Here is a 57,671-nt window from a genome sequence, read left to right on the forward strand (position 1 = left end):
TGCCTAAGCTTCATCCTAACTGGAAAGAATGGGCTTTGTTTGGCGGTGAGGATTTTGAGCTGACAGGGACGGTTTCAAATGAGGAGTGGGAAGTGTTGAAGCAACAGTGCGCAGCACGTCAACTTCCCATTACAAAGATTGGCCATGTCAGGGAAAAAACAAAATCTAAAGTGATCCTAAAAACAGATCAAACATCAATGATCTTAGAGAAAAAGGGATATAATCATTTTAAATAAGACGGGTGACTTGTGTGAAGCAATTAAAATGGAGAACTGTAAATCCAGAAGAAACAAAAGCAATTGCCAAGCTGACGGCATCGTTTGCTAAACCGGGAGACGTCCTGACATTAGAGGGCGATTTAGGTGCAGGAAAAACGACTTTTACGAAAGGTTTTGCAGAAGGGCTGGGAATTACACGTGTTGTAAACAGTCCGACTTTTACAATTATAAAAGAATATAACGATGGCGTACTTCCTCTTTATCATATGGATGTGTATAGAATGGAAGATGAAAGTGAAGATTTGGGACTTGATGAATATTTTCACGGACAAGGTGTCTGTCTCGTTGAATGGGCTCATTTAATTGAAGAACAGCTGCCGCAGGAGCGACTGCAAATTGTCATCAAAAGAGCTGGTGATGATGAGCGGGAAATTACCTTTACTGCTGTCGGGAATCGGTATGAAATGCTTTGTGAGGAGTTAAGTAGACATGACAATATTAGCAATTGATACATCAAATTATACATTGGGCATTGCGCTGCTTCGAGAAGACACCGTTATAGCAGAATACATTACATACTTGAAAAAGAACCACTCTGTAAGAGCGATGCCTGCTGTTCATTCATTGCTGAATGATTGTGATATGGCACCGCAGGACCTTTCTAAAATTGTCGTTGCAAAAGGCCCTGGTTCATACACAGGAGTAAGAATAGGTGTGACGTTGGCCAAAACACTTGCCTGGTCTTTAGACATTCCAATAAGTGCTGTATCAAGTCTTGAGACGCTTGCGGCAAATGGTCGGCATTTTGACGGTCTGATCAGCCCAATCTTTGATGCTAGACGGGGACAGGTGTACACAGGTCTGTATCAATATAAAAATGGACTTTTAGAGCAAGTTGTTCCAGATCAAAATGTGATGCTGGCAGATTGGCTGGAGATGCTAAAAGAAAAGAATCGTTCTGTTTTGTTTTTAGGTCACGACACTTCTATTCACAAGCAGATGATCGAGGATGTGCTTGGAACAAAAGGGTTCATTGGAACTGCCGCCCAGCATAACCCGCGTCCTTCAGAATTGGCTTTTCTCGGGAAGGAAAAGGAAGCAGCTGATGTTCATGGGCTTGTCCCGGATTACTTGCGGCTGGCAGAAGCTGAAGCGAAATGGATTGAAAGTCAAAAGTAGGGTGATAGGATGAAAACAAAAGCAGCGGTCAGAAATATGCGGCTTGAAGATATAGATCACGTATACGAAATCGAAGCATCCTCCTTTACGTCTCCTTGGACGAAGGATTCGTTTTATCATGAGCTGCTGGAAAATCCGTATGCTCATTATCTCGTGATTGAAAAGGACGGCCATCTTGCTGGGTATTGCGGGATTTGGATTGTGATGGACGATGCCCAAATTACAAATATAGCGATAAAACCAGAGTATCGCGGCCAGTCTTTAGGAGAAACGCTTTTTCGCTCAGCTGTTGAACTGTGCAAAGAAAAAGACGCAAGGCGGCTTTCGCTTGAAGTGAGGGTTTCGAATCATCCTGCTCAAGGCTTATATAAGAAATTCGGGATGCAGCCCGGCGGAATAAGAAAGAACTATTATACTGATAACGGGGAAGATGCGTTAATTATGTGGGTGACGATAAATGAGTGAGCAAAAAGACATGTACGTATTAGGAATTGAAACAAGCTGTGATGAGACTGCTGCAGCTATTGTGAAAAACGGGAAAGAGATCATTTCAAATGTAGTAGCCTCTCAAATTGAAAGCCATAAGCGCTTCGGAGGCGTTGTTCCGGAAATTGCTTCAAGACATCATGTTGAACAAATCACTTTGGTTATAGAAGAGGCTTTTCGCAAAGCTGGCATGACGTATAGTGATATTGATGCGATTGCAGTAACAGAAGGTCCGGGACTGGTGGGAGCGCTTCTTATCGGAGTGAATGCCGCTAAAGCATTGAGCTTTGCACATAACATTCCGTTAGTAGGCGTTCATCATATAGCCGGTCATATATACGCGAACCGTCTTGTAGAAGACATCGTGTTCCCGGCACTGGCATTGGTCGTTTCAGGAGGCCATACAGAACTGGTTTATATGAAGGAACATGGATCATTTGAAGTCATTGGGGAAACCCTTGATGATGCGGCAGGAGAAGCCTACGACAAAGTGGCGCGGACGATGGGATTGCCATATCCGGGTGGACCGCAAATTGACAAGCTAGCTGAAAAAGGGAATGACAATATTCCGCTTCCTCGCGCATGGCTTGAAGAAGGCTCTTACAACTTCAGCTTTAGCGGATTGAAGTCTGCGGTGATCAATACGCTTCATAATGCATCCCAAAAAGGGCAAGAGATTGCTCCGGAAGATTTGTCTGCCAGTTTCCAAAATAGTGTGATCGATGTCTTGGTAACCAAAACGGCGCGCGCGGCAAAGGAATATGATGTCAAACAGGTCCTTTTAGCCGGAGGAGTAGCTGCAAACAGAGGCCTCAGAGCTGCATTAGAAAAGGAATTTGCCCAGCATGAAGGGATTACGCTTGTCATTCCTCCATTAGCTTTATGCACGGATAATGCTGCGATGATTGCTGCTGCTGGTACAATTGCTTTTGAAAAAGGAATTCGCGGTGCATATGATATGAATGGCCAGCCCGGCCTTGAATTGGCTTCTTATCAAAGTCTCACGAGATAATAGCGTGAGACTTTTTATATGTTTGTTATTAACAGACAATTCACAATTTATCCACATGTCTGTGAGTAATTATAGAGATATTGATGGATAAAGGGCTGAGGTCACTGTTAATAAAGTGGATAAATTCAGAATATTTTGTGGATAGTGTGTATAAAGCGCTTACTTTGTTTATTTATTAGGGGATGTTCTGTGGATAAAAAGCACCTCTAAAAAGAGGTGCTTGACTTTTTTAATCTTCTTCTGTGGATAGTTCTTCCCATTCGGCCAAAAGAGATTCCAGCTCCTGATTAAGCTTCTCATTGTCTGCATGGATAGCTTGTACTTTTTCATGATCCTGATAGACTTCAGGGTCACATAGCAATTCATCATTGCGGCTAATGTTCTCTTCAATGGTTTGAACAGTGGTTTCAATTTCTTCAATCCGACGGAGGCGTTGGCGCTCTTTCTTTTTCCATTCTTTTTCTTCCTCGTAGGAACGTTTGGAGTCAGACTTCACTGTAGCTGGCGTTTTATCAGTTTCCTCTTGCTGATTCATTTTCTCCAATTCAAGCTGCTCTGTTTTTTTCTCTGTATAATAATCGTAATCTCCCAGATACTCCTCTATATGGCTTGAAGAAAGCTCCAATACTCTTGTGGCGATTCTGTTAATAAAATATCTGTCATGTGAGACAAATAACAGTGTGCCTGGATAATCAATCAGCGCGTTTTCGAGAACTTCTTTGCTGTCTAAATCCAGATGGTTCGTCGGTTCATCAAGGATGAGAAAGTTGGCTTTTTGAAGCATCAGCTTAGCTAGAGCCAATCTTGCTTTTTCGCCTCCGCTCAGTGAATGAACTGGTTTCAGCACATCATCTCCGGAGAATAAGAAATTTCCGAGACACGTTCTGATTTCTTTTTCTGGGAGCCCGGGGTACTCGTCCCACAGCTCATCAAGGACACGTTTAGAGGAAGTCAACTCAGCCTGTTCCTGATCATAATAGCCGACACTGACATTTGAGCCGTATGAGATCGTTCCTTGATCTGGTTTTAGGGTGTCTATCAATGTTTTCAGCAATGTCGATTTACCAATTCCGTTAGGGCCGACAAGCGCTGCGCTTTCTCCTCTTGTGAGCATGAATGACACTTCTGTTAAAAGCGGCGGCTGGTTTTCATAGCTGATTGTGAGATCCTGAACACGGAGGACTTCATTTCCGCTCTGTTTTGTAATATCAAAATGAAAGTTTGCAGATTTTTCATCGCCAAGCGGTTTTGACATGACTTCCATTCGCTCAAGCTGCTTTCTGCGGCTTTGCGCCCTTTTGGTGGTAGAGGCTCTCGCCAGATTTCGGTCTACGAAGTCCTGCAGCTTTGCAATCTCGTCCTGCTGCTTTTCATACATTTTCAGATCTTTTTCATACTGCGCGGCTTTTTGGTCGAGATAAGCGCTGTAGTTGCCGTGATACTTTTTGCTTTCTGCTCTTGATACCTCGTACACCTGGTTTACTACTTTGTCCAAAAAGTAGCGGTCATGCGAAACGATGAGGATGGCGCCTGAATAGCCTTGTAAATAATGCTCAAGCCAGGTAAGCGTATCAATATCCAGATGGTTTGTCGGCTCATCGAGAATGAGCAAATCAGGCTGTGTTAACAGAAGCTTACCTAAAGCCAGTCTTGTTTTCTGGCCTCCGCTGAGGCTTTGAACCTGTGTAGAATCGTCAAAATGGCTGAAGCCGAGACCATGCAGCACAGATCTTACATCCGCTTCATATTGATAGCCGCCTTTATCTTTGAATTCCTGCTGAAGGCGGTCGTAGGTTTTCATGATGCTTTCTAATTCACCCGGGTCAGCTGCCGCCATTTTTTCTTCCATAGCCCGCATTTCCTTTTCCATTGCTTTTAAGTGGTCAAAAACAGTCAGCAGCTCTTCTTTTATGGTAAGCTTAGAATCCAAGCCAGTATGCTGGGCGAGATATCCCATTGTAATATCTTTCGGTTTAATAATTTCGCCCTTTTCATACGAAAGCTGGCCTGCGATAATTTTAAGGAGCGTGGATTTTCCGGCGCCATTTCTTCCTACAATGGCGATGCGATCACGATTTCTGACTTCCAGCTTTATATTGTTTAAAATAGTATCAGCACCAAATGATTTGGACAGCTGATTAACTTGTAAGATCATCATATTATTTCACCTCTGCTATAATAAGTTAAGTGTAGCTTATGAACCAGAAGTCAGCAAACAATACATTGGCCATATAAGACATAGAGAAGAAAATAGTGTATGATCTGTTTAAGGAGCGTTTTAATATGAATGGATTTTCTCATTTTAATGAACAGGGCAGAGCCCAGATGGTGGATATCAGCGAAAAATCTTCGACTGTCCGTACTGCGGCGGCTGTTTCAAGCGTACACATGAAGAATGAAGTGTACGAGAAAATACAAAGTCACGATATCGGCAAAGGAGATGTACTGGCTGTCGCACAGGTGGCAGGCATTATGGCCGCAAAGCAAACGTCGAATATCATTCCGATGTGCCATCCGCTTTCATTGAGCGGGGTAGATATATCGTTTGACTGGAAAATAAAAGAAGCAGAAGTTATACTTCATATAAAAGCACAGGTCAAAACGAAAGGGAGTACAGGTGTGGAAATGGAAGCGCTCACTTCTGCATCGGTGTGCGCTCTTACCGTTTACGATATGTGCAAGGCCCTTGATAAGGGGATGGTCATCGGCCCTACTTTCTTGCTGGAGAAGACAGGCGGGAAAAACGGTGACTTTAAAAGAGAACTATCCGAGTATAATTTGGAGGACCAAAAATGAATAAGGATCAATCAAAAATTCCGCAGGCGACGGCGAAACGGCTGCCGCTTTACTATCGCTTTTTAAAGAATCTGCATGCGTCAGGAAAACAGCGTGTATCATCCGCTGAACTCAGTGATGCCGTAAAGGTTGATTCTGCCACGATTCGGAGGGATTTTTCCTATTTTGGAGCTCTTGGCAAAAAAGGATACGGATATAATGTGGATTATTTGCTGTCTTTTTTCCGAAAAACGCTTGATCAGGATGAGATGACAGACGTCATCTTGATTGGTGTCGGGAACTTGGGAACGGCATTTCTTCACTATAATTTCACAAAAAATAATAACACAAAAATTTCTATGGCTTTTGATATAAATGAGAGTAAAATAGGAACTGAGGTAGGCGGCGTGCCCGTCTATAACCTTGATGACCTTGAACAACACGTAAAAGATGAATCAGTTGCCATTCTTACAGTGCCAGCAGTTGCCGCTCAATCCATTACAGACAGATTGGTCGCATTAGGAATCAAAGGAATCCTTAATTTTACGCCGGCCCGTTTGAATGTGCCGGAACACATTCGAATTCATCATATAGATTTAGCAGTTGAGCTTCAGTCACTGGTTTATTTTTTGAAGCATTATTCAGTTTTAGAGGAAATCGAATAGAGGGAAAGGAGGAGCCCAAATATGCCGATCGGTCCTGGAAGCCTTGCTGTTATCGCAATCGTTGCTCTTATTATCTTCGGTCCCAAAAAGCTGCCTGAATTGGGGAAAGCAGCGGGAGACACACTTCGTGAATTCAAAAACGCTACAAAAGGATTAACGAGTGATGAAGAGGAAAAAAAGAAAGAAGATCAGTAAGTTAGGATGACACGAATGAAAGTGAATCAAATGTCGCTGCTGGAGCATATTGCTGAGCTTCGAAAACGGTTGCTGATTGTAGCGCTGGCGTTTGTCGTTTTCTTTATTGCTGGATTTTTTTTAGCGAAGCCGATTATTGTGTATCTGCAAGAAACAGATGAAGCGAAGCAGCTTACGCTTAACGCGTTTAACCTGACAGACCCGCTTTATGTGTTTATGCAGTTTGCGTTTATCATCGGCATAGTCCTGACCTCGCCGGTTATTCTTTATCAGCTTTGGGCTTTTGTGAGCCCGGGTCTCTATGAGAAAGAGCGCAAAGTAACGCTCAGCTACATTCCGATCTCTATTTTGCTGTTTTTAGCGGGCTTATCTTTTTCATATTATATTTTATTTCCTTTTGTTGTTGATTTTATGAAGCGGATTTCTCAGGATTTGAATGTCAATCAGGTGATCGGAATTAATGAATATTTTCATTTTCTTCTGCAGCTGACGATTCCGTTTGGACTGCTGTTTCAAATGCCGGTCATCCTCATGTTTTTGACCAGGCTCGGAATTGTGACACCGATGTTCTTGGCGAAAATCAGAAAGTATGCGTATTTTACGCTGCTGGTGATCGCAGCCCTGATTACACCGCCTGAGCTTCTGTCCCATATGATGGTCACAGTCCCGCTTTTGATTTTATATGAAATCAGTATCCTTATATCGAAGGCCGCCTATCGGAAAGCGCAGAAAAGCAGTGCTGCCGATCAGGACGTGTCTTCGGGGCAATAATAAAAAATCCATTTCTCATGCGAGAAATGGATTCAGCGTGTTGACAAACCCCCGCATTTGTTGTCAAGCCTGTGCGTTGGTGCTCACGAATGAAAACATTCGCTCCGCTCCAATGCTCGCCTTTCCTAGACTTCAAGGGTTTTCAATCACGCTGAAAATGACAAAATCCTAACACGAAAGCCGTTTTAGGATTTAATTTGAATCCATTTCTCATTCAGAAATGGATTTTCTTTATTTTTGGTTCTTTTTGATTTTAAATGAAAAGGCGAACATCTTAAAAGAAATGCTGATGTTGTAAGCGGCGAACACCATCAGCAGGATGGAGTAAAATGACCACATGCTGCCTGGCGAGCTTGCGGCAAGATAAGTAAAGATGCACCCTACGGCAAAGTAGATCATTCCCCAAACTACCGGGTTTCTCATAAAAATAATCCTCCAATAATCAATTGCATTTGTGTGCTCTGTTGTTCAAGGTAATTCCGAACAGGCTCAAGCTGCATGATGACGACGAATGTATTCATCATTAAATGGGCGAAAATCGGCACCCATATCCGTTTTGTTCTGGCATATAAAAAGGCAAAGGTAAAGCCCATTGCTGTATATAGAAGAAGATGCTTCAAATCAGCGTGAACAATACCGAAAATAACCGAGCTGATCAGTCCTGCAAAAAAGAAATTCGTTTTTTCGTACAGCGCGCCGAAAATGATTTTTCTGAAGATGATTTCTTCTAATATAGGCCCGACGATGGAAGAAACGATAATCATGAGCGGGACTGCCTGAATGACATCCAGAATCGCTTGTGTATTTTCTGATTCTCTTCCGATGCCAAAAACATAATATTCAATAGAGCCTGCTATTCCTTGAGAGAAAAGGGCAATGAAAAAACCGGCTATCGCCCAAAGGATAGAAAGTCCGATTGAGTCCTTCTGTCCGTTTCGCAGCGTTTCTTTCGGAACGGTTCTCAGAATGAGCAGAACAACAACGAGACAGGCGATAAAGCTGATAACGGACCATAATCCTTGTGCATGCAGCATATTTTCATCTGTAGGCTGTCCTCCGGCATAACCGAATTTAAATAACAAGGGAATCGCGATTAATGCGGAAAACTGCATGATGATATATGTCAAAATAATAAACCAATACTGTTTTCTCAAATGGTATGTACTCCTTTGTTAAGTGGGTTTCGTTCATCTACAGCTATTGTAACATAATCGGTACGGGGGTGAAAAAGCTAACGGAAAAGGGAGCGGAAAAGAATGATGTAAGCGTGAAAAATTTTTTATCTTATCACTTGAAATTGGAAGGGAGATTCTTTATTATAAGAATTGTGTTAGCACTCTTTAGTGCTGAGTGCTAAAATTACATATTCATACTATTGAGGAGGTTATTACATTGTTAAAGCCATTAGGTGATCGCGTTGTCATTGAACTCGTAGAATCTGAAGAAAAAACTGCCAGCGGAATTGTGTTGCCGGATTCTGCAAAAGAAAAACCGCAAGAAGGCAAAATCGTGGCAGCTGGTTCAGGTCGCGTGTTAGAAAGCGGAGAGCGCGTTGCTTTAGAAGTAAAAGAGGGCGACCGCATTATCTTCTCAAAATACGCAGGTACTGAAGTGAAATACGAAGGTACTGAATACTTAATCTTACGTGAAAGCGACATTTTAGCTGTTATTGGCTAATTCTTAAATAAAAACATTTAAAAATTCGAGGAGGTACTGTAAACATGGCAAAAGATATTAAGTTTAGTGAAGAAGCCCGCCGCGCAATGCTTCGCGGTGTCGATGCACTTGCTGATGCTGTTAAAGTAACTTTAGGACCAAAAGGACGCAACGTGGTTCTAGAGAAAAAATTCGGTTCTCCGTTAATCACAAATGACGGTGTAACAATCGCTAAAGAAATCGAACTCGAAGACGCGTTTGAAAACATGGGTGCGAAGCTTGTTGCTGAAGTAGCCAGCAAAACAAACGACGTTGCCGGTGACGGTACAACAACTGCGACAGTTCTTGCGCAAGCAATGATCCGTGAAGGCCTTAAAAACGTAACAGCAGGCGCTAACCCTGTAGGCGTGCGTAAAGGGATGGAACAAGCTGTAGCGGTTGCGATCGAAAACTTAAAAGAAATTTCTAAGCCAATCGAAGGCAAAGAGTCTATCGCTCAGGTTGCTGCGATCTCTGCTGCTGATGAGGAAGTCGGAAGCCTTATCGCTGAAGCAATGGAGCGCGTAGGAAACGACGGCGTTATCACAATCGAAGAGTCTAAAGGCTTCACAACTGAGCTTGAAGTTGTTGAAGGTATGCAGTTCGACCGCGGATATGCGTCTCCTTACATGGTAACTGACTCTGATAAGATGGAAGCGGTTCTTGACAATCCTTACATCTTAATCACAGACAAAAAAATCACAAACATTCAAGAAATCCTTCCTGTGCTTGAGCAGGTTGTTCAGCAAGGCAAACCATTGCTTCTGATCGCAGAAGACGTTGAAGGCGAAGCACTTGCAACACTTGTTGTAAACAAACTTCGCGGCACATTCAACGCAGTTGCTGTTAAAGCTCCTGGCTTCGGTGACCGCCGTAAAGCAATGCTTGAAGACATCGCTGTCCTTACTGGCGGAGAAGTCATCACAGAAGATCTTGGCCTTGACCTGAAATCTACTCAAATCGCTCAATTGGGACGCGCTTCTAAAGTTGTCGTTACTAAAGAAAACACAACAATCGTTGAAGGCGCTGGCGAAACAGACAAAATTTCTGCCCGCGTGACTCAAATCCGCGCTCAAGTGGAAGAAACAACTTCTGAATTCGACAGAGAAAAATTACAAGAGCGTCTTGCTAAACTTGCTGGCGGCGTAGCTGTCATCAAAGTCGGCGCTGCGACTGAAACTGAGCTGAAAGAGCGTAAACTTCGCATCGAAGACGCCCTGAACTCAACTCGCGCGGCTGTTGAAGAAGGCATCGTATCCGGTGGTGGTACAGCGCTTGTAAACGTATATAACAAAGTCGCTGCAGTTGAAGCTGAAGGCGATGCTCAAACAGGTATCAACATCGTGCTTCGCGCGCTTGAAGAGCCAATCCGTCAAATCGCACACAACGCTGGCCTTGAAGGATCTGTCATCGTTGAGCGCCTCAAAAACGAAGAAATCGGCATAGGCTTCAACGCTGCAACTGGCGAATGGGTAAACATGATCGAAAAAGGTATCGTTGACCCAACAAAAGTTACACGCTCAGCTCTTCAAAACGCTGCGTCTGTAGCTGCAATGTTCTTAACTACTGAAGCTGTTGTCGCTGACAAGCCAGAAGAAAACGCTGGCGGCGGAATGCCTGACATGGGCGGCATGGGCGGTATGGGCGGCATGATGTAAAACCGACAAAAAACCCTTGATTTACAAGGGGTTGTCGGCAACGGACGTCATTTTTATGCCCTATTGATCCATTTATAAATTTTCGAGGCTTCTCATGAGTTCACTGAACTTGTGAGAAGCTTCTTTTTTTCTGTCTTTTTTGATGTGTAAATAAACCTGTGTAGTATGTACGGGCATACATGGCATTTATGGACCGAAAACAAAAGCAAAAAAGGAATACTGAGTCCTTTTCTAAAATCGAAGCAGACTTTTTTGCCAAACACGTCATCTGCAATTGATATTATTTTATCTGGCATTTTACCGTCTCGATAACGATTAGAAACGTTTACTATATATGACTCGCTTTCTTTATGGAAGCTATGTAAGTATCAGAATGCAATTTCTTCCCTATCTTCAAGATCAAAAGTTTCAGGAAAGGGGGTAGCGCCGAATAGATTTTGACATATTCTAAATAATCTTTTGGGAACTTTACTTGTAATGTGTCTTCTACTTCATTAATTTCCTTGTTACTAACAGGTTGCTCTCCGAAATCCCATTCAATCATATGAAATCTCCGCCTCGATATGTAAAACCCTTCTTTATGTAAGAAGAGTTTTAATTTTATTCAGCCTTTAAATATGTCCGGAATTTTATCTTGCCATATTAATAGCAATTCTCTAAATTGATCGGTTTCAATTGAGTTTTCATAGGGTTCTTCTATCCTAAAAGAGTTTTCAACAATTGTCACATCTTTTTTAATGAGAACACTTGTAGCATTTAACTCAATCTCAAAATCTTCATATATCCCTTCTAAAACCTTCTCAATGTAATCTATATACTCGTTGGCTTGTTCTTCCGTAGCGATGTTTTCAATGAAATCAGAGAAAATACTGATTTCTTCTGGCAATACTATTCCTAAATCACCAAATGGATCTTCTTCAAATTTATATGGATATTTCATATGTTATTTCACCTTCAAGATTATTTTTTATATAACGGGTATGCAGTTGCTATTGTTCCATCCTTATTTAAATACATTTCTATTTTTATACCCGACGCAGACATGCCCCTGAATTTATTTGAGCCGATTTGCTTTTTAGTTTGGTAAGCTTCATCAATAGCTTTTAATACATCTGCACGGTTCCACTCTCTTGGGAAGAAACTAGAATCAGCTATTTTTTTAACACCGTCAACCTCAACCTTTGCCATATAAACTCCGTTTTTATCAGGTTTTTTTTCCGTACCCTGAATAATTTTTCCGCCCATCATACTTTCATGGTGATAACCAACTGCTTTACCGCGTTTATTTATTTCTCCATGGTAGATGTGCTTCATTGTACCTGTGGTATACTTTCCATTACCCGAACTGAAATTAGATGTTGTAGATTTAGTTAAAATACTCTCTTTTTGATTTTCAATAATACTTTTTAACAAAGGAGTATTTTTTGCATTATACGTATTGTCAATATCTTTAGCTATCCCTACAAGTGCAGGTTCATATTTATTTTTTAATAAGGGGTTAATAAAGTCTTTTCCCTTTAAAAGCCCTTTATTGACATGAGCAGCGGCTGTTCCACCTTCAACTACTTTACCTACTTTAGAAAGCTTGGTAGTCGTTTGCACTGCGGCACCTGCACCTTTTGGGCCAACGATATTTCCTATCGCATAACTGATATAATGCCCTTTTTCGTATGCATCGCCATTTACCATTTTATCATTCCATGAGTCGATCAGGTTTGTCCAGATGATTTTTGAATAAGAGGGCGCGCTTAAAACTGTTGAAATTGTTTTTGTGAGTTTTAGTTCGGTGGGAAGCTGTGAATATTCCCATGTACCAACAACCAAGTCTTTGACGCCATATATCGTATCGTCAATCACATCGTCAATTCCATCATTAACTCCGTCGACGAAGTCAATTACTGTCTTACCGGTATTGATTACACTTTCACCGACGGCCTTCAGCTGTTTTGCTTGTTCAAGCTGTACCACATACTGGAGCTGTTCAGGGGTAAGATTCTCATAGCCGACCTTCTTGGCAATTTCTAAGTATTCATCCGGATCAGTCACTCCGTCAGCTAGCTTCTTCTTCAATTCTTTGATTTCTCGTTCTTTCGCTTCATCTTTCTTGATCTTCAAATAAACTTCAGTCTGTTTCTCAATATCGCCTTTTTTCTTATGTATGTCACTTTCACGGTACGCCTTGGCGTTGTAGTGAATGGGCGTAGCGTTTTTGCCTTTGCCTGTGGATTCCTCAAGCTTTTGGAAGTCCTTCTTGATGAATTGCTCGTTTGGCTCTGACTGGGCATATTCAGTAACAAGTGCTTCATCCACGCTTCCTAATTTATCGACTGTTTTTTTACGTTTGTCCTCTGCATCTGCAAGTTCGTCTTTGAAGTCTTCTGTCGAGAACAAATCAAGCGGAAGAATATCGTCGATATCATTTAAAATATCTTTCATCGCTTTCTTCTGTTCAGACATAATGGATTTTGATTTTGTGTAGGCGTTAGCCAGCTCGTGTTCTAAGAAGGATTCTTCTATATATGCATCAGATAAGCTGGCGTCCTCTAAAATGCCTGAAATACTTGCCAAGAAAGCAATTTTCATATCAAGTAAGTCAATCCAATCGCCAGCTACACCTGCGTGGTCTTGATAAAATGCTTTAATGTTGTCAGCACCTTTGCCGGAAAACTCACTGTCATCTAAATCAGCTACAGCTTTAAAAGCCTTTTTTAGATTGACCATCTGACTTCTTAATTCTTTGTATTCCTTTGCACGTCTATCTGCTTCTGAAAGCAGTGAGTTGGCTTCAAATACTTTCATGTTCATATCCTTTCGTTTGAATAGCTCCAACAAGATTTTACCATGGGGAAATGAAGAAACAGACTAAATGTGATACAAAAGTGGTGAAATGGTCAATTTTAACTATGTCATTTTACCTATCTGAATCTCTTGTTTGGGTTACCGCCGACGCCTATAGCTAGAAGGGCTTTCTACAGTTAGATTTATAGACCGAAAAAAATTGAAGGTTATTGAAATAAATAACTCCCTCTCATAGAGAGAGAGGGAGTTATTTATTTTTGTTATAAAAATTCATTGTAAAAAAAGATAAAACTAATAAAACTAGAAAATAGACTATGAAGGTTGAGATAAAGTTCCAAGAGAAAAAGTTAAAGTCTTTATTTAGAGAATAAAATACAATTTGACTTACTAAAGTTATTACGAAAACAACTGTTATTAATTTAGAGAATTTTTTGGTCATGACAAAACACCTCTTCCAATTTAGTTAAATAAACCCATTTAATATAGTAGAATGTTTGGTAAAATATAGTATGTAAATAACGATTAGGAGGATGTTCTATGAAAAAGCTTTTAGCTGTAGTGTTAACATTTACTATGATAACACTAATGTTCGGAAGTACGTCAATAGTTCAAGCGGAGGAAAAGTGTCCAACCTGTGAGAAAACAGATCCTTTGGTAGCACCTACCACAAAAGATCTAAATAAAACTATTGAAATATTAAAAGACAATAATGTGAACACGTTAGCTTTGGATAAAGAAAAAGCTGCAGTAGTCGAAAATGATAAAGACAAAGCTGTAATTATCGCAGAAAAGCTATGTGATAGTAAAGATAAGATTGAGTATAACCAGTATTTTGTTGACGTTAATAACGAAAAATTTGTAACTTTAAAACAAAAAGTTGAAAAACTAGATGATAAGACTGTAAAAGCTGAAGTCATAAACGTAGAATCAGGAGCAAAATACTCTGTTACAATTGATAAAGATGGAAATAAATTAGATGAAAATTTTATTTCAGGAAAGTCTGCTGATTTTAAGCAATCAAGTTTATGTAGTGCTATCGTAGGTGCAGTTCTTGGTACAGGATCTAAATTTGCTTGTATTGCAGCTTGTACAGCTGTAACTGGAGGTTGGGGAGCAGTTGCATGTGGTGTATTATGTGCAGCAGTAACTGGCGGAATAAGCTGGGCTGGGGCAAAAGATATGTGTGAACAATTATTCGGTTGAAAAACGACGCTCCTATATAGGAGCGTTTTTTTATCACTAGTAATATGGGGAAATTAATAAATAAACTAAAACACCCGTAAGGCTAACATACAGCCAAATTGGCATTGTCCAACGTACTATTTTTCGGTGTTTTTGTGTCTGCATTGTTAAACCCCAAATTAATGAAAATAACGCTAACGGTACGACAATACCAGCAAGAATACTATGAGAAGTTAGAATAATGTAGTAAAAGTATTTGGCGAGCCCTTCTCCTCCATAATGAGTGGTCTCTTGAGATAAGAAGTGGTAAGTTAAATACGAAAATAAAAATAATATTGTTGAAGAAAATGCTGCAAGTATGAAAGCTCTGTGAAGTTTAATGTTATGCTTTTTTATAAAAATTAAAGCTGCTATAAGAAAGATGAACGTAAAGCTATTTAGAACAGCATTTATACGAGGAAAGATGGTTATATTAAAATTCACCTCCCCCTTATACCCTAAAGGCGAAAAAAATAATAGCAAGATAATCACATTAGCTAAAAGTGAAAGTGTGATTACTGTTTTTGTATAATTTGAGTTCTCCTTGGACCTTTGAGTCTTTATTCTATTCAAACTTTTCACCTCCCTCTCTAAATTAACATGATTTTTTCCATAATGGGCCCTATATGAAAAAAACAAAACTTAATTCCTATTCTACACAATATCTATTTAAGGTTGTAAAAGTTATTATATAAGTATGAAAAAATATTTTAATACAGTTCATGAGATATTGCCGTTTCGCTCATTTTGGTTATTGTGATCGTTGCAATTAACCTGACCGATGAGGTATATCTGAGCTGATTGCGCATACTGTATTGATGATAGCCGTTGTTTTTACCTTGTTAAAAGGAACCATTATAATGTGGAGAGAATGCCGACATGAAAGAAAACGAAAAAATTAAGTTTATCCAGAAAGAAGTTTTGACTGCAGCGGAAGTGGGATAACTGCTCGGAATCACTCGGCACGTTTAAGCTACTTTTGTGACTTCACGGAAGCTCAAGCCTGTTAAAAAAGGTTGGGACAGTTGCAATGTTTTTGTTTGAACATGTATAAGCCTTTAAAAAAGAATTAAAAGCCGGCCGGAAGAAGGCCCTATGATAAATGAAGCTCCTCTTATATTAAAAGGAGCTTTCGTACGTTTTTATGAAATCCTCTCATATAAATCATCACAACATGTGGATATATGGGTGCAAAAATTAAAAAATGGTGAGATATCTATCAGGTGAAAAAAGGACATAAATAGGCGCAATGCATGGGGTGGAATGATGTAATCTGCCCTCCTAGGCCCTTGATATTTAGGGATTCAGAAGTTATTTTTACTCTAAGAAGACTTAAAATATCAGGGATTAGTGAGACCTTTCATACATTCGATGAATGTACGAGGGGTCTCTTTTTATTGGTTATGTGTAATTCGTAAAAATTACAAGACGAATTGTTGACTGGGTAGTTATAGAATGATATGATTTAAATTGCAATTAGATTAAGTAATTTTAAAGAAATACTTTTTGAAGAGGGCGGGATATGCGACTTGAAGAGATTGTAACAGTTAAAATAGGGAGAAACCTCTCTAGAGGACATGAGAAAAATGATCCGACATTAGTTGCTTATACATATGAGGATTTAATAAAGGATTTAGATGGCTCGTTTCTAGACTCACAAGTTAGTCCTGATGTTGAACAATCAAACCATAAAGAAAGCTATTTGAGCAGTGTCGGGGATGTTGTTTTCAGCTTTGTCAGTTCCAAGGCTGGGATCGTGAGTGACTTAAATCATGGGAAGATCATCAATCAAAACTTTGCAAAACTCATGATTGAACATATTGATTTGGATAGTCGATATTTATGTTATGCATTAAATGAGTCGCACGCAATGAAAAAGCAAATGGCAATTTCCATGCAAGGAAGCACTGTGCCAAAATTGACTCCTGCAATATTAAAAGAATTGGAGATCAAATTACCAAGTATTGAGAAACAACGGACGATTGGAAATGCTTATTTCTGTTTGAGAAAGCGTCAAGCTTTGGCGAAGAAACAAGCGGAACTTGAAGAGCAACTTTATTTAGAAGCATTGAAGAGATTAGACCAACAATAGAAAAAGTGAGGAACACAACTATGGCTGAATTACACTCAAAATTATTTAGTGCCGCAGACAACTTGCGAAGCAAAATGGATGCATCAGAATATAAAAACTACTTATTGGGATTGATCTTTTACAAATACTTGTCTGATAAGTTATTAGAAAAAGTCGTTGAAATCGCAGATGAATCTTTAGAAGAATACAACACACAAGAAAAACAAACGCAATTGTACCGGAATTTATTAGCGGATGAAGAGATCAAAAATGATTTGATTGAAACGTTAGTGGATACTTTGGGCTATGATATTGAGCCAGAGTATTTATTCAATGTATTAGCCAATCAAGCGAAACAAAACACATTCCAGCTGAATGACTTAAATAAAGCATTTATCGATTTGTCTACGAAATATGACCAATTCAACGGTCTTTTTGATGATGTGGATTTGACATCGAAAAAACTGGGATCGGATGATCAACAGCGAAACATCACGATTACTGAAGTATTGAAGAAACTAAATGATGTCAATGTAATCGGTCATGACGGAGATGTCATTGGGGATGCCTATGAGTACTTAATTGGTCAATTTGCCTCAGAAGCTGGTAAGAAAGCGGGAGAATTTTACACACCTCATCAAGTATCTGATATGATGGCGCGTATTGCCGCAATCGGTCAAGAAGACAAAAAATTATTTAGCGTATTTGACCCTACCATGGGATCAGGTTCCTTGATGTTGAATATTCGAAACTATATTAACTATCCTGAAAGTGTAAAGTATCATGGGCAAGAACTAAACACAACAACTTTTAATCTAGCGAAGATGAACTTAATTTTGCATGGTGTGAATAAAGAAGATATGCGGTTACGCAATGGGGATACATTGAACAAAGATTGGCCGACAGATGAGCCTTATACCTTTGATGCTGTTCTTATGAATCCGCCTTACTCTGCAAAATGGTCCGCAGATGCTACATTTTTAGATGATTCACGTTTCAATCGTTACGGGAAGTTAGCACCAAAATCAAAAGCCGACTTTGCTTTTCTTTTACATGGGTTCTACCATTTGAAAGATTCGGGAACAATGGCGATCGTCTTACCACATGGAGTTCTGTTCCGTGGAGCGGCGGAAGGTGTGATCCGTAAGAAATTATTGGAAGATGGCAGTATTGATGCCGTGATTGGTATGCCAGGTAACTTATTCTTTGGCACATCGATTCCAACAACAGTCATCATCTTGAAGAAAAATCGCAGTACTCGTGATGTGTTATTTATTGATGCAAGTAAAGAGTTTATAAAAGGAAAGAACCAAAATAAACTTTCTAAAGAACATATTGATAGGATTGTCGAAACGTATCAAAAACGAGAAGATGTCGCGAAATATGCCCACGTTGCAACATTCGATGAAATCAAAGAGAATGATTTCAATTTGAACATCCCTCGATACGTCGATACGTTTGAAGAAGAAGAACCTGTGGATATGGCTGCGATTGGTGCATCCATTAAAGACATTCGAAAAGAAAAAGAGGAACTAGAGACAAGCTTGTATGACATGATTTCTTCACTACAATATGATGAAGAAAATGCTGAATGGATCAAGGGTGCGTTAGAGGTGTTTAATCGTGGGAAATAAACGAACACCAGAGATTCGATTTTCAGGATTTACTGGAGAATGGGAACAGCGTCAGATAGGTAATCATGCAGAAATATTGACAGGTGGAACTCCAAAGACTCAAATTAAAGAATATTGGGAACCAAGTGAAATTCCATGGATGTCATCTGGTGAGGTTAATAAAAAACGTCTTTCATCAACGGACAACATGATTTCCTTTCTAGGATTCGAAAATTCAAGTGCTCGTTGGGTAAAAGAAAATTCTATTTTAATTGCATTAGCTGGCCAAGGGAAAACTCGGGGAACAGTGGCTATAAATGAGATACCACTAACAACGAATCAATCTATTGCAGCAATTGTTCCGAAGGAGGAACTTCACTACGAGTTTGTGTTTCAGAGTTTAGAAAAAAGATATGAGGAATTACGATTAATTTCATCTGGTGATGGAACCCGTGGAGGTCTTAACAAACAATTAGTTGCTGATGTAGTAATAATATCACCATCAATTGAAGAACAAATTAAAATTGGTGATTTGTTCAAACAACTAGACGACATAATCGCACTTCATCAGCAAGAACTAACCACCCTCAAACAAACAAAACAGGGATTCTTGCAAAAAATGTTTCCAAAAGAAGGGGAGTCTGTGCCGGAGGTTCGTTTCCCGGGATTTACTGGAGAGTGGGAACAGCGTAAGTTTAAAGACTTTATTTCGAAGGCTGGTAAGAAAAATACAATGGGTGAAAATTATCCAGCATATTCTGTAAGTAATAAAGTGGGACTAGTTAGCCAATCAGAACAATTTGATGGGAGTCGATTAGATAATCTTGATAAAACATCTTATAAGCTAGTTAATCCTAATGAATTCGCATACAATCCAGCTAGAATAAATGTTGGTTCCATAGCATTCAATGACCTCAATAAAACAGTAATTGTGAGCTCACTTTATGTAATATTAAAAATGAGTGAGGAATTGGATAATGAGTTTATTTTACAATTTATTAAATCGCAATTTTTTATTGATGAGGTAAGAAAAAATACGGAAGGAAGCGTAAGAGAGTATTTATTCTTTGAAAATTTTAAAAATATTAAGTTCCCTTACACTTCTAGCAAAGATGAGCAAACCAAAATCGGCACCTTCTTCAAACAACTAGACGACACGATCGCCCTTCACCAACGCGAATTAGATGCCTTACAAGAAACGAAAAAAGCTTTCCTACAAAAGATGTTTGTTTAACGAATAAAGGGGGGGGAGAAACATGACAACGATCCAGCATAAAGATGAAGCAGAGGTAGAGCGCCGCCTGATTGAAGTGTTAGGCGAAGGGTATAATCAGTGGAATTATCGTCCTGATTTAAAATCGGAAGCTGACTTGTGGGAGAACTTGCGGCAAAAGATTACACAAAATAACTTATCAGAAATTGGGGAACATCCAATGACTGATAAAGAATTCGATTCGATAAAGACAGAGTTGTTATCGAAAACACAGACACCCTTTGATGCTGCTAAATGGCTCAAAGGGGAAAATGGAATTGCTCGGATTACGATTGAACGTGAAGACGTTTCATTGGGTTCCATGTCATTGGTGCTGTATTCCAATCAAGATATTGGGGGCGGCATTTCTACATACGAAGTCGTTCATCAGATTGCGAAACAAAAGAGTCACGTTGATGGTCGTGACCGCCGATTTGACGTGACACTTCTCATTAATGGATTGCCCATTGTTCAAATTGAGTTAAAACAGGCCAGTGCAAAAGACGGTGTATTCCAAGCCTATCATCAAATTAAGAAATACGCAGAAGAAGGAATGTTTCGAAACAATATCTTTTCTACCTTGCAGTTATTTGTCATTTCTAACGAACAAACAACTCGTTATTTTGCCAACGCTTTGCCAAAAGATATCCATAAGAAATTCATCTTTAGCTGGCGGACAACGGATAATCGAAAAGTAGAAAATCTCTATGAGTTTGTGAAACAAGTGTTAAACATTCCAGATGCACACCGTTTGATTGCCAATTATACAATTGTGAGTGAAGACCAAGACAACAAAGCTCTAGTGGTGTTAAAACCGTATCAAATTCATGCCATAGAAGCCTTGTTTACATCCGCCATGAGGCATCAATCCGGCTTTGTTTGGCATGCGACCGGATCAGGAAAAACGTTGACAAGTTTTGTGTCTACCAAGTTATTGGCTCGCAAAGCAGGTGTAGACCGTACGATTATGCTGATTGACCGAAAAGACTTAGATAACCAAACAACGACAGAATTCACTAAATTTGCTTCCGAGTTTAATACCGGTATTTCTTCTGGTGATGCAATATCGAATAGCTTGATTGTCGGAACTGGAAGTGCGAAGGAGTTAAGTGATACTCTACTGTCTGATGCCAATTCCAATACAGTGATTATTACCACTCGTCAAAAACTAGAAGCTGCCTTGCGCTATGCCCAAAGGCAAGAGGAGCAAAAAGGTACTCAGCGCTTTAAGAAACTGCTGGGACAACATATTGTCTTTGTCGTGGATGAATGCCATCGTGCGTTAAGTGCAGAAGGCATGGAAGTCATTAAGGGGTTCTTTCCAAATTCGACTTGGTTTGGATTTACAGGGACACCGATATTTAATGAAAATAAAAAACAAGCGAAGGGCCGATTAGCTCGCACTACTCGTGATCAATATGGAGACGTTTTGCACACCTATACCATTAAGAATGCGTTAGACGATGGTGCTGTTTTAGGGTTTCAAGTAGAGCATGAAGATACAATTGACCCCACTTCATTAAATAATCATATTTTCGAACAGCTGCGTCATCAAGAAAAATACGCCAATTGTAGTGATGATGAAATCAACGATATGATTGATCGAATGGATGGAATCGAAAAAGAAGCATACCTTGAACCATCTTCGTTCGAGAATGATGAACATATTCAAAAAGTCATTCATAAGATTTTTAGGCCGGATAATGCCTATATTAAATTTGATTTTCAAAACGGCCGCCCGCAAAAATCAGCTATTTTAACAACAAGTTCCATTGATATGGCGAAACGTTACTATCAGGCAATTAAAGAAATGACGAAAGATCCAGATTGGTTAACAAAAGAGTTTGCGGGACACCCGATCCGAACAGGGCGTACAATTGAGGATCCTGATTTTCCTCGGATTGCAATTACGTATTCAATGCAAGAAAACGAGGAAGATTCCAAGCAAACTCAAGATGAAATGATGGAGATTATTAAGGATTATAACGGTTACTATCACACTGCTTGGTCGATAGAAGATATTGAACGATATAATGGTGATATTAACAATCGGTTAGCTCGTAAAAAAGGGGAATTTAAAGAATTTGGGAAACAAATTGACCTTGTCATTGTTGTCGATCGGTTATTGACTGGTTTTGATGCCCCAACGATTCAAACGTTATTTGTGGATCGGAATTTAAGTTATGCCAATTTGATTCAAGCCTTTTCCAGGACCAATCGTACGTATCCAGGAAAGACAAAAGGATTAATTGTCACATTCCGTAAACCTTTTACAATGGAACAAAACGTAAAGAATGCGACGAAGTTATATTCTCATGCACAAGAGGAATCTAGTCTTGTTTATCCAACGTATGATGAATCGAAGAAACGTTTTAAGAAGGCTCACAAAGCGCTAACTACATTAATTCCCAATCCAACCGATATTGATGAGAACACATCTCTTGAAACCCGAATTGAGTTCGTGAAAGCATTTCAAGAGCTAAACAATTCTTACGAAGCGTTAGTGACATATGATGACTACAACGATGATATGGAAAAATCAGCAGCACTTCAAGAACAGGTGGAAACACTAGAAGAATATATTGGTATCTATCACACGATTAAAGGTTCACTTATAGATGAAGAGGACCAAGATGGAGCGGAACCGGATTTTTCAGACATTGAGTTTTATGGAGAAAATGCAGTGAAGATCTATGATATTGATTCAACGTATATTGATCGACTATTAGAAACATACTCGGCCAATAACCAGAATATCCGTGATGAGATCGAAAGCGCACTTCAAAAACTTGAGAAATCAGACATTGTTAAAGATGTATACCGTGAGATGTTAAATGCCATTGATACGAAAAAAGTAGATGAAGAGGAAGATATTCTTGTAGTGAAAAGACGCTTCTTCACGAAAGAACGCAGCCAAGCAGTTAGGGAATTTGCGAATACTTGGTTTGTGGCAGAGGATGAACTGTATTTATCTGCAGTTCAATATGTGATAGGAGCAGATCCTATTCCGAATATCGGGGGAATTATCAATAGCAAGCAATTTGATCAGTATAAAGCCGTACACCCAGATGCAAAACCGTTGAAATACGGACCAGAGTTGAAGCGTCAGTGGAGAAAGATGTTAGATGAAGTCATTGTACCTTTGGATGGCGAGCTGAGATAAAGACATTTTGAATTAAAGGAATCTATATAACGAAAGGCCAACTGCGACTTGAGTTGGCCTATTCTGTTTATTATTAAAGAAACAGTGTAAGATTGCTGACAGAACTACTATGCGTATTAGTCGTTTTCTTTAGTCACCCTTGCCAATCGCTCCACCTCTCCCCGAATCCCAATCGCAGGCTCCCAAGAATCAATTAAACGAATCGCTTTTTGATTGAATTCCATCGCTTTCGTTTTCTCTCCTTTACTGTACAACAACTGTGCCATCCCATAATAATAATAGATCAGCTCAACCTGATTCGCGTTATGTTTGTCATAGAGCATTTGCTCAAAGGCTTCTTCCGCTTTCTCAAACTGGTCACACTTCACATAAGCAACACCCAAATTGAAATAGGCTTCTATCGTTTTTTCGCCGCCGTACGTGGAGCTGATCTCATTTGCCGCTTCGTATAGTTGAATGGCTTCTTCATCAAGGTCTCTCGCAAAGCTTAGGTCTCCGCGAACCAATAGAACCCTGTGTTGAATCGTAGGGGAAATCGGTTGATCTTCGATTTTGTTTAAAATGGTCATTGCTTTTTCCTGTTGCCCGGCTTTTAAAAACAGCCTTGCTTTGAGTGCATGTCCCCAAACCTTTAGATCATAGGCATCGTGAGCGTCTGATTGTTCCAGAATCCTCAGCCCGGCTTCAATTTGCTGTAAGGCCCTGTCTAAATCATTGACTTCCATCAGAGCCCAGCCTGCTGTGTCGATTCGGAAGAACGCTTCTCGTGTGTGTTGGCCTAATTGATGGGCGGCGTCGGCGGCTTTGCGCCCGTATTCGATTCGCAGGGGCAGGTTGATTCTGCTTAGAAAATGGCTGATGCGGGTGATGAGTTCGATTAGGATTTCTTTTTGATCGGTTTCACTTGCCCATTGGATGACCTTTAAGATGTTTGGCCATTCTTGTTTCATTTGATCTAAGTTCCGTCCCAGCAGGTAGCTCCAATAGATAGAGTTGGGCTGTTCCCGCTTTAAATGGGTTTCGGCATAATCAATATAATAGTGAGCCCAGCGATTGCGGGCTTCTTTTTCATATTCGTGCTGTTCGGACAAGTGCTGTTCTCCGTAAGCGACAACGGTTTGGTGCGCTAAGTATTGTGTCCTGCCTTGGCTTCGTTCCGGCTGAATCAGCGCATATGACCGCATTTGCTCCATAGCGTAATGAAAACGGCGGGCGTCTAATCCGGCTGCTGCCGCCAGGCTTTTTTCATCAGGCGGCTTGCTGAAAAAGCAAAGCGTCTGCCATAGCTTTCGCGTATCTTCATTGCATCTATCCCAAGTGCGGCCAAAGAGGAATTCAAACAATTCCAGCAGTGAGTAGCCTGCTTTTCCAAGCTCATGAATCAGCTGCTGAGCGGGGATGTCATCGTCTGACATATAGGCAATGCTGAGTGCCATGGCTTTCGGGTTTCCGGCAGTCGCTGAAATGAATTCGTTTTTCAGGTCAGATGATAGATGTAACAGCTGCTCCAGCTTTTCCCGTTTATTTTGAATGTTGCATGTTTGTAAGCATCGGTGCACTTCTTGCTGAAAAAAATCCAAGGCATCTGTTTGCTCAAGGCCGCTCAGCTGAATAGCTGTCATTTCTCCGAAGCTTTCCCGATAGGTTTGCTTTACGTTTTCCCGCGCTGTGAGGAGAACTTTCACGCCTTGCGGAAGGCTGGTGATAAATTCATGAATGTCACGTTCTGCAGTATCAATGCTGTCAACGATCAGCAGGATCGGTTTTTCTCTAGTGTAATTAGCTAACGCATTGCGGACGACGAATCGTTTTTCATTGATTGATTTATCGATTTGTTCTGTGCGTCCGAGCTGATAGGCGATCGTATTTAAAAAATCGCTAAAGCTCAATCCTTTCCAATCAGCGCTGACCCAAATGATACTGTTGAACGTCGGCCAATCTGAAGTATCGCCGACACAGGAATAGGCGGCTTCAAGAGCGATTGTGGTTTTACCCATACCAGCCCAGCCGGTGATTAAACAGACTGGTGACGGAGAAAGCATCCATTGCCGTATCGCTTCCATATCAAAGCTGCGTCCGATAAAGCGTCCGGACCAGCGTGAGGGTAAATTATGCGTGATAGGCTGTTCTGTAAGCGCATTCGTTTCATGGCCGGGTCTGTCATGAAACAGCCGTTTTACTACATTTTCAATTTCGTCTTCACTCGGAGCCCCAAATAATCCGTCTTTTCGCAGTATTTTCGCTTTTTTCAAACAAGATGCTGCCCATACAGGCAATGCGGGTTTGATGACTGGGATAGTGGTGGCTTCCAGCAAGTCGGTCAACCAATCGATATCGAAGTCGGTCTTTTCGAGAATGATCCAGATCATTCCGAACAGTTTTCCGTCGTCAATTCTTCCGGGAATGTAGTTTGCCCCCATCTGTCCGATCCAGCTTTTGATCGTGTTTGGGGAGACTCCCAGCTGGAGTGCGATTTTATCTATGTAAGACTGTCCTGTTTTTTCATTCTTTTTCCTTCTGACTTTATAATCAGGATGAAGTTTTAGCGTTTTGACGCCAGGTGCCAGCAGTTGTGCAAATTGTTTTCGGTTTTCAAGTTCAGCCATAAGCCTGCACCTCCTATTAGTACTATTTTATCAATCCAGCGTTTTTTGTATATGAAAAAATAAAAGTACAGTGCCGCTGTCCTTTTATACAGCAGAAAAGGCTGTTGAACGTCTTGAAAAGCAGATAAAATGGGGGCAGTAACAGAGAAAATAAAAATGTATGCACTTACATTTTATTTTCTAAAGAAAGGAATTTGCCAAATGACTCACACAGTACCTCAGAACATGAAAGCGGCTGTTATGCACAATACAAGAGAAATCAAAATCGAAACAGTGCCTGTGCCTGACATCAATCATGATGAAGTGTTGATTAAGGTGATGGCTGTCGGAATTTGCGGATCAGATCTGCATTACTATACAAATGGCCGAATAGGCAACTATGTAGTGGAAAAACCATTTATCCTTGGGCATGAATGTGCGGGAGAGATTGCCGCTGTCGGATCAGCTGTCGATCAATTTAAAGTGGGAGACCGCGTCGCTGTAGAGCCGGGTGTTACGTGCGGACGCTGTGAGGCGTGCAAAGAAGGACGCTATAATCTTTGCCCGGATGTACAGTTTTTGGCTACACCGCCGGTAGACGGTGCGTTTGTCCAATATATTAAAATGCGTCAGGACTTTGTTTTTTTAATCCCAGACTCACTTTCTTATGAAGATGCTGCTTTGATCGAGCCGTTTTCTGTCGGCATCCATGCGGCGGCCAGAACGAAGCTACAGCCCGGATCAACGATTGCGATTATGGGGATGGGCCCTGTTGGGTTAATGGCTGTTGCCGCAGCTAAAGCATTTGGGGCAGGCACAATCATTGTCACCGACTTAGAGCCGCTGCGGTTAGAAGCTGCGAAAAAAATGGGAGCGACTCACATTATTAATATACGTGAACAGGATGCACTTGAAGAGATTAAAACGATCACGAATGATAGAGGCGTTGATGTTGCTTGGGAAACAGCAGGGAATCCAGCGGCATTGCAATCCGCACTGGCTTCTGTGCGCCGGGGCGGAAAATTGGCGATTGTCGGTTTGCCTTCACAGAACGAGATTCCGCTCAACGTGCCGTTTATTGCGGATAATGAGATTGATATTTACGGGATCTTCCGTTATGCCAATACGTATCCAAAGGGAATCGAATTTCTTGCTTCAGGCATTGTGGACACGAAGCATCTAGTAACGGACCAATATTCGCTGGAGCAGACGCAAGATGCGATGGAGCGGGCGCTTCAATTTAAGAATGAATGTTTAAAAGTGATGGTGTATCCAAATCGCTGAGTGAACAGGGAGGATCTTCGTATTCTCCCTCTTGTTTACTGGAAATGAAAACGGATTCTTGGGGTGGGAAATGATGATTGAAACAGAAAAAGTAACGGCAATGAAAGTGAAGCATCAGTCAAAATCCAGTACCGGACTGTCCTGGTTTGAACGAATCGGTTATGGATTCGGCGATATGTCGTATAATATTATCTTTCAGTTTGTAAACGCATACTTATTATTTTATTATACAGACGTTGGCGGCATTCAGCCTGCGGTGATCGCAACTTTGTTTCTTGTTGTGCGTGTGCTGGATGCTATTTTTGACCCGATCATGGGATTGATTTTAGATAAAACAAATACAAGGTGGGGAAAAGCAAGGCCATATTTGCTGTGGGTGGCATTTCCTTTTGCGCTATTCACATTCTTATGTTTCACGACGCCTCATTTCGGTGAGACCGGAAATATGGTATATGCGTATGTCACCTATATTCTGCTTGGGATGTCCTTTAGTATGCAAACGATCCCGGTGAACAGCTTAACGGGGCGGATGACGAATTCTGTGGAGGAACGAACGGTTCTGACCACAACCCGGATGATTTTGGTGTATATCGGCATTCTTTTATCCATTTCCTGTGCGACACCGCTTGCAACTGCTATCGGAGGAGAGGATCAGGCGTTTGGATTTCAGATGACGGCGCTCATCTACGCGGCGGTCAGCATTGTTTTGAATCTATTCAGTTTCTTTACTGTCAGGGAGCGGATTCAGCCTAAAAAGAGAAAAAAACAAGGGATCAAAAAGACGTTATCCGTTTTATTCCAAAACAAACCCTTGCTCATGTTAATTTCATCATTTTTGGCTTTTGCGATCGGGTTTAATATTAAGCTCAGCACGATGGTGTATTATTTTACGTATAACGTAAACCATAAAGAGTTCGTGTTTATGGGCACCGTTTTATTTTTCGGGGCAGCGCTGATCAGCAATTTGTTTATTCCTTTCTTTTCTGAGAAGTGGGGCAGAAAACAAGTCATGATTATCACGGCAGCTCTATCGCTTATTTCTTATGCAGGCCTGCATTTTACGCCGTATTCTTCAATTCCACTCATTTTCATTTGGCTTTTCGCTTCGGGATTTTTCACAACGCCTTTAAATACGCTTGCTTGGGGAATGGTTGCGGATTGTGTCGATTATGCGGAATGGAAAACCGGAATTCGCGCGGATGGTGTGGTGATTTCGAGCATGAGCTTTATTAATAAGCTGGGTGTTGCGTTAGCCGGGTCATTTTCGGCCATTTACTTAGGAATCGCCGGGTATGTGGCGAATACAGACCAGACAGTTGGGTCGTTGAATGCGATTAAAAATATGAATGCTTTGATTCCGGGATTTTTCATTTTGCTTTCTATTATTCTTATTGCCTTCTATCCTTTAACGGAAAAAAGATATAAACACATCATCTCTGAGCTGGAGCAAAGGTCTGCGAGATAAATATATGTAAAATTTTTAATATTCAATGTTGTATTTATGGCAGAAAGTAATATACTGAGACTGTAATCTAGACTTTATAAATGAGTGTGATAATATGCGTAGTCATTCTGTAGTTTGTATTGGGGAATTGTTGATTGATTTCTTTTGTACCGATGTTGACGTTGATTTAATGGAAGGGCGCCAATTCCTGAAAAGTGCCGGCGGGGCACCGGCGAATGTGTCAGCAGCGATTGCCAAGCTGGGCGGAGACGCCGCTTTCAGCGGAAAAGTAGGAAAGGATCCGTTTGGGTATTTTCTGAAGCGAACATTGGACGCTGTACATGTCGATACCTCTATGCTGGTGATGGATGAGAAAGCGCCTACAACGCTTGCTTTTGTTTCATTAAAACAAAATGGAGAGCGTGACTTTGTTTTTAATAGAGGCGCGGACGCTTTGTTTACGCTGGAGGATATTGACCAGGAAAAACTAAACGAAGCGAAAATCCTTCATTTCGGCTCTGCGACGGCACTGTTATCAGATCCATTTTGCTCAGCCTATTTACGGCTGATGTCGATTGCGAAAGACAATGGACAGTTTATTTCGTTTGACCCTAACTACCGTGAAGATTTATGGAGGGGAAGAGTCTCAGAGTTTGTAAGTGTTGCGAAAAAAGCGATCGCTGTAAGTGATTTTGTGAAAGTCAGTGACGAGGAACTTGAGATTATCAGCGGTGTGAAGGATCATGAAAAGGGTGTTGCGATCCTTCATGAGATCGGAGCCAACATTGTCGCTGTGACACTTGGGAAAAGCGGAACGCTTCTTTCCAATGGAAAAGACCGTGAAATCATTCCAAGCATTCCGGTGACATCAATTGACTCAACAGGGGCGGGAGATGCTTTTGTCGGTGCGGCTTTATATCAATTGGCAAACACGGATCAGATTCAATCTGTAGATGCTGATTTTGTGAAACTGCGTGAGATTGTGGCGTTTGCCAATAAGGTCGGAGCTCTTGTGTGCACTAAAATTGGAGCGATTGATGCACTGCCGAGCTTGGATGAGATCGAAGTTTCTTTGTAAATCATTGAAGATGTTTCTTGAAAGTCTTTGGACTTTTGGGGGCATCTTTTTTTATTGCTTACATTTTTGTTCAGGTAAAAAGTTGTATATTTTTTGTTTGAAATGTCATTTTTTATTAAAAAAGTGAAACTTTTAACGATAATAAATAGTATATGTAACAAGGGTTACCGAATTAGCTTTAGGAGGAACGATATAATGAGTATAATTGGAAGATTTAAAGATATTATGTCTGCGAATATCAATGCTTTATTGGACAAGGCTGAAAATCCGGAGAAAATGGTAGATCAATATTTAAGAAATATGAATAGCGATTTGGCTAAGGTTAAGGCAGAAACAGCAGCTGTTATGGCCGAGGAGCAGAGAGCAAAAAGAGAATATCACGAATGCCAGGCGGATATGGAAAAGATGGAAAGCTATGCAATGAAGGCGCTGCAAGCCGGGAATGAGAGCGATGCGAGAAAATTTCTTGAAAGAAAAACATCTTTGGAGTCAAAGCTTTCTGAGCTGCAGGCGGCGAATCAAATTGCTGCAACCAATGCCGCACAGATGAGAAAGATGCATGACAAATTGGTATCTGACATTGGAGAGCTGGAAGCACGTAAAAATATGATCAAGGCGAAGTGGGCAGTAGCGAAAACGCAAGAAAGAATGAACAAACTGGGCGCTTCTGTTTCAAGTACAAGCCAATCAATGTCTGCATTCGGCCGAATGGAGGACAAAGTAAATAAGGCACTTGATCAGGCCAATGCAATGGCTGAACTGAACAGCGCTCCGCAGGATGATATGGCTGATCTGACTGCAAAGTATGACACTGGCGGTTCAAGCCAGGTTGATGATGAACTTGCGGCGTTAAAAGCGAAAATGATGCTCGATAAGTAATACATAGGAGGCCGCAGCTCTCGGCTGCGGCGTCATTTTATCATAAGATGTGAGAGGGAACGGTAATGATAATATCTTATAAGTGTCCGAACTGCGGCAGTGATATGGCATTTGATAGTGAAACCGGCTCGTTATCCTGCAGCAGCTGCGGAAGACAGGACAATATTGAAAGCCTTCCGAAAGAAAACATTGCGGCACGGTTTTCTGATGATGAAGCAAAAGAATATCAATGTGAAAACTGCGGTGCCATTTTGATCACGGAAGCTGAAACGACAGCAACGACGTGCAGCTTCTGCGGGGGTGCTGCAATACTTGCAGATCGTTTATCGGGACATTTGGCACCGGCGAAAGTCATCCCATTTACAATCAGCAAGCAAGAAGCCGAGCAGGCATTTCGAAAGTGGTGCAAAAAAGGCCTTCTGACACCAAGAGGTTTCATGTCTGCCGATCGCATTAAAAGCATCACCGGCATGTATATTCCGTTTTGGATGTTTGATTTAAATAGTGAAGTACAGGTGAGAGCAAACTGTACCAGAGTCCATCAATATGAAGAAGGGGATTATATTTGCACGGAAACAGAGCACTTTGAAGCGTTTCGTGATATCAATCTCGATTATTTGAAAATCCCTGTCGATGCCTCTGAAAAAATGAAAGACGAATTAATGGACAAATTGGAGCCTTATTCATACGAAGAGCTGAAGGACTTTCAAACGGCATATTTGGCCGGTTATATTGCGGAAAAGTACAATTATACCGATGAGGAGCTTTTTCCAAGGGCAAAAGAGAAAATAAGCAGTTATATAGATTCATACATCCATTCTACTTTTTCCGGATATACGTCAGTCAATGTGAGGGACAAACATATTCACACGAAAAACGTGAACAGCTTTTACGTTTTGCTTCCCGTTTGGATGGTCAGTTACGATTATGAAAGAGCGGAGCATATCTTTGCGATGAACGGGCAAACAGGAAAGGTTGTTGGAAAGCCGCCGATCAGTCGAGGAAAAGTGGCGGCATGGTTTAGCGGAATAGCAGGCGGGACATTTCTTGCGTTGAAGCTCGTCTCATTGATGATGGGAGGCGGATTTTGATGCGGGGATTTTTAGGGAAAGCGATCTTTGGTGTGCTGGCTGTCTTCATCATGATGCCTTTACTGGGTATCGAAGCGGCAAGAGCCTCTGAATCGCAGCAGCATGTGTACGATCGCGCTCATCTATTGTCAAAAGCGGAGATCGGAAAACTTGAATCTCTCTCGGCAGAGCTGGGTGCAAAGAGGGACACTGATTTCATCATTATTACGACCAAAAGCACAAACGGTGAAGATATTGCTGACTATACCGGCGATTTTTATGATCGTTACGGAAAAGGCAGTACAGCCATTCTGACCATTGATATGACAAACAGAGAAGTGTTTATCGCAGGCTTCAAAAAAGCCGAACAGTATTTGGACAACAGCAGGCTCAATAGCATCAGAAATACGATTTCATCTGATTTATCCAATGAAAATTATTTTAAAGCTTTTGAGACATATATTCAGCTTTCCTATAAAGATATGGGCATAAAACCGGGAGTAAACCCCGACAACATATTCTTTACATGGTGGTTTCAGCTGATTGCTGCCATCGCAGTCGGGGGAATTGCGGTTTCAATCATGCTTTATCATGCAGGCGGCAAAGTAACGGTTAATGGAAATACATATATGGATCAGCGTACGTCTGATGTGATTGATCAATACGACACTTATATTAGAACGACTGTAACAAGAGAAAGAAAACCATCAGATAAAGACAGCGGCAGCGATGGCGGTGTTACGAAAGGCGGTACGTCATACAGTGGGAGCCGGGGCAGTTTTTAAATGTAAGAAATAGAGAAAGGGAGAGGCGTAATGTCGTTTTTCAGAAATCAATTAGCGAATGTAGTAGAGTGGGAAGAATTTAGAGATGATATGATTTTTTATAAATGGAACAATCGTGAAATCAAAAAAGGGAGCCGTTTAATCATTCGTCCCGGACAGGATGCTGTCTTTTTGAACAATGGGCGGGTTGAAGGAGTCTTTCAAGATGATGGCGATTATGATATTGAATCAGAAATTATTCCATTCCTTTCAACGTTAAAGGGCTTTAAGTTTGGCTTTAACAGCGGCATGCGAGCTGAGGTGCTGTTTGTCAATACGAAGGAATTTACCGTAAGATGGGGAACAAAACAGGCGATAAATATTCCGGCAGCGGGAATGCCAGGCGGGATGCCCATTCGCGCAAACGGCACATTTAATTTCAAGGTGCAGGACTATATCAGCCTGATTGATAAAATCGCTGGCGTGAAAGATCAATATTTTGTAGAGGATATTAAAACCCGTATCATTTCTATTCTGGATCAGCTTCTCATGAAGTGGATCACAAGAGAAGGGAAAGATATGTTTAATCTTCAAGCAAACGCTTTTGATATTGCCAAGGGAATTCAAGAGGACTTAGATATGCAATTAATAAGCGACGGGATGACGGTCACTGGTTTTCAAATCATGAGCTTTAATTATCCTCAAGAGGTTCAAGATATGATTACAAAGAACGCTTCCTACGGTATGGTTGGGGATGTGAACAGATACCAGCAAATATCAATGACGGATGGAATGGCATCCGGAAAGATGAGCGGAGGCGGAGCGGCTTCGGATATGGCTGGAATGATGATGGGAATGAATATGGCCAATCAGATGATGAACCAAATGAATCAAAATCAGCAGGCACAGTCATCAGGCCCACAGTCAACTGGCAGCGGAAGCAAACCGAATTTCTGTCCAAACTGCGGAACAAAAACGGGCGAAGCCAATTTTTGTCCGAATTGCGGCCAGAAGCTTGTGTAAGACTCATACAGTGAAAAGTCCGGAGTGATCAGCGCTCGGGACTTTTTTATTTAGAAGAATAAGCGTTACCGTTACCTATTGCTTGCTCCTGAACAGGCCATTTTCGAGCCCCCGCTTGGATAATTCCCAGCAGCAATTGACGACGTTCCTTTATTGAATTGACGGCAATTTGAAATGTTTGCTTTGATAAAGCCGGTATGCCTGATTGTTGAAGCTTTGAGATGTCTGGTTCCGGCGGCGCTTGTTCTGCAGGATGGATATAGGCAGTATGAACGGTATCTAGATAGTTTTTGATACTTGAGCGCGCTTCTTTGATATGAAGCTGATTCGGCTGATATTGTTCAGGAATTCCGTATTTGAAAATGGTTAGAGCCTCATCCAATACAGCAACAGCTATAATGGATGATTCCTGATGCTGCGTGCTGTGGTAAAAATGAAGGATGGGGAAGGCGTTATGCTGAGCGGTCAGCTTTCCCAGTTCTGATGAGGCAGCGATAAGAAGAAAATCAATGTCGTGAAAATCTTTGCCATTCCATGCATTATGGACGATTTCTGTTCCGTCATGCCCTAGACTTAATACACTTTGGGCAAAGGAGCGTTTTTGATTAACCGCACTCAAGACGGAAATCAAATACGTGACAGAAAACGTGATGGTAAGCAGTCCTTGAGCTGTTTCAATAATCGTGACAAGCTTCCATAGGCCTCCGTTCGGAGCGAGGTCGCCATTTCCTAATGTAAACATGACATAGCCGGAAAAATAAATTCGGTCTGACCAGGAAGCCGGTTCTTTTGATTGAGTTTCCATAAGTGAGTGAGGGTCACTCGAGTAAATCAAAACCCACCCGCTCCAAAATAGACTGATCCATATCACTAACGTCAGGCATAACAGCAGAGGACCAGCCATACTTAGAACCTTTGCGTGGTCACCGCTGATTTTGCGGCAGCCCTTCCACAGCCAGGCAGACAGGCATCTTGTGATCGGGCCGGCACCGCTCTCTAACCATAACGTGGTCCATAAAAAATCAATCATCCCCGCTGTCAATAATAAAAGGCCTGCAATGATATAACCCTCATTCATTTTGGTTGCCTCCCTTAAGTCAGCCTTCATTTATTTTCTTCTCTATTTCCTTTTATCCTGAGTCTGAAACAATTGAACGAATGTTTGATTTTACAGAGAAAAATGGGTGAAGTTACCCAACACTTACTCATTTATCGATATGAATAGAAAATCACAGGATTTTTGACTTGATTCACACATTTTCATGAAGAAAAACGTTCATTTTCCCCTTGAATTGGTGATTTTCCTTTTATAGAGTAAAAAATTTTCAGAAATTTATATTGACTGAAAGCATTTTTATAATTATGATAATATCAGATGTAACAAAAATATCACTATCATATCACTACAATTGAACTATCAAGTGACTATTAAATGCCAAATTTACAAGGTTATGCACAAAGAAATGACCATTGTTCTTTTAGTGAGAAATGAAATCGCTTCCATCAGGACTGACATGCTAAGAAGAAGGGAAGGTTATGAGGTTGTTATGAGGTTATTGGATAAAAACATGAACAACTATTTTCTGAAGCCTGCTTACGAAATGTGAGGAAGGCAGCAGCCCTGGAATGAGTTTTTGACATACGCATTTTGAAAAAGACTGGGGGAAACAGTATGAATAAACAAGGCAATCAAATGTCATTTTTACGTACAATTATTTTAGTCTCCACTTTCGGCGGGCTTCTTTTTGGCTATGATACCGGTGTGCTTAATGGAGCTTTGCCGTATATGGGAGAGCCGGATCAGCTTAATCTCAATGCCTTCACAGAGGGTCTTGTCACCAGTTCACTTCTTTTTGGAGCGGCACTGGGTGCTGTGTTTGGCGGCAGGATGTCTGATTTTAACGGCCGCCGCAAAAATATTTTGTTCCTCGCTGTTATATTTTTTATTTCAACGATCGGGTGTACGTTTGCACCAAATGTTACGGTCATGATTATTTCCCGTTTTGTGCTCGGTATTGCGGTTGGGGGTGCATCCGTAACGGTGCCTGCCTATTTAGCAGAGATGTCTCCTGTGGAAAGCAGGGGACGGATGGTGACGCAGAACGAATTGATGATTGTATCAGGACAGCTTTTGGCCTTTGTTTTTAATGCGATCCTTGGAACAACAATGGGAGACAACTCCCATGTGTGGAGGTTTATGCTGGTCATTGCGTCACTTCCAGCCTTGTTCCTGTTTTTCGGCATGATCAGAATGCCCGAGAGTCCCCGCTGGCTTGTTTCTAAAGGAAGAAAAGAAGATGCTTTACGTGTATTGAAAAAAATCAGGGATGAAAAACGGGCAGCAGCTGAGCTGCAAGAAATTGAATTCGCTTTCAAAAAAGAAGATCAGCTTGAAAAAGCGACGTTTAAAGATCTTTCAGTCCCATGGGTGCGGCGTATTGTGTTTATTGGATTAGGGATTGCGATTGTACAGCAAATTACAGGTGTGAATTCGATTATGTATTATGGGACTGAAATTCTAAGAAATTCTGGTTTCCAAACGGAAGCCGCTTTAATCGGAAATATTGCGAATGGTGTGATTTCGGTATTGGCAACATTCGTCGGAATCTGGCTGCTGGGAAGAGTGGGGCGCCGGCCGATGCTGATGACAGGCTTGATCGGTACGACAACAGCGTTATTGCTAATCGGGATATTCTCACTTGTACTTGAAGGATCACCGGCACTTCCGTATGTAGTCCTGTCATTAACGGTCACATTTCTTGCTTTTCAGCAGGGCGCCATTTCACCAGTGACTTGGCTGATGCTATCTGAAATTTTCCCGCTTCGCCTTCGCGGACTGGGAATGGGTGTTACGGTATTCTGTCTGTGGATGGTGAATTTTGCAGTCAGTTTCACGTTTCCAATATTGCTGGCAGCCATCGGGCTGTCCACAACGTTCTTTATCTTCGTTGGATTAGGAATTTGCTCTGTCTTGTTTGTGAAGAGGTTTTTGCCGGAAACGAAAGGGCTTTCGCTTGAGCAGCTGGAGGAAAACTTCCGGGCTTATGATCACGGCGGGGCAAAGAAGGATTCTGGGACTGAAGTGATTGGATAATTAAAAAAAGAATCCGCACCTGAGTGCGGATTCTTTTTGGTTTCAAATTAGTTAGGTCTGACAAGGATTTTGACTTGGCTTTTCTCTTTAATAAGAGCCCCGAAGCCTTCCTCGATCAAATCATCTAGTACGATTTTTTTCGTTACGAGTTTGTCGGCTGAGAAATAGCCTTCTTTCATTAATGACAGTACAGCCGGGAAGATGTCGCGGTATCCGATAATTCCTTTTACTGAACGTTCTTTGATCACGATATCGTTCGGATGGATTTCAGCACCTTTTTCCCAAATACTGACGATGACGGTTTCACCGGCAATTGTAGTGGACTGGATGGCTTGTCGTAACACCACTGGGACACCAGTGACTTCGAATGCTACGTCAACACCGCCTCCTGTACGTTCTGCAATCTCAGCGACTACATCGTCTGTTTTAGACGGATCAACGATGATCGCGCCAAGCTCCTCAGCTTTTTGCTGGCGTTCAGGAGAAAGCTCAACAGCGTAAATATCGGTTGCACCGGCAGCCTTCAGCGCTTCAATGACAAGAAGACCGATCGGGCCGCAGCCGAATACAGCCGCTTTGTCGCCTGCTTTGAGTTTGCTTGAGCGGACAGCGTATAGAGCAACTGCAGAAGGTTCAACGAGTGCGCCTTGTTCATATGATAATTCATCAGGAAGTTTGAACAAAAGCTCTTCATCTACAGAGACGTATTCAGAGAAACCGCCGCCTCCGCCGGCTAAGCCGAGGAATCCCATTTGTTCATCAAGGTTGTAGGCGCCTTGGTGGCCGTGTGTAGCAAAAATCGGCTCGACTACGACGCGGTCTCCAACTTTATAATTTTCAACGCCTTCTCCGACTTCGACAACTTCACCGGAGAATTCATGCCCCATTGTGACAGGTGCCGTTTCATTTGTTAATGGGTGCGGTTTGTCAACCGGAATAAAGATCGGGCCGCCCAGATATTCGTGTAAATCACTTCCGCAGATGCCGCACCATTTGACTTTGATCTTTACTTTTCCCGGCTCCGTTTTTGGCTCTTCGATATGTTCAATACGGATATCCTTTTGGTTATGCCATCTTGCTGCCTTCATGGATTACCACTCCTATAACTTTTGATGTGAGTAATTCCGCACCGGTCAATATGAACTGTTCACAAAATCGCCATTTTTAAAACCAAAAAAGAAATGAAATTTTTATATAATATAATCTACGTTTTTTTGAAAAAAGAAACTTTGAAGAAAAAAGGGTCTCGCACACTCTTTTTTCTTTATATGAGAGTATCAATCGTTTACATAGCTATGAATTTGGTTTGAACAATACGGTAATGGTTCGTTCATATTGAATGCGACAACTACTCTATCAATAATTATAACGCTAATACTGCTATTATAATAGGATAATCTTCCATGGTTTATTTTAGCAGAGGTAACTTTTTTGACTTTGTAACATTACTGTAAGGATATTGAAATAAAAAATAGCTGGTTGATCGTGTATAATCTTCCTAGATGTTAACAAACAGGGGGACGAAATGTTGAAGAAAGTCATTTTAGCCGCTTTTATCTTAGTAGGAAGTACTTTGGGAGCTTTTAGTTTTTCATCAGATGCCAGTGCGAAACATGTGAACGGAAATATTACTTGGTATAATGGAGTCGGGAAAAAAGGCTCTTCAGGTAAGAAACTTGGACATTGGGATTGTGCGACCAAAATCGGATTTGATGTTCCTAGAAACGGGACAAAAATCAGAGCTTATGCAAAAGCGAAGCCTAAAAAGGTGATTACGGTTTATAAAAATGATGTTGGCAGAATGCCTAATGCAGTGCTGGATGTTAGCCCTAAAGCGTTTAAAGCGCTTGGATATCCATTAAGCAAAGGTAAAGTAGCTGGGCATTACAGCTATTAATGTACATATATAATCTGGAAAGCAAGAAGTCACATTCTTGCTTTTTCTATTGGTGGAGATAAAAGATGAAAAAAAGAATCATATTATTGTTAGCAGTGATAATAGCGGCAGCTGCCGCGGGGGTTGCGTTTTATGTTACAAAGGATAAAGGCCATGAGAAGGCTGCTGATGTTTCAGTCAATACCGAAAGCGGTGATGAGCTGCTGGTTTCAATTACAGATACGGATCTGCTGACAAAGTATTATGAAAATGACAAGGTGATCCATGAGGAGAAGCTGACCAGCTATCCGGCATTTGCCTTGGATCAAAAACAGCAGGTGCTCTATTATACGGGCAATAATGAACAGAATGAAATGAGGCTTTTTAAATTGGATCTGAAGTCTCATAAAAAAACGATGCTTTATAAAGGCGCGGAGAGTGCGGACAGTTTATTTTTATCAAAGGACCGTTCAACCATCTATTTCCGCTTAGGAAAAGCGGACGAAAGCAATTTTCGGATCGCCGCTTTTGATCTGAAGACGAAAAAGTATAAAAATCTTTATCCTGCCGCTAATGATCAGGATGACACCGTCAGCAGCTTCTTTTATAACCAAAAAAACGATTCATTTGCATTGCTTCATTATTCTGTAGAAGAAGACTACAAGAAAACAGATGAAGCAAACGAAAAGGGCATCGACCCAGAACCGACAACGATTCATTTTGCGGAAGGCCGCCAACATAAATTTAATGAGCTGAAAAGCCTAAACCAATTTATCAGCGATATTGCTGTTTCTGATGATGATAAACGTATTTTATTCACATCATATACGCAAAAAGGAACGGAGCAAACCGCTTCTATTCAAATGCTCAATGCGGATACGAAAAAATATGAAAGCATCATCTCAAATCAAAAATCATTTAAGCTGTTAATTGACGCACAGCCTCAGTTCTCTAAGGATGGAAAGAACATTTATTTTCTTGCCGAAGCCAAGGGGGCTAAAAAACTGAAGGATGAAACAGGGCGTGAAGCTAAGGTGCGGACGATTTATTCCTATAGCCTTGAAAATAAGACCTTCAAAAAAGTATGGAAAAATCCGAACGGCATCATCAACAGCTTTTCTGTGATTAACTAATAAAAACCACTCGGCATAAGCTGAGTGGCTTTTTTAATGGATGAGGTGCAGGGCTAATGATCCGAGCCATTTAAAGATATGAATCAGAGGTACCGACAAAAACAGAAGTTCAACATACGAGTTCATTGCAACATTCAGCTTTTTGAACGCAGCTCTTTTTTTCAAGTCTTTTTGCTGCTGGTTTGAGATCACGTTATCACTCCTCTTATATCCATATTATACCATTAAAACAGACAAAAAAGCCCTAAACGTTTACAGTTTTGGGCTTCTTTCTTCGTATTTGGCCTCTTGCAATGAGAGGCTTTTATTCTGAAATATAGAATTTTGTCTCCGTTCGGGGTTTGTTTGCTTGCAGGAGACTGCATTTGTTATAGGGAAGAACTAGCTTGTTTTCGTTTGGCTGTTGTTTTGGAGATTCACTAATGAACGGATGCCGTCGACCATTTTACTTCCGCACAAAGGGCACAATGGCGTATCACTGCTGGCGAAGTTTTTTCGGGTCCAGCCATTACAGTCTTCTTTTGTGCATTCCCAAGTACTCACATCTTCTTTTGGCAGCGGTTCTTGATTTCGTTTGTTATAGTAAGACATAAAGTCACTTCTTCCCTCATGTATTTTACTGCACATTTCTTATTGTCTCATACTTTTCCCTAATCTCCTAATTCCTTTTTCTTTATGACTTTCCAATAACCCCATCTAAAAAGGAGAGGAGTGTGCTGTTAAAAGCATCTGGCTCTTCTAAAAACGGGCAATGGCTGCTTTTAGAAAAGGTAACGAGTGTCGCGTTTGGAATATTGCTGCGCAAGTGTTCTCCAGCTGCTGTAGAGAAAAATTTCTTGTCTTCCCCGAAGCACAGCAATGTCGGCACATTGATGTTTTGGAGGGTGCTCCGGTAATCAGCGGCCGTTTGGTTAAATAAAATCGTGCTAGAAATGGCAGCCGGCTGTTTGAGGATTTCTGCCAGCATCCATTCTGTTTCGGTCTCGGCAGGCGGTTCTGCGAACATATTCTGGATGAAGCTTTCGTAGAAAGGCAGCGGGTCAGTTTGAATGGCGTGCATCGCTGTTTTTAAGCCGTTAAAATCAAATGGACCGTGTTCCCAGCCCTCCCATTGATAGTCGGAAGCGGATTGATCGATGATCACAGCGGCTTGAATGTTATCATTCCCAAATTGATTGAGATAATCCCATACGACAAAAGCGCCCATTGACCAGCTGGCAAGAACGACATGATCAAGCTCCATTACATTTAGAAATTCCCTTATGTCACGGGCATATTGGGAAATGGTGTGGCCGTGAAGCACTTTGTCAGATTCGCCGTGTCCTCTAAGATCAAGACGAATACATTGATAATTGGCAGAAAGCGCCGAAAATTGTTTGTGGAAAAATTGTCCGCTCATCAGCACCCCATGTATAAACAGGATCGGCGTCCCGCTCCCGTGTGTTTCATAGTAAAGGCGTGTCTGATCTTCTAATGTGATGTATGGCATGTTTCTCCTCCTTTAGTTTCCATCATGAGTATGGCTGGCTGCTGTTGAGCTGATGATGGCAGCTGTCGCGGCTGCCTGCTGCGCTTGAATGACTGTTTCGATAGAGGTGTATAGTCCTGATTCCATCAGCAGATTTTTCTCCATATGCTCACTGAGATAGAGGCTGACAGCAATTTTAAAATTCATTTCCTTTTGCCGTTTAAAAGCTTTTTCCTGGTTTAATTCGTCAGTGATGCACAAAACGGTTTTGATATCTGGCTCTTCCAGAAATGTGAGGAGAGCAAGGTCTGGATAATGATAATCCTTTGGTTTTTTGACAGATTCAGTGATCGATTGATATATCTGTTTGCAAGCGGAAACAAGCATTTCGGGCTCTTTTTCACTTTGCAAGGCCAGAATATGGCTGACCTGATGTAAGTACTGTCCTTTTTTAAAGCCGTTGGCTGCCAGCAGCTGATAGCATGTTTCCGCCTTCTGTAGCGCCTGCAAACCTTCTCCGTTTTCTCCAAGCAGTACGGCAAGCGGAACATTCTGAGTTGAAGTGAGGAAATAATGATTTTTCTTCATCTGCTGATAAACTGCTAGCCCCATGTTCATCTGTTCTTTTTGGTTTGTCGTTTCAGATTTGCCGGTGAGCAAGATTAGAGCGGAAAGGTATGTGAACATATCCCGCTTGTATCCTAGCTTCACCATTTCATTGTATACATCGATAAAAGTATGAAATGTTTGTTTTGCCTCATGCTGAAAATGAATGTCCAGAATAGATGCAATAGTAAAGCGGTGGTGTGAATTGAGTGTTGAGAAGCTGCCGATGTTTGATTTGATATAGCTGCTCAAATCATAAAAGCGCTGAAAATCAAACTCTCTTTTATTCACAATATATGCAGAAGAAATGAGCATTAATATCTGATCGTGTGAAACTTTCCATTTTAATTTTGGTTTTAATTCAGCATAAATGGAAATGTATTGCTTTATTTTTTCATGTAGGTTGTGTGTCAGCATAAAAAGCAGCTCCTTTTTGCTGTTTTTACGTAATACGATAAATAGGGCCAAAGGTTTCATAAAGAAAAAACTTGCCTGCTAGAGGCAAGTTTGTCGGGTTATTTATGGGGATCTGTTATATCCATCGGTCTCATCATGTCATAGTCTTCATGCTCCAGAATATGGCAATGCCATACGTATCGTCCGCTGTACGGACCGAATGTCGCCGCGATTCTCAGGACTTCACCTGCATGCGCTTGAATGGTGTCTTTCCAGCCCTTTTCACTTGGCGGCGGCGGGACAGCCGGACCGGTATAGGACAATTCCCCGCTTTCTTGATAACGGGCGATATCAAACGGCCGCCGGTCTAATACACGGAAGGAGACTAGATGCAGGTGAATCGGATGTGTTCCGCGTGTTGGGTTGATAATGGACCATATTTCAGTTGTGCCGACTTTTGGTGCTTCTGTGACGGGATCGTGCCAGCGTTTGTTATTAAGCAGAAGGACGGGTCTGCCGTATTCGTCCTGGGTGCCTGCCAGTTTTAACGTTCTGATGTTTTGTATTCTTTCATGCTGTACCGAAGGGTATGAGGCGAGGTACTTCGGCTTTCTGCTTTCGTCTTTTTGTGCCAATGGTTTTGTGACTCTGAATTGCATGATATTCGCATCTGTTTCAGGATTGACGTCACCGCCGCAGCCCGCGCTGTTTGCCAAAATGATCGATTCTCCTTCATACGCTGTGAAGTCAATGATGATATCATAACGTTCAGCAGGCGCAAGGCTGAAAGAATTCAGTTTAACAGATCGCGGCAGGAGCCCTCCATCTGAACCAATCTGAATAAACTCTCCGCCATTATCGAGTGACAGGTTATAGGTTCTTGTATTGGAGGCGTTGATGACACGGAATCGGTATTTCCTTGGCTCGACTTCCAAGTATGGCCATACCTTCCCGTTGACGAGTATGGTTTCTCCGCAAAAAGCCGGAACGATTGAGGGATTAGGCAGTGACGGAGAAGGGTTTTCCGGTGCGCTCGGATAAAACAAAGAACCGTCCTCATTGATCGTGCGGTCTGTGATAAGAAGCGGCACATCGTATTCGTCTGAAGGCAGTTTTAAGCGTTTTTCCTTTGGGTCATGAATGATATAAGCACCGACAAGTCCGGCATAGACATTTAGCCTGGTGAGCGCCATGGCGTGATCGTGATACCACAATATAGCCCCGCGCTGCTGGTTTGGATAATGATAAACCTCTCTTTTGAAATAAGGTCCTGTTTGTTCAAAGTCTTTGGAAAACCAAGCCTCGGGATACCCGTCACTGTCATCTGGCGTGACACCGCCGTGTAAATGAACAACAGTCTTTACCTCGGGCTCTTCATGCTGGCTGTCACTGTGATGAATGGTGTGATCAATCGGAAGGAAATGCGTGGAAGGTAGGTTATTCATCCATTTTACATATACGTTTTCATTTCTTTTAACCTCAATGGTCGGCCCCGGAAATAAGCCGTTGTAGCCCCACAGGCGGGTTGGGGGGAGATCGCGATGGAGCTGATGGGTGCATTCCTCCATGGTGACTTCGTAGTATGTTTTTTCTTTTGATTGCTGTACTGGCTTTAGTGTATCTGGGATTGGGAGAGCATCCACAAATTTTTCAAGTGTCATTTTCATCTGTCCTTATCTAAATTTTCCAAATTGGTATTATAGTTAATGACAATAAGGACGTGATGGTTACAAAAAATCTTCGTGCTGCAGACTGCCCGAGAAAGAAAATAACAAAATCCTAAACGGCTGGCCGTTTAGGATTTGATCAGCATTAAGGCAGGATATCGGGCTGCTGCTGTGTGACTGGGTTGGCAGCCGCTTTCTCGCTCACCTTGCGTTTTCTGAACACAAGGTAAGAAATCAGAACGATTCCCGTGATGACGCCTGTAAGCAGCAGCTCGTCTCTCATGGAATCAATAAACGCCATGGACACTAAAATTCCGCAAATGGCGATGATGGTCAAGTAGGTTAGGAAAGGGAAGAGCCACATTTTGATCTTCAATGCTTCTGGGTTTGTTTTTTCGAGTTTTTTCCGCATTTTCAGCTGGGAAACAGCGATGACAAGATAGACGAGTAAAGCGATTGCGCCTGATGAGTTGACTAAGAATAAAAAGACGGTATCCGGTGAAAAATAGTTCATTACGACCGCGATATAAGAGAAAAATGTCCCGGCCACAATGGCTTGTACGGGAACGCCTTTTTTGCTCAATTTCATAAAACGGCGCGGCGCTTCGTTTCTTTCTGCAAGAGAATACAGCATTCTGGATGTGGTGTACAAACCTGAATTCAGGCAAGAGAGTACGGCTGTGAGGACGATAAAATTCATAATCTGTGCGGCTGCGGGCACTCCTATATGCTCAAGTACAGCGACGAAAGGGCTTTCTAAAATATTTGCTGAATTCCATGGCAACAGCGCTACGACAATGGCGATTGAGCCCACGTAAAAGACGATGATGCGCCATACAACGGATCTGGTGGCTTTTGTCACAGATTCGATCGGGTTGGATGTTTCCCCTGCTGCAATGGCAACGATTTCAGTTCCCATAAAAGAGAAGATGACAACGACAATGCCGAGCAATACGGAGCTGATGCCCTCCGGGAAAAATCCGCCTTTGCCTGTAAGATTCGAAAAACCGACTGGCTCACTGCCCGGTGCAAAGCCAAAAATAAAGGCAAAACCAACGATTAGAAAAGCAATGATAGTCACAACTTTAATGAGGGAGAACCAATATTCAAACTCACCGAAAGACTTAACGGAGTAGACGTTTGTCAGGGTGAGCACAATGGTCAAGATCAAACTTGTCAGCCACAGCGGAATATCATGGAACCAGTATTGAATAATGCCAGCACCGGCAATGGCTTCGATCGCGATGACGATCACCCAGAAAAACCAGTACAGCCAGCCGATTGTAAATCCTGCCCACGGTCCGATGGCGTCGTGAGCGTATTGAGAAAACGATCCGCTCGTCGGGTTTACGGCAGACATCTCACCGAGCATTCTCATAATAAAAATCACCAATAATCCGGCTAACGCGTAAGAAACAACGGCACCCGGACCGGTCGAGTGAATCACTGAACCGCTGCCTACAAATAGGCCGGCTCCGATTACACCGGCAATCGAAATCATTGTCATATGGCGGGTCTTTAATTCCTTTTTTAATCCTGATTGAGATTGGTTCATAAGTTACCTCCTTTTAAAATGCAATCATTACTGAATATTATGATAATTGAAACTCTATCATAAATATACAGTTTGTCGAAAATTCATGTGAGAAAATATAACGTTTTATTTCAAATTTGTAGTGTTTTGTTTGCGCTTTCAGCGAATGTGTGGAAAAAATGTTTCGTTTTTTATTTGCTGTGTGATTTTGTGTACTATTTACAATTCGATAGAATGCGAGAAGCGCTGGTGTCATTGGATCTGATGGGCTTTTTGGCGGAGCAAATAAATTGGATGAGAGAAAAAGTGTTCCATCGTCACTATTTTTCTGTGGCGGGTGAATCATGTTTCTGTAGACCCACTGCGGATCAGCTTTGTAAGATAATAATAGGAAAATGTGAGCGGGGAGGAGGTTTTGTATGGAGAGATATGATGAACTGAAAAAGGGAGAATCCGGAGCGCTGGTCAGCATTGCCGCGTATCTAGTTCTTTCCGCAATTAAACTGATCATCGGTTATCTTTTTCACTCGGAAGCACTTACGGCAGACGGGTTAAATAACACAACTGACATTATTGCTTCTGTTGCTGTGCTGATTGGCCTGCGCATCTCTCAAAAGCCTCCTGACGAAGATCATCCATACGGCCACTTTCGAGCGGAAACGATTGCATCGCTTATCGCATCGTTTATTATGATGGTTGTCGGCCTGCAAGTGCTGTTCAGCGCCGGAGAATCTATTTTTTCTGCTAAACAAGAGACGCCGGATATGATTGCGGCTTGGACGGCAGCGGGCGGGGCAGTCCTGATGCTGATCGTTTACCGGTACAATAAAAGGCTGGCCAAAAAGGTGAAGAGCCAGGCGCTCCTTGCTGCGGCTGCTGATAATAAATCCGACGCATTCGTCAGTATCGGCACATTTATCGGCATTGTAGCTGCTCAATTCCATCTTGCTTGGATTGATACGGTCACTGCGTTTGTGATCGGTCTGCTTATTTGCAAGACCGCATGGGATATCTTTAAAGAGTCATCTCACTCTTTGACAGATGGATTCGACATAAAGGACATTTCCGCTTATAAACAGACAATCGAAAAAATCTCCGGTGTGAGCCGTTTAAAAGACATAAAAGCAAGATACTTGGGCAGTACGGTTCATGTTGATGTGGTGGTTGAGGTATCGGCAGATTTAAATATTACGGAAAGCCACGATATAGCCAATGAAATTGAGCGGAGAATGAAGGAGGAGCATGCGATTGATTATTCGCATGTTCATATGGAGCCTTTAGAACACAAATAATTGAGCTTCCTGCCACAGGAAGCTTTTTTGTGTGTTTTGGCCAGCTTTATTGGAAACAATTTGCTAGAATCGTTTTTTTATACAGATTGCTTTTTGTGGTAAAGTTAGGTTACATTATGATGAATTTTGTAGATGACTAGGAGGAAAAGAATGGCATATCAAGAAGACCTGCATCCTTTGCTGGGGAAAGCAGTTGAACATATTAATAGAGTAATGGTTGGAAAACGAGACATCGCCATACTCAGCTTAGCAGCCCTTCTTGCCAAAGGGCATGTGCTGCTTGAGGATGTACCCGGAGTCGGAAAAACGATGATGGTCCGCGCGCTGGCAAAGTCAATCGGCGCTGATTTCAAAAGAATCCAATTCACTCCGGATTTGCTGCCATCTGATGTAACAGGGGTATCTATCTATAATGCGAAAACGATGGAATTTGAATATCGTCCCGGCCCGATTATGGGAAATATCGTGCTGGCCGATGAAATCAACCGTACCTCTCCGAAGACACAGTCGGCTTTGCTCGAAGCGATGGAAGAGGGGAGCGTCACGGTAGATGGCCATACGATGCAGCTTGCCGATCCGTTTTTTGTGATGGCAACGCAAAACCCGGTCGAATATGAAGGAACCTATCCTTTGCCGGAAGCCCAGCTTGACCGGTTTTTATTCAAACTTCGGATGGGTTATCCGTCCTTTAATGAAGAGCTTGACGTCTTATCTCTTCAGGAAAAAAGCCATCCGATTGAGACGCTTGAGCCGATTATTGCAAAAGAAGACTTCATCCGTTTACAGCGGGAAGTGCAAAATGTCCGTGCTGATGACAGCATTAAGGAATATATCGTTGAAATCGTGCAGAAAACGAGACAGCATCCTTCTGTTCAATTAGGCGTCAGTCCGCGCGGCTCAATCGCCCTCATGAAAGCGGCACAGGCATACGCACTGCTGCATCATCGCGACTATGTCATACCGGATGATATTCAATATTTAGCTCCTTTCACGCTGCCGCACCGGATGATGCTTCATCCTGAGGCAAAATTTGAAGGGATTCAGGCAGAAGCGATCGTAAGGGAGATCATGTCAGCTGTGAAGGTGCCGGTTCAAAGGTCGTCGGTCCGCTGATGAATAAGAAATGGCAATGGCTCGTATATGGTTGGAAGCTGATTATATTAACTTTATTGACGGCTGCTGTTTTTTCTTATGCGATGTTTCAGGGCGGCTTTGTCAGCTGGTTTTTGTTTTACGCGTTTCTCCCTTTTGTCTTGTATGCCGGGCTGCTGGCCTTGTATCCGCTCCGTTCTTTTCAGGCTTCAAGGCAAATGGATAGAACACAATTGCATGCGGGGGACAGGCTGGGCGTAACTGTTACGCTGAGAAGAAAGCTGCCATTTCCGCTGATGTATATGGTGATTGAAGATTGCCTGCCAGAAGGTATCGAGTCATTAAATCGAGACGGAGCCGCGGCCAAACGGCTCGTTTTTCCTTGGTTTAAACGGAGCATGACGATGTCCTATGAATTAGCTCGGGTACCGCGCGGAGAGCATCACTTTCATTCTGTCAGGGTGCGAACCGGGGATGTTCTTGGCTTGATTGAAAAAACAGCATTTTTTGAGCTGGATGACACCCTGTTTGTTTATCCATCCTTTCAGCGTTTTTCCTATCAGGTGAATGAGAGGCATCAGGAAGACGGTGTAAGCGGTTCTTCTCCTATTCATCAGCACCATTCCTCAGTCGCAGCAAGTGTGCGGAATTATCAGCCGGGAGACCGGTTTGCTGCGTTAGATTGGAAGACCTCTGCACGGCGGAGCCAGCTGATGACGAAGGAATTTGAGCCTTCTCGCAGCAAAAATCTGTTTCTGCTGATGGACCGTTTTTCCTCAGACGCATTCGAAGAGGTCGTTTCAGTGACAGCTTCGATTCTTCATTCTGTTTTAAAAAACGGCGCGGGTGCTGGTCTGGCTTCCATCGGGAAGGAAAAAAACATTTTCCCTATTCAGGAAGGGGATCAGCATTTTAAGCACATGCTTCGGCATTTAGCCATCGCTCATTGTGATGCGGCAGACCCGATAAGCCGATATGCACGGGAAGAGCTGGGAAAGCCATCTGTTCGCCAAGCTGATCAAGTTGTTGTCACGGGACAGTTAACGGAAGATATGCTGCACCTCGCAGAAATAGGAGGCGGCCGGGTTACGGTGATACTGGCAAAAGAGAAAGATGCTGAGCTCTCTCAAGCTGAAAATGTCATGATTGAACGCATGATGAAACGCCAAATCAGAGTTCGGGTCATGAGGGGCGGGCGAGTTTCGCGTGTTGTTTAGAAAGAGAGGTGACTGGTTCACATGCCGCACGATGATCACAAGGGAAGCCGTTTGAGCTTGCTGTTATTTTATTTTCTGGCTTTTTTATTGCTGTGGGAGTGGCTCAGGCCGCTTGACAGTTTTACTGAAACGAAACATACAGGCTTTTTTAGTGTCTTTATCGGTTTGACGTTTCTGCTGACTTTTTTCAGGATGAGGTGGTTTGTCACCGTTCCTTTTTGTGTCATATTTACATTGATCTCGATACACATCCTGTTTTATCAAGGATCTATATTCGACTTGAGCTGGGTCAGCTCTTTTTTGCAGGATGTCTATCTGAATATCACGCTGATTCAATCTGGGCAATGGAATGACATGATTCCTTCATTTCGGACCCTGCTGTTTTTTGTGCTGCTGTGGCTGCTGGTCTATCTCCTGCATTATTGGGTGATTTACCAGAGAAGAATTTTGTTTTTCTTTATGATGACAGTAGCGTATATTACGATTCTTGATACCTTTACGCCATATGATGCCACTTTTGCCGTCATCCGTATCGTGCTGATCGGCTTCTTTATGCTGGGCCTTTTATACTTGGAGCGCATTAAGCTGATGGAAAGAATCACACTGCCAAAAACATCTGTCCTGAAATGGTTTCTTCCTTTATCTGTATTGGTTTTGGCTGCAACGGGATTCGGACTCGCCGCTCCAAAATCAGATCCGGCCTGGCCTGATCCGGTGCCTTTTCTTAAAAAAATCACTCATCAAGACCGCGTGTCTGCAGGGGAAAGCAAAATCGGATACGGGAATCATGATGAATCACTCGGCGGCCCGTTCCAGCAGGATGCTACACCTGTTTTTACATGGCAGGGAAAAGAGCGTACGTATTTCCGTGTGGAAACGAAGGATACGTATACCGGGAAAGGCTGGATTGAAACAGACACAGGCATGTCGTATCAGCTTAGCAATGGAAAAGTTGAAAATCTGTGGTTTGACCATAAAGTTGCGACAGAGCGCCGCACCGTCCGTGTAAAAGTCGATAAGCACTACGGGTATAACCATCTGATGTATCCGATTGGTGCGGAAACCATTCAGCCAAAGCAGGCTGTCTCACTTGAAATGAACGGCAACACGGAGCAAATTTCTCCGATCAGTGAACAAGCCGGCGAAATCAGAAATATGGGGAATTATACTGTAACGTACAATTCCCCGGTCTATAAGCTGGATGAACTGAGAAAGGTAAAAGTGAGAAAAAACAGTGAGGAGTACACATTCAGCGATCGCTACATGCAGCTTCCAGATTCACTTCCAGAGCGGGTGAGAACCCTTGCGATCAAACTGACTCAGGATCACGACAATATGTTTGATAAGGTGAAAGCGGTTGAGGACTATTTAGGGTCAAATGCGTTCACATATGAAACAGAAAACGTGACCATTCCGAAGAATGATGAAGATTATGTCGATCAATTTCTCTTTGAAACGAAAATGGGTTATTGTGATAACTTTTCTTCCGCCATGGTGGTGCTCTTGCGCTCGGCCGGGATTCCGGCCCGCTGGGTAAAGGGTTATACGTCCGGCGAATACAAAGAAGCAGGAAACAAAAATGGCAACATCTACGAAGTGACAAATAACAATGCCCATTCCTGGGTAGAGGTGTATTTCCCGGAACAGGGCTGGGTTACATTTGAGCCGACTAAAGGGTTTACAAATCCGGCTGAATTTACTTCTTCTGACACAAAGGACTCCGGCAGCGATAACAGCAGCTCGCCGAAGAAAGCAAAACAGAAAGAAGAGAAAAAACAGCCGCAAAAAGAGGAAAAACAAAAGGAAAAGCGGGAGCCAGCTGTTTCTAAAAAGCCGTCCGCTTCGCATACCAATGCCGGTGCGGGCTTGTATGCAGCGCTTGCGGTTCTTGCAGTCCTCCTGGTGGCAGCTGTATTGCTGTATGTTTTCCGCTCGTTATGGATTCCTGTTTTCGCCGTGAGGAAATTGAAGCGGCGCAGCGATCAGCACGCGTTTTTTGAGGCATATGGCGCGCTGCTGAAACAACTGAAGAGAAAAGGACTGCCGAAACGAGACAGTGAAACGCTGCGTGATTATGCAAAACGAATCGATGAAAAATACGACATAGAAGACATGTCAAAGCTGACATTAAGCTATGAAAGGGCGCTTTACAGAAATGAAGATTCTTCGGCGCTATGGAATGATTCGAGAGAGTTATGGGAAAATTTAATTAAAAGAAGATGGTCTTGACCACTTATCGACGTGTTGTTAGAATTAGTGAATATTATCGGAGTCTGGGAGCGAGTTGGCCTGACTCCGGCAAACGGCCTTGCCAAAGAGGGCGGAGCGAGCTTCATATCTGTCCTCGTTTTTTTCTGTGTCAAAAAACTTAGAGGAGATTAGGTGACAACCATGACAAAGTTAGTGAATGAAATGATTCTTGTCCTTGATTTCGGCAGTCAGTATAACCAGCTGATTACACGCCGTATCCGTGAATTCGGTGTATACAGCGAGCTGCATCCACATACATTGACGGCTGAAGAAATTAAAAAAATGAATCCAAAAGGAATTATTTTATCCGGCGGTCCAAACAGTGTGTATGATGAAAATTCTTTCCGCTGTGACGAGAAAATCTTCGAGCTTGATATTCCTGTTTTGGGAATTTGCTACGGCATGCAGCTGATGACTCATTACCTTGGCGGTAAAGTTGAAGCGGCAAGCCAGCGTGAATACGGAAAAGCAAACATCCACATCGAAGGCACACCTGATTTGTTCAGAGATCTTCCGAATGAACAAGTGGTTTGGATGAGCCACGGCGATTTGGTTGTAGAAGTTCCTGAAGGCTTCACTGTTGACGCGACAAGCCATCACTGCCCGAACTCAGCAATGAGCAAAGCAGACAAAAAATGGTACGGCGTTCAGTTCCACCCGGAAGTGCGCCACTCCGAATACGGCAATGATCTTCTGAAAAACTTTGTATTCGGTGTTTGCGAATGCGAAGGCGAATGGTCAATGGAGAACTTTATCGAAATCGAAATGCAAAAAATCCGTGAAACGGTCGGAGACAAACAGGTTCTTTGCGCGCTAAGCGGCGGCGTTGATTCCTCTGTTGTTGCTGTTTTGATTCATAAAGCGATCGGCGACCAGCTGACTTGTATCTTTGTAGACCATGGTCTTCTCCGTAAAGGCGAAGCTGAGGGTGTTATGAAAACATTCAGCGAAGGCTTTAACATGAACGTGATTAAAGTAGACGCACAAGATCGATTCTTAGATAAACTAAAAGGCGTTTCTGATCCTGAGCAAAAACGCAAAATCATCGGTAATGAATTCATTTACGTATTCGATGATGAAGCGGACAAGCTCAAAGGCATCGACTACCTTGCACAAGGTACGCTTTACACAGATATCATCGAGAGCGGTACAGCAACGGCACAAACGATCAAATCTCACCACAATGTCGGCGGACTTCCTGAAGACATGCAGTTTGAGCTGATCGAGCCGTTAAACACGCTCTTCAAAGACGAAGTGCGCGCGCTTGGCACAGAGCTCGGCATTCCGGATGAAATCGTATGGCGTCAGCCGTTCCCAGGACCGGGACTCGGAATCCGCGTTCTTGGCGAAGTAACAGAAGAAAAACTTGAAATCGTTCGTGAATCAGATGCAATCTTGCGTGAAGAAATTGCAAATCACGGCTTAGAGCGTGATATCTGGCAATACTTCACTGTTCTTCCTGACATCCGCAGCGTTGGTGTTATGGGTGACGCAAGAACATATGATTACACAATCGGAATCCGTGCCGTTACATCAATCGACGGCATGACATCTGACTGGGCGCGTATCCCGTGGGATGTGCTTGAAGTCATTTCGACACGTATCGTAAACGAAGTGAAGCACATTAACCGCGTGGTGTACGATATTACAAGTAAGCCGCCTGCGACGATTGAGTGGGAATAAGAATCAATTAATGGAAACCATCTTTTTGGCAATTTTGCCGGGAAGATGGTTTTATTTGTTTATTACGAACAAAATCCGATTTTGTGTGACTATTGTTCGCTTTTTGTATTGTTTTTTCAAAATGAAGTTGGTACAATAGACACAGAAATCAAATAAGATGAATTCGTATAATCGCGGGAATATGGCTCGCAAGTCTCTACCAAGCTACCGTAAATGGCTTGACTACGTAAACATTTCTTTCGTTTGATATAAATAAAACACGTTTATTTATTCGAACTGAAATCCGTCTGTAGTCAAGCGTCCCAAAATGTATTGGGGCGTTTTTTATTTGGCGTTTTCAGGACAGAATAAATAGCAAAGAGTGAAGGGAGTCAAATAGCTTGAAAACGTTTTTTCAGTTTGATGAGCTGGGCACCAGCTATCGCAATGAAATCATTGGCGGATTAACGACTTTTTTATCTATGGCATATATTTTGTTCGTCAATCCGATTACGCTTGCTTTGGACAGCGTGAAAGATTTTCCGGAGGCGCTGAGAATTGACCAGGGTGCAGTCTTTACGGCGACAGCGCTGGCGTCTGCAGCAGGCTGTATCTTAATGGGATTAATAGCGAGATATCCGATTGCCATTGCGCCGGGTATGGGTCTGAACGCGTTTTTTGCGTTTTCTGTTGTCCTTGGTATGGGTATTTCATGGCAGGCAGCTTTGTCCGGTGTTTTTATTTCAGGTCTTATTTTCGTTGCTCTTTCTTTAACAGGTTTTCGTGAAAAAATCATCAACGCCATTCCGCCTGAGCTGAAATTGGCAGTCGGTGCGGGGATCGGCCTGTTTATTACATTCGTTGGCTTACAAGGCTCAGGAATCATTACTGCAAATCCTTCTACGCTCGTCACGATCGGAAACATTCACAGCGGACCTGTGCTGTTAACGATTTTCGGTGTGATTGTCACGGTTATTTTAATGGTGCTTCGCGTGAACGCAGGCGTGTTTATCGGGATGCTATTAACAGCGGTAGCCGGCATGATTTTCGGTTTGGTTCCGGTTCCGACTCAAATTATAGGCAGTGTGCCAAGCCTTGCGCCGACTTTCGGACAAGCGTGGATTCACCTCCCGGATATTTTCTCTGTACAAATGCTGATCGTTATTTTAACATTCTTGTTTGTCGGATTTTTTGATACAGCTGGTACACTTGTTGCTGTGGCAACACAAGCTGGTTTAATGAAGGAAAACAAATTGCCGCGTGCGGGCCGTGCGCTTTTAGCTGATTCATCTTCTATTGTGATCGGTGCCGTGCTTGGTACATCTACAACAACTTCTTACGTGGAATCAAGCTCAGGTGTCGCTGCGGGTGCCCGTTCAGGATTTGCCGCAATTGTAACAGGGATTCTCTTTTTACTGGCTACGTTTTTCTCTCCGCTTCTATCAGTCGTTACGTCAAATGTAACAGCGCCGGCGCTTATTATCGTTGGTGCATTGATGGTGGCGCCGCTTGGCAAAATCGCTTGGGATAAGTTCGAAGTGGCCGTTCCTGCTTTCCTTACCATGATCATGATGCCGTTAACGTACAGCATCGCGACTGGTATTGCCATCGGATTTATTTTCTATCCGATTACAATGGTGTGCAAAGGAAAAGCAAAAGAGGTTCACCCAATCATGTACGGGCTGTTTGTCGTATTTATCCTGTACTTTATCTTCTTAAAATAAGAATTGAAAAACCAGCTGCACCGGCAGCTGGTTTTTTGTTGCAAAAGATAAAACCATTTCATACGATATACCGTCATGTAGATGTGCCGCCATGCTTTACTTAAATGGAAATGACTTGACTGTTCAGGAAGGCTTCGGTACCTTATATAAGTGTTTTATTTTCTTGCTGAATGGTATTCCGCCGTATTTTTTTGATAGGAGTTGCTGACATGACGGAAGAAAGAAAAGAAACGTTTGAAGAAGAAATTAACCAGAGTGAAAGAATAGATGCAGATGAAGAACCGCTATCGAGAATGTCCAGAAAGGCGAGCCGGCAAAGCAAGCAGAAGCAAAAACAAAAGCAGAAACCGCGCCAGGAACGCGGTGAATCAACTGTTAAAGACAAGCTTGCGTCTGTTTGGGCAGCCATCAACAGATATTGCGGTTTTGCGTTCTCGATTTTAAAATCACCGGCGAAAACTGTCGTAACGGATGGTTTTTCTCATTATAAGTACGGTCTGATTTCAATGCTTATATTCAGTATCATTTTTTCAATTGGGAATTGGTTTCAGTTAAAGGCAAGCTGGAATCGGCCGCTCGGTTTCGGAGAACGCCATCATGCTTTCTATGACGGGTTTTTAGTTGTTCTTGTGTATTTGCTGATCTTTTTCGCGGTAATGGTCTTTGCTATATGGGCTGTCTCCCGCTATATGATGAAGCAGAAGGTGACGTTCAGAGAAGCGGCTGCCGTATTGGGTTCATTGCTTGTACCGGTAATTGCTGTTTCAATCCTTTGGCTGATCTTTGCGATCGTAAATATCCCAATGCTGACAGTACTGTTTACGGTGCTGATCTTGTTTTCCATCTTTTTTATCATCGCGCTGTATGTACAGCGTGTGTACCAGGCGGCACAAGATGCACCAATTGATTATATCTATTGTGTATTTGCAGTGGTTGCGATAGCGCTGCTGTTTACGGCAGTGACTTGGCCTTTTATTTCGGAATATTTTACGGCGTCGCTGATTCCGCTTTAATGAAAAAACCGGCTAATCCTAGCCGGTTTTTTTATGTCACACTTTTTACAAATATATCTAAAAAACATAGTTGATTTGTAGGATTAACCCGTGTATGATGGGGAAAATGCTGAAAACGTCCAGCGCAAAAACCTTTATGTTTAAGGAGGATGATGGACATGGCTGATGTGCTTCGCCGAGCAATTAACCAAAAGAAGCAATTTTTAAAAACCAAATTACTGCTCTCGGAATTTTATCAAGGAAGAGGGGAACAGCTTGCTGACTACACGCTGAGTGAGCTTGAGAAAGAATACAAGTCCCTTCAGAAAATGAAAAAAGAGATCTGACAATAGATATAAAGAGGTGAGTCTGCTGAAAAGCGGGCTTTTTTGTTTTGATTTTGAAAAGGCGAGAAAGAGGGTAAACTACTACTGTTCAACGCATAAAAGCATGTCGAAATATTTTGCTTAAGCTTACGGGCGAAGCTGATTGTAAACGGCTCATTTCTCTAGTAGAATATGAATGCTTTGTGCAAGCTGAAGAGTAGGGGGATGAATAAAATGATGCAAACCATCTTATCAAATGGGATAGCCATGGTTCTCATAATTCTCATTATTAATATTGTCTATGTGTCATTTTTTACGATAAGAATGATTTTAACGCTGAAAGGACAGCGTTATTTAGCGGCCGGCATCAGTACGATTGAAATACTGGTTTATGTGACAGGGCTGAGTCTGGTGCTCGATAACTTAGACCAGATTCAAAATGTGATCGCGTACGCGCTCGGTTACGGTCTTGGCGTAATTGTCGGCATGAAAATAGAAGAAAAATTGGCGCTTGGCTATATTATGGTCAATGTGATTACGAAGGAGCTCGATCTTGATCTTCCGAAGCAGCTCCGTGAAAAAGGCTACGGCGTGACAAACTGGGTGGCAGGCGGGCTTGAAGGCGACCGCACAGCCCTTCAGATCCTGACGCCGAGAAAATATGAACTCCAGCTATATGATACGATTAAAACACTTGATTCAAAAGCCTTTATTATTGCGTACGAACCAAAAACAATCCACGGCGGCTTCTGGGTCAAAGCGGTGAAGAAGAGGAGAATTAAAGAATAATGGCAAAGCCGAAGAAGAAAAAGTTTGAAGTGACAGAGCAGCAAACGATTGATGCGGTGCTTCAGCAAATGAAAGAAGAAGGATATCTGCCTGTAAGGCGAATGGAAGAACCTATTTTTATGGAAAAAAAGGAAAATGGGTCAATTCAGATCGTTCCGTGCGGGAAAAAAATCGTATTTGAAGGGAAATTGATCTAAAACACGAACATTAGTAGAATGAATTTTTGTATCGTTCGATAATATCGTTGACATTATCCATGTCCGTTGTTAAGATAAACATGAAATCAAAACACGACCTCATATAATCTTGGGAATATGGCCCATAAGTTTCTACCCGGCAACCGTAAATTGCCGGACTATGCAGGAAAGTGATCGATAAAACTGACATGGATATATCGCAGAAGCGAACGACTGACGATACATGTACCATGCCCGGTTTGTATTGCTTCCTCATAAGTGCAATGCAGAGCGGGTATTTTTTATTTTCTGAAAACAAAAGCATTAGAAGGTGGGGAACAGAATGCAGCCGCTAGTAGGAATCATCATGGGAAGCACTTCCGATTGGGAGACAATGAAACACGCATGCGACATACTTGACGAACTCAATGTTCCGTACGAAAAAAAGGTCGTTTCCGCTCACCGGACGCCTGATTTCATGTTTGAATATGCTGAAACTGCTAGAGAAAGAGGCATCAAGGTGATTATTGCCGGTGCCGGAGGAGCGGCGCATCTGCCAGGGATGACGGCTGCGAAAACAACACTGCCAGTCATTGGAGTTCCGGTTCAGTCCAAGGCGCTGAACGGAATGGATTCACTTCTTTCCATCGTCCAAATGCCTGGAGGCGTGCCTGTTGCGACAACATCCATCGGCAAAGCGGGTGCTGTGAACGCAGGCCTGTTAGCGGCGCAAATTTTGTCAGCATTTGACGAAGGCCTTGCCCGTAAGCTGGATGAGAGAAGAGAAAATACAAAACAGACAGTGTTAGAAAGCAGTGATCAGCTTGTCTAAACAAATCATCTATCCGGGAGCTGTAATCGGCATTATCGGCGGCGGCCAGCTTGGGAAAATGATGGCTGTGTCCGCCAAACAAATGGGGTATAAAGTCGCGGTCGTTGATCCGGTGAAAGATTCGCCGTGCGGGCAGGTTGCGGATGTCGAAATTACCGCTCATTATAATGACCGTGAAGCGATTCGAAAATTGGCTGAAATCAGCGATATCATCACATATGAGTTTGAAAACATCGACTATGATGCGCTGCATTGGCTAAAAGATCATGCGTATCTCCCGCAAGGAAGTGAGCTGCTGCTCATTACCCAAAACCGTGAAACAGAGAAAAAAGCAATTCAATCCGCGGGCTGTGAAGTCGCACCGTACAGCATCGTCAAAACAAAGAATGAATTGAAACAGGCGGTACAGGAGCTCGGGTTACCCGCAGTTCTGAAGACATGTCGCGGCGGGTACGACGGCAAAGGCCAATTTGTGATAAAAGAAGAGGCGCAAATGGAGCAGGCAGCCGCTCTGTTAGAACACGGAACTTGCATTCTTGAAAGCTGGGTTTCTTTTAAAATGGAACTGTCGGTGATCGTCGTTAGATCGGTAAACGGTGAAATTTCAACATTTCCGACAGCTGAAAACATTCACCACAACAATAT

Annotated in this window: 55 protein-coding genes and 2 riboswitches (2 of these 57 running past the window's edge); of the genes, 38 read left to right on the forward strand and 17 right to left on the reverse strand. The window is 42.3% G+C overall.

Annotated features, from left to right (window positions below):
* The 5 genes in view from thiL to tsaD are tightly spaced (at most 14 nt apart) and all read left to right on the forward strand, a layout consistent with a single transcriptional unit that may run on beyond the window.
* Window positions 1-236, forward strand: partial view of a thiamine-phosphate kinase gene (gene thiL / locus NX903_RS02745; RefSeq protein WP_086343520.1) — the 3' portion only. Its footprint begins 742 nt before the window's first position; the window shows 236 of its 978 coding nt (coding positions 743-978); its start codon lies beyond the left edge, outside the window; it ends in the stop codon at window positions 234-236.
* Window positions 237-250: 14 nt separating this feature from the next.
* Window positions 251-727, forward strand: coding sequence for a tRNA (adenosine(37)-N6)-threonylcarbamoyltransferase complex ATPase subunit type 1 TsaE (gene tsaE / locus NX903_RS02750; RefSeq protein ID WP_015715341.1), 477 nt, complete (start codon window positions 251-253; stop codon window positions 725-727).
* Complete coding sequence (tsaB, locus tag NX903_RS02755; protein ID WP_086343521.1) at window positions 708-1,397, forward strand: tRNA (adenosine(37)-N6)-threonylcarbamoyltransferase complex dimerization subunit type 1 TsaB; 690 nt, start codon at window positions 708-710, stop codon at window positions 1,395-1,397. Before tsaE ends, tsaB begins: the two co-directional genes overlap by 20 nt.
* Window positions 1,398-1,406: 9 nt before the next feature.
* Entirely contained in the window at window positions 1,407-1,862 is a 456-nt protein-coding gene (rimI, locus tag NX903_RS02760; RefSeq protein WP_003243019.1) for a ribosomal protein S18-alanine N-acetyltransferase, read from the forward strand.
* Window positions 1,855-2,895, forward strand: coding sequence for a tRNA (adenosine(37)-N6)-threonylcarbamoyltransferase complex transferase subunit TsaD (gene tsaD, locus NX903_RS02765; RefSeq protein ID WP_029317384.1), 1,041 nt, complete (start codon window positions 1,855-1,857; stop codon window positions 2,893-2,895). Before rimI ends, tsaD begins: the two co-directional genes overlap by 8 nt.
* A gap of 229 nt (window positions 2,896-3,124) precedes the next feature.
* Here the strand turns inward: tsaD and NX903_RS02770 are convergent, their stop codons facing one another.
* Entirely contained in the window at window positions 3,125-5,053 is a 1,929-nt protein-coding gene (locus NX903_RS02770; RefSeq protein ID WP_086343522.1) for an ABC-F family ATP-binding cassette domain-containing protein, read from the reverse strand.
* 125 nt (window positions 5,054-5,178) lie between these two features.
* Here NX903_RS02770 and moaC point away from each other — a divergent pair, with 125 nt between their 5' ends.
* The 4 genes from moaC to tatC are packed head-to-tail and all read left to right on the forward strand — an operon-like array spanning window position 5,179 to window position 7,301.
* Complete coding sequence (gene moaC / locus NX903_RS02775) at window positions 5,179-5,691, forward strand: cyclic pyranopterin monophosphate synthase MoaC (RefSeq protein ID WP_003243499.1); 513 nt, start codon at window positions 5,179-5,181, stop codon at window positions 5,689-5,691.
* Window positions 5,688-6,335: a redox-sensing transcriptional repressor Rex gene (locus NX903_RS02780; RefSeq protein WP_003234073.1), complete on the forward strand. Its 648-nt coding sequence runs from the start codon at window positions 5,688-5,690 to the stop codon at window positions 6,333-6,335. Before moaC ends, NX903_RS02780 begins: the two co-directional genes overlap by 4 nt.
* A gap of 21 nt (window positions 6,336-6,356) precedes the next feature.
* On the forward strand, window positions 6,357-6,530 hold the full coding sequence (gene tatAY / locus NX903_RS02785; RefSeq protein WP_003234072.1) for a sec-independent protein translocase protein TatAY: 174 nt from the start codon (window positions 6,357-6,359) through the stop codon (window positions 6,528-6,530).
* Between the two features lie 6 nt (window positions 6,531-6,536).
* Entirely contained in the window at window positions 6,537-7,301 is a 765-nt protein-coding gene (gene tatC / locus NX903_RS02790; protein WP_015252680.1) for a twin-arginine translocase subunit TatC, read from the forward strand.
* A 231-nt stretch (window positions 7,302-7,532) separates the two neighbouring features.
* Here tatC and NX903_RS02795 read toward each other — a convergent pair whose 3' ends face one another.
* Both NX903_RS02795 and NX903_RS02800 read right to left on the reverse strand, forming a co-directional pair.
* Window positions 7,533-7,724 carry a YdiK family protein gene (locus NX903_RS02795; RefSeq protein WP_003225680.1) on the reverse strand — a complete coding sequence of 64 codons (192 nt, stop codon included), beginning with the start codon at window positions 7,722-7,724 and terminating at the stop codon, window positions 7,533-7,535.
* Window positions 7,721-8,455, reverse strand: coding sequence for a CPBP family intramembrane glutamic endopeptidase (locus NX903_RS02800; RefSeq protein ID WP_003234069.1), 735 nt, complete (start codon window positions 8,453-8,455; stop codon window positions 7,721-7,723). The genes NX903_RS02795 and NX903_RS02800 overlap by 4 nt, the downstream gene beginning before the upstream one ends.
* A 238-nt stretch (window positions 8,456-8,693) precedes the next feature.
* Here NX903_RS02800 and groES point away from each other — a divergent pair, with 238 nt between their 5' ends.
* Together groES and groL are read left to right on the forward strand one after the other, a co-directional pair.
* A complete protein-coding gene (groES, locus tag NX903_RS02805; RefSeq protein WP_003155970.1) occupies window positions 8,694-8,978 on the forward strand; it encodes a co-chaperone GroES in 285 nt (94 codons plus the stop codon).
* A gap of 44 nt (window positions 8,979-9,022) precedes the next feature.
* Window positions 9,023-10,654 carry a chaperonin GroEL gene (gene groL, locus NX903_RS02810; protein WP_086343523.1) on the forward strand — a complete coding sequence of 544 codons (1,632 nt, stop codon included), beginning with the start codon at window positions 9,023-9,025 and terminating at the stop codon, window positions 10,652-10,654.
* A 328-nt stretch (window positions 10,655-10,982) separates the two neighbouring features.
* Here groL and NX903_RS20930 read toward each other — a convergent pair whose 3' ends face one another.
* From NX903_RS20930 to NX903_RS02820, 3 genes are read right to left on the reverse strand one after another with little or no spacing between them, the layout of a single operon-like run.
* Entirely contained in the window at window positions 10,983-11,198 is a 216-nt protein-coding gene (locus NX903_RS20930) for an SMI1/KNR4 family protein (RefSeq protein ID WP_041336752.1), read from the reverse strand.
* A 60-nt stretch (window positions 11,199-11,258) separates the two neighbouring features.
* Window positions 11,259-11,594 carry a hypothetical protein gene (locus NX903_RS02815; protein WP_041336754.1) on the reverse strand — a complete coding sequence of 112 codons (336 nt, stop codon included), beginning with the start codon at window positions 11,592-11,594 and terminating at the stop codon, window positions 11,259-11,261.
* Window positions 11,595-11,614: 20 nt separating this feature from the next.
* Window positions 11,615-13,453: a T7SS effector LXG polymorphic toxin gene (locus tag NX903_RS02820; RefSeq protein WP_069703743.1), complete on the reverse strand. Its 1,839-nt coding sequence runs from the start codon at window positions 13,451-13,453 to the stop codon at window positions 11,615-11,617.
* A 537-nt stretch (window positions 13,454-13,990) separates the two neighbouring features.
* On the opposite strand from NX903_RS02820, the gene NX903_RS02825 reads away from it, so the two are divergent.
* Window positions 13,991-14,656, forward strand: coding sequence for a hypothetical protein (locus NX903_RS02825; protein WP_134983285.1), 666 nt, complete (start codon window positions 13,991-13,993; stop codon window positions 14,654-14,656).
* A 36-nt stretch (window positions 14,657-14,692) separates the two neighbouring features.
* Here NX903_RS02825 and NX903_RS02830 read toward each other — a convergent pair whose 3' ends face one another.
* On the reverse strand, window positions 14,693-15,256 hold the full coding sequence (locus NX903_RS02830; protein WP_099043961.1) for a DUF420 domain-containing protein: 564 nt from the start codon (window positions 15,254-15,256) through the stop codon (window positions 14,693-14,695).
* Window positions 15,257-16,196: 940 nt separating this feature from the next.
* On the opposite strand from NX903_RS02830, the gene NX903_RS02835 reads away from it, so the two are divergent.
* From NX903_RS02835 to NX903_RS02850, 4 genes are read left to right on the forward strand one after another with little or no spacing between them, the layout of a single operon-like run.
* On the forward strand, window positions 16,197-16,766 hold the full coding sequence (locus NX903_RS02835) for a restriction endonuclease subunit S (RefSeq protein ID WP_134983284.1): 570 nt from the start codon (window positions 16,197-16,199) through the stop codon (window positions 16,764-16,766).
* 20 nt (window positions 16,767-16,786) lie between these two features.
* On the forward strand, window positions 16,787-18,379 hold the full coding sequence (locus NX903_RS02840) for a type I restriction-modification system subunit M (protein WP_134983283.1): 1,593 nt from the start codon (window positions 16,787-16,789) through the stop codon (window positions 18,377-18,379).
* On the forward strand, window positions 18,369-19,592 hold the full coding sequence (locus NX903_RS02845; RefSeq protein ID WP_134983282.1) for a restriction endonuclease subunit S: 1,224 nt from the start codon (window positions 18,369-18,371) through the stop codon (window positions 19,590-19,592). Before NX903_RS02840 ends, NX903_RS02845 begins: the two co-directional genes overlap by 11 nt.
* 22 nt (window positions 19,593-19,614) lie before the next feature.
* Complete coding sequence (locus tag NX903_RS02850) at window positions 19,615-22,773, forward strand: type I restriction endonuclease subunit R (RefSeq protein ID WP_134983281.1); 3,159 nt, start codon at window positions 19,615-19,617, stop codon at window positions 22,771-22,773.
* A 116-nt stretch (window positions 22,774-22,889) separates the two neighbouring features.
* Here NX903_RS02850 and gutR read toward each other — a convergent pair whose 3' ends face one another.
* The gene (gene gutR / locus NX903_RS02855) at window positions 22,890-25,379 is read right to left on the reverse strand and encodes a glucitol operon transcriptional regulator GutR (protein WP_137200604.1); all 2,490 of its coding nucleotides are present in this window, start codon (window positions 25,377-25,379) and stop codon (window positions 22,890-22,892) included.
* A gap of 201 nt (window positions 25,380-25,580) precedes the next feature.
* Here gutR and gutB point away from each other — a divergent pair, with 201 nt between their 5' ends.
* From gutB to NX903_RS02890, 7 genes are all read left to right on the forward strand, one after another.
* On the forward strand, window positions 25,581-26,642 hold the full coding sequence (gene gutB / locus NX903_RS02860) for a sorbitol dehydrogenase (protein ID WP_033883877.1): 1,062 nt from the start codon (window positions 25,581-25,583) through the stop codon (window positions 26,640-26,642).
* 73 nt (window positions 26,643-26,715) lie between these two features.
* Window positions 26,716-28,107, forward strand: coding sequence for an MFS transporter (locus NX903_RS02865; protein WP_086344575.1), 1,392 nt, complete (start codon window positions 26,716-26,718; stop codon window positions 28,105-28,107).
* Between the two features lie 94 nt (window positions 28,108-28,201).
* Window positions 28,202-29,164 (forward strand): carbohydrate kinase family protein, encoded by a 963-nt coding sequence (locus NX903_RS02870; RefSeq protein ID WP_086343524.1) that lies wholly within the window; start codon window positions 28,202-28,204, stop codon window positions 29,162-29,164.
* 195 nt (window positions 29,165-29,359) lie between these two features.
* Complete coding sequence (locus tag NX903_RS02875) at window positions 29,360-30,043, forward strand: PspA/IM30 family protein (protein ID WP_072173431.1); 684 nt, start codon at window positions 29,360-29,362, stop codon at window positions 30,041-30,043.
* A gap of 65 nt (window positions 30,044-30,108) precedes the next feature.
* Window positions 30,109-31,134 carry a TFIIB-type zinc ribbon-containing protein gene (locus tag NX903_RS02880; protein ID WP_015252671.1) on the forward strand — a complete coding sequence of 342 codons (1,026 nt, stop codon included), beginning with the start codon at window positions 30,109-30,111 and terminating at the stop codon, window positions 31,132-31,134.
* Entirely contained in the window at window positions 31,134-31,898 is a 765-nt protein-coding gene (locus tag NX903_RS02885) for a TPM domain-containing protein (protein ID WP_086343525.1), read from the forward strand. Before NX903_RS02880 ends, NX903_RS02885 begins: the two co-directional genes overlap by 1 nt.
* A gap of 30 nt (window positions 31,899-31,928) precedes the next feature.
* Complete coding sequence (locus NX903_RS02890; RefSeq protein WP_003234032.1) at window positions 31,929-32,900, forward strand: SPFH domain-containing protein; 972 nt, start codon at window positions 31,929-31,931, stop codon at window positions 32,898-32,900.
* A 46-nt stretch (window positions 32,901-32,946) separates the two neighbouring features.
* On the opposite strand, the gene NX903_RS02895 is transcribed toward NX903_RS02890, so the two are convergent.
* Window positions 32,947-33,978, reverse strand: a complete 1,032-nt coding sequence (locus NX903_RS02895; RefSeq protein ID WP_137200608.1) for a potassium channel family protein — start codon at window positions 33,976-33,978, stop codon at window positions 32,947-32,949.
* A gap of 594 nt (window positions 33,979-34,572) precedes the next feature.
* Here NX903_RS02895 and iolT point away from each other — a divergent pair.
* A complete protein-coding gene (gene iolT / locus NX903_RS02900) occupies window positions 34,573-35,994 on the forward strand; it encodes a myo-inositol transporter IolT (protein WP_086343527.1) in 1,422 nt (473 codons plus the stop codon).
* A gap of 47 nt (window positions 35,995-36,041) precedes the next feature.
* Here the strand turns inward: iolT and bdhA are convergent, their stop codons facing one another.
* A complete protein-coding gene (gene bdhA, locus NX903_RS02905; protein WP_086343528.1) occupies window positions 36,042-37,082 on the reverse strand; it encodes a (R,R)-butanediol dehydrogenase in 1,041 nt (346 codons plus the stop codon).
* A 437-nt stretch (window positions 37,083-37,519) separates the two neighbouring features.
* Here bdhA and walM point away from each other — a divergent pair, with 437 nt between their 5' ends.
* Both walM and NX903_RS02915 read left to right on the forward strand, forming a co-directional pair.
* Window positions 37,520-37,891, forward strand: coding sequence for a cell wall metabolism protein WalM (walM, locus tag NX903_RS02910; protein ID WP_003234013.1), 372 nt, complete (start codon window positions 37,520-37,522; stop codon window positions 37,889-37,891).
* A gap of 65 nt (window positions 37,892-37,956) precedes the next feature.
* Entirely contained in the window at window positions 37,957-39,003 is a 1,047-nt protein-coding gene (locus NX903_RS02915) for a PD40 domain-containing protein (protein WP_086343529.1), read from the forward strand.
* Window positions 39,004-39,036: 33 nt separating this feature from the next.
* Here the strand turns inward: NX903_RS02915 and NX903_RS02920 are convergent, their stop codons facing one another.
* The 7 genes from NX903_RS02920 to NX903_RS02950 all read right to left on the reverse strand — a co-directional run bounded on the left by NX903_RS02920 (window position 39,037) and on the right by NX903_RS02950 (window position 45,020).
* Entirely contained in the window at window positions 39,037-39,195 is a 159-nt protein-coding gene (locus tag NX903_RS02920; protein WP_003243985.1) for a hypothetical protein, read from the reverse strand.
* A gap of 189 nt (window positions 39,196-39,384) precedes the next feature.
* Window positions 39,385-39,594 carry a cold-shock protein gene (locus NX903_RS02925; RefSeq protein ID WP_003234008.1) on the reverse strand — a complete coding sequence of 70 codons (210 nt, stop codon included), beginning with the start codon at window positions 39,592-39,594 and terminating at the stop codon, window positions 39,385-39,387.
* Window positions 39,595-39,676: 82 nt separating this feature from the next.
* Window positions 39,677-40,492 carry an alpha/beta fold hydrolase gene (locus NX903_RS02930; RefSeq protein ID WP_086343530.1) on the reverse strand — a complete coding sequence of 272 codons (816 nt, stop codon included), beginning with the start codon at window positions 40,490-40,492 and terminating at the stop codon, window positions 39,677-39,679.
* A gap of 12 nt (window positions 40,493-40,504) precedes the next feature.
* Window positions 40,505-41,494, reverse strand: coding sequence for a DUF4003 domain-containing protein (locus NX903_RS02935; protein WP_086344576.1), 990 nt, complete (start codon window positions 41,492-41,494; stop codon window positions 40,505-40,507).
* Between the two features lie 98 nt (window positions 41,495-41,592).
* On the reverse strand, window positions 41,593-43,134 hold the full coding sequence (cotA, locus tag NX903_RS02940) for an outer spore coat copper-dependent laccase CotA (RefSeq protein WP_014479048.1): 1,542 nt from the start codon (window positions 43,132-43,134) through the stop codon (window positions 41,593-41,595).
* Between the two features lie 151 nt (window positions 43,135-43,285).
* Window positions 43,286-44,695: a GABA permease gene (gabP, locus tag NX903_RS02945; RefSeq protein ID WP_003233998.1), complete on the reverse strand. Its 1,410-nt coding sequence runs from the start codon at window positions 44,693-44,695 to the stop codon at window positions 43,286-43,288.
* 37 nt (window positions 44,696-44,732) lie between these two features.
* The gene (locus NX903_RS02950; RefSeq protein ID WP_032678949.1) at window positions 44,733-45,020 is read right to left on the reverse strand and encodes a hypothetical protein; all 288 of its coding nucleotides are present in this window, start codon (window positions 45,018-45,020) and stop codon (window positions 44,733-44,735) included.
* Window positions 45,021-45,093: 73 nt separating this feature from the next.
* Between NX903_RS02950 and mneS the strand changes: the two genes are divergently transcribed.
* The 12 genes from mneS to purK all read left to right on the forward strand — a co-directional run.
* Window positions 45,094-45,966, forward strand: a complete 873-nt coding sequence (gene mneS, locus NX903_RS02955) for a manganese transporter MneS (protein WP_015382984.1) — start codon at window positions 45,094-45,096, stop codon at window positions 45,964-45,966.
* Between the two features lie 150 nt (window positions 45,967-46,116).
* Window positions 46,117-47,079 (forward strand): AAA family ATPase, encoded by a 963-nt coding sequence (locus tag NX903_RS02960; RefSeq protein ID WP_069837334.1) that lies wholly within the window; start codon window positions 46,117-46,119, stop codon window positions 47,077-47,079.
* Window positions 47,079-48,275 (forward strand): DUF58 domain-containing protein, encoded by a 1,197-nt coding sequence (locus NX903_RS02965; protein WP_086343531.1) that lies wholly within the window; start codon window positions 47,079-47,081, stop codon window positions 48,273-48,275. Before NX903_RS02960 ends, NX903_RS02965 begins: the two co-directional genes overlap by 1 nt.
* 21 nt (window positions 48,276-48,296) lie before the next feature.
* On the forward strand, window positions 48,297-50,504 hold the full coding sequence (locus NX903_RS02970) for a DUF4129 domain-containing transglutaminase family protein (protein ID WP_134983233.1): 2,208 nt from the start codon (window positions 48,297-48,299) through the stop codon (window positions 50,502-50,504).
* A 162-nt stretch (window positions 50,505-50,666) separates the two neighbouring features.
* The gene (guaA, locus tag NX903_RS02975; RefSeq protein ID WP_024571783.1) at window positions 50,667-52,208 is read left to right on the forward strand and encodes a glutamine-hydrolyzing GMP synthase; all 1,542 of its coding nucleotides are present in this window, start codon (window positions 50,667-50,669) and stop codon (window positions 52,206-52,208) included.
* Between the two features lie 143 nt (window positions 52,209-52,351).
* Window positions 52,352-52,453, forward strand: a riboswitch (purine riboswitch).
* 135 nt (window positions 52,454-52,588) lie between these two features.
* Window positions 52,589-53,911, forward strand: coding sequence for a hypoxanthine/guanine permease PbuG (gene pbuG / locus NX903_RS02980; RefSeq protein ID WP_086343532.1), 1,323 nt, complete (start codon window positions 52,589-52,591; stop codon window positions 53,909-53,911).
* A 209-nt stretch (window positions 53,912-54,120) separates the two neighbouring features.
* Complete coding sequence (locus NX903_RS02985) at window positions 54,121-54,924, forward strand: hypothetical protein (protein WP_014479057.1); 804 nt, start codon at window positions 54,121-54,123, stop codon at window positions 54,922-54,924.
* 158 nt (window positions 54,925-55,082) lie between these two features.
* Window positions 55,083-55,250 carry a Fur-regulated basic protein FbpA gene (locus tag NX903_RS02990; protein ID WP_003244066.1) on the forward strand — a complete coding sequence of 56 codons (168 nt, stop codon included), beginning with the start codon at window positions 55,083-55,085 and terminating at the stop codon, window positions 55,248-55,250.
* Window positions 55,251-55,463: 213 nt separating this feature from the next.
* Window positions 55,464-56,018, forward strand: coding sequence for a DUF2179 domain-containing protein (locus tag NX903_RS02995; protein ID WP_015482896.1), 555 nt, complete (start codon window positions 55,464-55,466; stop codon window positions 56,016-56,018).
* A complete protein-coding gene (locus NX903_RS03000) occupies window positions 56,018-56,215 on the forward strand; it encodes an NETI motif-containing protein (protein ID WP_003219403.1) in 198 nt (65 codons plus the stop codon). The genes NX903_RS02995 and NX903_RS03000 overlap by 1 nt, the downstream gene beginning before the upstream one ends.
* Window positions 56,216-56,294: 79 nt before the next feature.
* A riboswitch (purine riboswitch) is annotated at window positions 56,295-56,396 on the forward strand.
* Window positions 56,397-56,537: 141 nt separating this feature from the next.
* A complete protein-coding gene (gene purE, locus NX903_RS03005; protein ID WP_015715436.1) occupies window positions 56,538-57,026 on the forward strand; it encodes a 5-(carboxyamino)imidazole ribonucleotide mutase in 489 nt (162 codons plus the stop codon).
* Window positions 57,019-57,671: the 5' portion of a 5-(carboxyamino)imidazole ribonucleotide synthase gene (purK, locus tag NX903_RS03010; RefSeq protein WP_086343533.1), read on the forward strand. The gene runs 490 nt beyond the window's last position; only the first 653 of its 1,143 coding nucleotides appear in the window; the start codon lies at window positions 57,019-57,021; the stop codon falls past the right edge of the window. Before purE ends, purK begins: the two co-directional genes overlap by 8 nt.

This window comes from Bacillus sp. FSL R5-0576, assembly GCF_038004765.1.
Classification (GTDB): Bacteria; Bacillota; Bacilli; order Bacillales; family Bacillaceae; genus Bacillus; species Bacillus subtilis.

Coding starts and splice junctions, on each gene's coding strand:
- tsaB (WP_086343521.1), top strand. CDS start 708: ATGACAATATTAGCAATTGATACATCAAATTATACATTGGGCATTGCG.
- rimI (WP_003243019.1), top strand. CDS start 1,407: ATGAAAACAAAAGCAGCGGTCAGAAATATGCGGCTTGAAGATATAGAT.
- tsaD (WP_029317384.1), top strand. CDS start 1,855: ATGAGTGAGCAAAAAGACATGTACGTATTAGGAATTGAAACAAGCTGT.
- NX903_RS02770 (WP_086343522.1), bottom strand. CDS start 5,053: ATGATGATCTTACAAGTTAATCAGCTGTCCAAATCATTTGGTGCTGAT.
- moaC (WP_003243499.1), top strand. CDS start 5,179: ATGAATGGATTTTCTCATTTTAATGAACAGGGCAGAGCCCAGATGGTG.
- NX903_RS02780 (WP_003234073.1), top strand. CDS start 5,688: ATGAATAAGGATCAATCAAAAATTCCGCAGGCGACGGCGAAACGGCTG.
- tatAY (WP_003234072.1), top strand. CDS start 6,357: ATGCCGATCGGTCCTGGAAGCCTTGCTGTTATCGCAATCGTTGCTCTT.
- tatC (WP_015252680.1), top strand. CDS start 6,537: ATGACACGAATGAAAGTGAATCAAATGTCGCTGCTGGAGCATATTGCT.
- NX903_RS02795 (WP_003225680.1), bottom strand. CDS start 7,724: ATGAGAAACCCGGTAGTTTGGGGAATGATCTACTTTGCCGTAGGGTGC.
- groL (WP_086343523.1), top strand. CDS start 9,023: ATGGCAAAAGATATTAAGTTTAGTGAAGAAGCCCGCCGCGCAATGCTT.
- NX903_RS20930 (WP_041336752.1), bottom strand. CDS start 11,198: ATGATTGAATGGGATTTCGGAGAGCAACCTGTTAGTAACAAGGAAATT.
- NX903_RS02815 (WP_041336754.1), bottom strand. CDS start 11,594: ATGAAATATCCATATAAATTTGAAGAAGATCCATTTGGTGATTTAGGA.
- NX903_RS02820 (WP_069703743.1), bottom strand. CDS start 13,453: ATGAAAGTATTTGAAGCCAACTCACTGCTTTCAGAAGCAGATAGACGT.
- NX903_RS02825 (WP_134983285.1), top strand. CDS start 13,991: ATGAAAAAGCTTTTAGCTGTAGTGTTAACATTTACTATGATAACACTA.
- NX903_RS02835 (WP_134983284.1), top strand. CDS start 16,197: ATGCGACTTGAAGAGATTGTAACAGTTAAAATAGGGAGAAACCTCTCT.
- NX903_RS02840 (WP_134983283.1), top strand. CDS start 16,787: ATGGCTGAATTACACTCAAAATTATTTAGTGCCGCAGACAACTTGCGA.
- NX903_RS02850 (WP_134983281.1), top strand. CDS start 19,615: ATGACAACGATCCAGCATAAAGATGAAGCAGAGGTAGAGCGCCGCCTG.
- gutR (WP_137200604.1), bottom strand. CDS start 25,379: ATGGCTGAACTTGAAAACCGAAAACAATTTGCACAACTGCTGGCACCT.
- gutB (WP_033883877.1), top strand. CDS start 25,581: ATGACTCACACAGTACCTCAGAACATGAAAGCGGCTGTTATGCACAAT.
- NX903_RS02865 (WP_086344575.1), top strand. CDS start 26,716: ATGATTGAAACAGAAAAAGTAACGGCAATGAAAGTGAAGCATCAGTCA.
- NX903_RS02870 (WP_086343524.1), top strand. CDS start 28,202: ATGCGTAGTCATTCTGTAGTTTGTATTGGGGAATTGTTGATTGATTTC.
- NX903_RS02875 (WP_072173431.1), top strand. CDS start 29,360: ATGAGTATAATTGGAAGATTTAAAGATATTATGTCTGCGAATATCAAT.
- NX903_RS02880 (WP_015252671.1), top strand. CDS start 30,109: ATGATAATATCTTATAAGTGTCCGAACTGCGGCAGTGATATGGCATTT.
- NX903_RS02885 (WP_086343525.1), top strand. CDS start 31,134: ATGCGGGGATTTTTAGGGAAAGCGATCTTTGGTGTGCTGGCTGTCTTC.
- NX903_RS02890 (WP_003234032.1), top strand. CDS start 31,929: ATGTCGTTTTTCAGAAATCAATTAGCGAATGTAGTAGAGTGGGAAGAA.
- NX903_RS02895 (WP_137200608.1), bottom strand. CDS start 33,978: ATGAATGAGGGTTATATCATTGCAGGCCTTTTATTATTGACAGCGGGG.
- iolT (WP_086343527.1), top strand. CDS start 34,573: ATGAATAAACAAGGCAATCAAATGTCATTTTTACGTACAATTATTTTA.
- bdhA (WP_086343528.1), bottom strand. CDS start 37,082: ATGAAGGCAGCAAGATGGCATAACCAAAAGGATATCCGTATTGAACAT.
- walM (WP_003234013.1), top strand. CDS start 37,520: ATGTTGAAGAAAGTCATTTTAGCCGCTTTTATCTTAGTAGGAAGTACT.
- NX903_RS02915 (WP_086343529.1), top strand. CDS start 37,957: ATGAAAAAAAGAATCATATTATTGTTAGCAGTGATAATAGCGGCAGCT.
- NX903_RS02925 (WP_003234008.1), bottom strand. CDS start 39,594: ATGTCTTACTATAACAAACGAAATCAAGAACCGCTGCCAAAAGAAGAT.
- NX903_RS02930 (WP_086343530.1), bottom strand. CDS start 40,492: ATGCCATACATCACATTAGAAGATCAGACACGCCTTTACTATGAAACA.
- NX903_RS02935 (WP_086344576.1), bottom strand. CDS start 41,494: ATGCTGACACACAACCTACATGAAAAAATAAAGCAATACATTTCCATT.
- cotA (WP_014479048.1), bottom strand. CDS start 43,134: ATGACACTTGAAAAATTTGTGGATGCTCTCCCAATCCCAGATACACTA.
- gabP (WP_003233998.1), bottom strand. CDS start 44,695: ATGAACCAATCTCAATCAGGATTAAAAAAGGAATTAAAGACCCGCCAT.
- NX903_RS02950 (WP_032678949.1), bottom strand. CDS start 45,020: ATGATTCACCCGCCACAGAAAAATAGTGACGATGGAACACTTTTTCTC.
- mneS (WP_015382984.1), top strand. CDS start 45,094: ATGGAGAGATATGATGAACTGAAAAAGGGAGAATCCGGAGCGCTGGTC.
- NX903_RS02960 (WP_069837334.1), top strand. CDS start 46,117: ATGGCATATCAAGAAGACCTGCATCCTTTGCTGGGGAAAGCAGTTGAA.
- NX903_RS02965 (WP_086343531.1), top strand. CDS start 47,079: ATGAATAAGAAATGGCAATGGCTCGTATATGGTTGGAAGCTGATTATA.
- NX903_RS02970 (WP_134983233.1), top strand. CDS start 48,297: ATGCCGCACGATGATCACAAGGGAAGCCGTTTGAGCTTGCTGTTATTT.
- guaA (WP_024571783.1), top strand. CDS start 50,667: ATGACAAAGTTAGTGAATGAAATGATTCTTGTCCTTGATTTCGGCAGT.
- NX903_RS02985 (WP_014479057.1), top strand. CDS start 54,121: ATGACGGAAGAAAGAAAAGAAACGTTTGAAGAAGAAATTAACCAGAGT.
- NX903_RS02990 (WP_003244066.1), top strand. CDS start 55,083: ATGGCTGATGTGCTTCGCCGAGCAATTAACCAAAAGAAGCAATTTTTA.
- NX903_RS02995 (WP_015482896.1), top strand. CDS start 55,464: ATGATGCAAACCATCTTATCAAATGGGATAGCCATGGTTCTCATAATT.
- NX903_RS03000 (WP_003219403.1), top strand. CDS start 56,018: ATGGCAAAGCCGAAGAAGAAAAAGTTTGAAGTGACAGAGCAGCAAACG.
- purE (WP_015715436.1), top strand. CDS start 56,538: ATGCAGCCGCTAGTAGGAATCATCATGGGAAGCACTTCCGATTGGGAG.